55 protein-coding genes and 2 tRNA genes (2 of these 57 running past the window's edge) are annotated in these 57,671 nt (G+C 44.0%); 11 read left to right on the plus strand and 46 right to left on the minus strand.

Annotated features, from left to right (window positions below):
* The 4 genes from NMM13_RS02950 to NMM13_RS02965 form a co-directional block, all read left to right on the plus strand.
* Positions 1–1,813: the 3' portion of a Xaa-Pro dipeptidyl-peptidase gene (locus NMM13_RS02950; protein ID WP_254727528.1), read on the plus strand. Its footprint begins 476 nt before the window's first position; the window shows 1,813 of its 2,289 coding nt (coding positions 477–2,289); its start codon lies off the left edge, out of view; its stop codon occupies positions 1,811–1,813.
* Between the two features lie 89 nt (positions 1,814–1,902).
* Positions 1,903–2,412: a DUF536 domain-containing protein gene (locus NMM13_RS02955; protein WP_255309074.1), complete on the plus strand. Its 510-nt coding sequence runs from the start codon at positions 1,903–1,905 to the stop codon at positions 2,410–2,412.
* 53 nt (positions 2,413–2,465) lie between these two features.
* Positions 2,466–3,059: a 3'-5' exonuclease gene (locus tag NMM13_RS02960; protein ID WP_254727531.1), complete on the plus strand. Its 594-nt coding sequence runs from the start codon at positions 2,466–2,468 to the stop codon at positions 3,057–3,059.
* Between the two features lie 323 nt (positions 3,060–3,382).
* Positions 3,383–4,957: an ABC transporter ATP-binding protein gene (locus NMM13_RS02965; RefSeq protein WP_254727534.1), complete on the plus strand. Its 1,575-nt coding sequence runs from the start codon at positions 3,383–3,385 to the stop codon at positions 4,955–4,957.
* Between the two features lie 268 nt (positions 4,958–5,225).
* Here NMM13_RS02965 and NMM13_RS02970 read toward each other — a convergent pair whose 3' ends face one another.
* From NMM13_RS02970 to NMM13_RS02980, 3 genes are all read right to left on the minus strand, one after another.
* On the minus strand, positions 5,226–5,525 hold the full coding sequence (locus NMM13_RS02970) for a YbaB/EbfC family nucleoid-associated protein (RefSeq protein WP_003005613.1): 300 nt from the start codon (positions 5,523–5,525) through the stop codon (positions 5,226–5,228).
* Between the two features lie 181 nt (positions 5,526–5,706).
* Positions 5,707–6,402 carry an LrgB family protein gene (locus NMM13_RS02975; protein ID WP_003008843.1) on the minus strand — a complete coding sequence of 232 codons (696 nt, stop codon included), beginning with the start codon at positions 6,400–6,402 and terminating at the stop codon, positions 5,707–5,709.
* Positions 6,395–6,775 carry a CidA/LrgA family protein gene (locus NMM13_RS02980; RefSeq protein WP_254727537.1) on the minus strand — a complete coding sequence of 127 codons (381 nt, stop codon included), beginning with the start codon at positions 6,773–6,775 and terminating at the stop codon, positions 6,395–6,397. The genes NMM13_RS02975 and NMM13_RS02980 overlap by 8 nt, the downstream gene beginning before the upstream one ends.
* A 237-nt stretch (positions 6,776–7,012) precedes the next feature.
* Between NMM13_RS02980 and NMM13_RS02985 the strand changes: the two genes are divergently transcribed.
* Both NMM13_RS02985 and gla read left to right on the plus strand, forming a co-directional pair.
* Positions 7,013–8,185, plus strand: a complete 1,173-nt coding sequence (locus tag NMM13_RS02985) for an NAD(P)/FAD-dependent oxidoreductase (protein ID WP_254727541.1) — start codon at positions 7,013–7,015, stop codon at positions 8,183–8,185.
* Between the two features lie 123 nt (positions 8,186–8,308).
* Positions 8,309–9,181, plus strand: coding sequence for an aquaglyceroporin Gla (gene gla / locus NMM13_RS02990; RefSeq protein ID WP_254727544.1), 873 nt, complete (start codon positions 8,309–8,311; stop codon positions 9,179–9,181).
* A 46-nt stretch (positions 9,182–9,227) separates the two neighbouring features.
* On the opposite strand, the gene NMM13_RS02995 is transcribed toward gla, so the two are convergent.
* From NMM13_RS02995 to tsaB, 6 genes are all read right to left on the minus strand, one after another.
* Positions 9,228–9,878 (minus strand): hypothetical protein, encoded by a 651-nt coding sequence (locus tag NMM13_RS02995; RefSeq protein ID WP_254727546.1) that lies wholly within the window; start codon positions 9,876–9,878, stop codon positions 9,228–9,230.
* 99 nt (positions 9,879–9,977) lie between these two features.
* On the minus strand, positions 9,978–10,304 hold the full coding sequence (locus NMM13_RS03000) for an AzlD domain-containing protein (RefSeq protein WP_254727549.1): 327 nt from the start codon (positions 10,302–10,304) through the stop codon (positions 9,978–9,980).
* Positions 10,291–10,986, minus strand: a complete 696-nt coding sequence (locus NMM13_RS03005) for an AzlC family ABC transporter permease (protein WP_254727552.1) — start codon at positions 10,984–10,986, stop codon at positions 10,291–10,293. The genes NMM13_RS03000 and NMM13_RS03005 overlap by 14 nt, the downstream gene beginning before the upstream one ends.
* Before the next feature lie 168 nt (positions 10,987–11,154).
* On the minus strand, positions 11,155–12,165 hold the full coding sequence (gene tsaD / locus NMM13_RS03010; protein ID WP_061591222.1) for a tRNA (adenosine(37)-N6)-threonylcarbamoyltransferase complex transferase subunit TsaD: 1,011 nt from the start codon (positions 12,163–12,165) through the stop codon (positions 11,155–11,157).
* A complete protein-coding gene (gene rimI, locus NMM13_RS03015) occupies positions 12,155–12,592 on the minus strand; it encodes a ribosomal protein S18-alanine N-acetyltransferase (protein ID WP_254727554.1) in 438 nt (145 codons plus the stop codon). The genes tsaD and rimI overlap by 11 nt, the downstream gene beginning before the upstream one ends.
* Complete coding sequence (gene tsaB, locus NMM13_RS03020; protein ID WP_254727559.1) at positions 12,589–13,272, minus strand: tRNA (adenosine(37)-N6)-threonylcarbamoyltransferase complex dimerization subunit type 1 TsaB; 684 nt, start codon at positions 13,270–13,272, stop codon at positions 12,589–12,591. Before tsaB ends, rimI begins: the two co-directional genes overlap by 4 nt.
* Positions 13,273–13,564: 292 nt before the next feature.
* Here tsaB and NMM13_RS03025 point away from each other — a divergent pair, with 292 nt between their 5' ends.
* Positions 13,565–13,795, plus strand: a complete 231-nt coding sequence (locus tag NMM13_RS03025; RefSeq protein ID WP_003008866.1) for a DNA-directed RNA polymerase subunit epsilon — start codon at positions 13,565–13,567, stop codon at positions 13,793–13,795.
* Positions 13,796–13,798: 3 nt separating this feature from the next.
* Entirely contained in the window at positions 13,799–15,481 is a 1,683-nt protein-coding gene (locus tag NMM13_RS03030) for a ribonuclease J (protein ID WP_003003107.1), read from the plus strand.
* Between the two features lie 252 nt (positions 15,482–15,733).
* On the opposite strand, the gene glnA is transcribed toward NMM13_RS03030, so the two are convergent.
* The 16 genes from glnA to rsgA all read right to left on the minus strand — a co-directional run bounded on the left by glnA (position 15,734) and on the right by rsgA (position 35,437).
* Positions 15,734–17,080 (minus strand): type I glutamate--ammonia ligase, encoded by a 1,347-nt coding sequence (gene glnA / locus NMM13_RS03035; protein ID WP_003016943.1) that lies wholly within the window; start codon positions 17,078–17,080, stop codon positions 15,734–15,736.
* A gap of 39 nt (positions 17,081–17,119) precedes the next feature.
* The gene (locus NMM13_RS03040) at positions 17,120–17,479 is read right to left on the minus strand and encodes a MerR family transcriptional regulator (RefSeq protein ID WP_003012408.1); all 360 of its coding nucleotides are present in this window, start codon (positions 17,477–17,479) and stop codon (positions 17,120–17,122) included.
* Between the two features lie 67 nt (positions 17,480–17,546).
* Entirely contained in the window at positions 17,547–18,080 is a 534-nt protein-coding gene (locus NMM13_RS03045) for an aromatic acid exporter family protein (RefSeq protein ID WP_003008874.1), read from the minus strand.
* Between the two features lie 268 nt (positions 18,081–18,348).
* Complete coding sequence (gene pgk / locus NMM13_RS03050; RefSeq protein ID WP_223325393.1) at positions 18,349–19,548, minus strand: phosphoglycerate kinase; 1,200 nt, start codon at positions 19,546–19,548, stop codon at positions 18,349–18,351.
* Positions 19,549–19,751: 203 nt separating this feature from the next.
* On the minus strand, positions 19,752–24,542 hold the full coding sequence (locus tag NMM13_RS03055; RefSeq protein ID WP_254727562.1) for a bacterial Ig-like domain-containing protein: 4,791 nt from the start codon (positions 24,540–24,542) through the stop codon (positions 19,752–19,754).
* Positions 24,543–24,776: 234 nt separating this feature from the next.
* Positions 24,777–25,787 (minus strand): type I glyceraldehyde-3-phosphate dehydrogenase, encoded by a 1,011-nt coding sequence (gene gap, locus NMM13_RS03060; RefSeq protein WP_003003093.1) that lies wholly within the window; start codon positions 25,785–25,787, stop codon positions 24,777–24,779.
* 279 nt (positions 25,788–26,066) lie between these two features.
* Positions 26,067–28,148: an elongation factor G gene (gene fusA, locus NMM13_RS03065; RefSeq protein WP_003003071.1), complete on the minus strand. Its 2,082-nt coding sequence runs from the start codon at positions 28,146–28,148 to the stop codon at positions 26,067–26,069.
* A gap of 272 nt (positions 28,149–28,420) precedes the next feature.
* On the minus strand, positions 28,421–28,891 hold the full coding sequence (gene rpsG / locus NMM13_RS03070) for a 30S ribosomal protein S7 (protein WP_003003105.1): 471 nt from the start codon (positions 28,889–28,891) through the stop codon (positions 28,421–28,423).
* A 19-nt stretch (positions 28,892–28,910) separates the two neighbouring features.
* Positions 28,911–29,324 (minus strand): 30S ribosomal protein S12, encoded by a 414-nt coding sequence (gene rpsL, locus NMM13_RS03075; protein WP_003003125.1) that lies wholly within the window; start codon positions 29,322–29,324, stop codon positions 28,911–28,913.
* Between the two features lie 205 nt (positions 29,325–29,529).
* Positions 29,530–30,102 (minus strand): hypothetical protein, encoded by a 573-nt coding sequence (locus NMM13_RS03080; protein ID WP_254727565.1) that lies wholly within the window; start codon positions 30,100–30,102, stop codon positions 29,530–29,532.
* A 23-nt stretch (positions 30,103–30,125) separates the two neighbouring features.
* The gene (gene purR / locus NMM13_RS03085) at positions 30,126–30,941 is read right to left on the minus strand and encodes a pur operon repressor (protein WP_003012466.1); all 816 of its coding nucleotides are present in this window, start codon (positions 30,939–30,941) and stop codon (positions 30,126–30,128) included.
* A gap of 135 nt (positions 30,942–31,076) precedes the next feature.
* Complete coding sequence (locus tag NMM13_RS03090; protein WP_037608119.1) at positions 31,077–32,021, minus strand: 3'-5' exoribonuclease YhaM family protein; 945 nt, start codon at positions 32,019–32,021, stop codon at positions 31,077–31,079.
* Positions 32,008–33,258 carry a DNA recombination protein RmuC gene (locus tag NMM13_RS03095; RefSeq protein ID WP_003012406.1) on the minus strand — a complete coding sequence of 417 codons (1,251 nt, stop codon included), beginning with the start codon at positions 33,256–33,258 and terminating at the stop codon, positions 32,008–32,010. The genes NMM13_RS03090 and NMM13_RS03095 overlap by 14 nt, the downstream gene beginning before the upstream one ends.
* A 1-nt stretch (position 33,259) precedes the next feature.
* Complete coding sequence (locus NMM13_RS03100; protein ID WP_254727568.1) at positions 33,260–33,892, minus strand: thiamine diphosphokinase; 633 nt, start codon at positions 33,890–33,892, stop codon at positions 33,260–33,262.
* Complete coding sequence (rpe, locus tag NMM13_RS03105) at positions 33,885–34,544, minus strand: ribulose-phosphate 3-epimerase (RefSeq protein WP_021153977.1); 660 nt, start codon at positions 34,542–34,544, stop codon at positions 33,885–33,887. Before rpe ends, NMM13_RS03100 begins: the two co-directional genes overlap by 8 nt.
* A gap of 14 nt (positions 34,545–34,558) precedes the next feature.
* The gene (rsgA, locus tag NMM13_RS03110) at positions 34,559–35,437 is read right to left on the minus strand and encodes a ribosome small subunit-dependent GTPase A (protein ID WP_254727572.1); all 879 of its coding nucleotides are present in this window, start codon (positions 35,435–35,437) and stop codon (positions 34,559–34,561) included.
* A 309-nt stretch (positions 35,438–35,746) separates the two neighbouring features.
* On the opposite strand from rsgA, the gene NMM13_RS03115 reads away from it, so the two are divergent.
* The 3 genes from NMM13_RS03115 to NMM13_RS03125 all read left to right on the plus strand — a co-directional run bounded on the left by NMM13_RS03115 (position 35,747) and on the right by NMM13_RS03125 (position 36,932).
* Positions 35,747–36,664: a CPBP family intramembrane glutamic endopeptidase gene (locus NMM13_RS03115; protein ID WP_254727575.1), complete on the plus strand. Its 918-nt coding sequence runs from the start codon at positions 35,747–35,749 to the stop codon at positions 36,662–36,664.
* A gap of 91 nt (positions 36,665–36,755) precedes the next feature.
* Positions 36,756–36,838, plus strand: a tRNA-Leu gene (locus tag NMM13_RS03120).
* A 4-nt stretch (positions 36,839–36,842) separates the two neighbouring features.
* Positions 36,843–36,932 (plus strand) — tRNA-Ser (locus NMM13_RS03125).
* A gap of 43 nt (positions 36,933–36,975) precedes the next feature.
* Here NMM13_RS03125 and rsmA read toward each other — a convergent pair.
* The 21 genes from rsmA to NMM13_RS03230 all read right to left on the minus strand — a co-directional run.
* Positions 36,976–37,851 (minus strand): 16S rRNA (adenine(1518)-N(6)/adenine(1519)-N(6))-dimethyltransferase RsmA, encoded by an 876-nt coding sequence (gene rsmA, locus NMM13_RS03130; RefSeq protein ID WP_254727578.1) that lies wholly within the window; start codon positions 37,849–37,851, stop codon positions 36,976–36,978.
* A 52-nt stretch (positions 37,852–37,903) separates the two neighbouring features.
* Positions 37,904–38,488 (minus strand): ribonuclease M5, encoded by a 585-nt coding sequence (gene rnmV / locus NMM13_RS03135; protein WP_254727581.1) that lies wholly within the window; start codon positions 38,486–38,488, stop codon positions 37,904–37,906.
* A complete protein-coding gene (locus tag NMM13_RS03140; RefSeq protein ID WP_254727584.1) occupies positions 38,460–39,230 on the minus strand; it encodes a TatD family hydrolase in 771 nt (256 codons plus the stop codon). Before NMM13_RS03140 ends, rnmV begins: the two co-directional genes overlap by 29 nt.
* 125 nt (positions 39,231–39,355) lie before the next feature.
* Positions 39,356–39,490 carry a 50S ribosomal protein L34 gene (rpmH, locus tag NMM13_RS03145; protein WP_003003086.1) on the minus strand — a complete coding sequence of 45 codons (135 nt, stop codon included), beginning with the start codon at positions 39,488–39,490 and terminating at the stop codon, positions 39,356–39,358.
* 147 nt (positions 39,491–39,637) lie between these two features.
* The gene (locus NMM13_RS03150; protein ID WP_254727587.1) at positions 39,638–40,267 is read right to left on the minus strand and encodes a ribonuclease P; all 630 of its coding nucleotides are present in this window, start codon (positions 40,265–40,267) and stop codon (positions 39,638–39,640) included.
* 75 nt (positions 40,268–40,342) lie between these two features.
* On the minus strand, positions 40,343–41,290 hold the full coding sequence (gene jag, locus NMM13_RS03155) for an RNA-binding cell elongation regulator Jag/EloR (RefSeq protein ID WP_021153989.1): 948 nt from the start codon (positions 41,288–41,290) through the stop codon (positions 40,343–40,345).
* A 15-nt stretch (positions 41,291–41,305) separates the two neighbouring features.
* Complete coding sequence (locus tag NMM13_RS03160) at positions 41,306–42,121, minus strand: YidC/Oxa1 family membrane protein insertase (RefSeq protein WP_003015944.1); 816 nt, start codon at positions 42,119–42,121, stop codon at positions 41,306–41,308.
* Position 42,122: 1 nt separating this feature from the next.
* Entirely contained in the window at positions 42,123–42,464 is a 342-nt protein-coding gene (gene rnpA, locus NMM13_RS03165; RefSeq protein WP_003002960.1) for a ribonuclease P protein component, read from the minus strand.
* Between the two features lie 78 nt (positions 42,465–42,542).
* Entirely contained in the window at positions 42,543–43,220 is a 678-nt protein-coding gene (locus NMM13_RS03170) for a CPBP family intramembrane glutamic endopeptidase (protein WP_118227799.1), read from the minus strand.
* Positions 43,221–43,305: 85 nt separating this feature from the next.
* Positions 43,306–44,199: a TDT family transporter gene (locus tag NMM13_RS03175; RefSeq protein WP_195487292.1), complete on the minus strand. Its 894-nt coding sequence runs from the start codon at positions 44,197–44,199 to the stop codon at positions 43,306–43,308.
* Positions 44,200–44,795: 596 nt separating this feature from the next.
* The gene (locus NMM13_RS03180; protein ID WP_003003038.1) at positions 44,796–45,020 is read right to left on the minus strand and encodes a preprotein translocase subunit SecG; all 225 of its coding nucleotides are present in this window, start codon (positions 45,018–45,020) and stop codon (positions 44,796–44,798) included.
* Between the two features lies 1 nt (position 45,021).
* Positions 45,022–45,213, minus strand: a complete 192-nt coding sequence (asp4, locus tag NMM13_RS03185; RefSeq protein WP_003003066.1) for an accessory secretory system protein Asp4 — start codon at positions 45,211–45,213, stop codon at positions 45,022–45,024.
* The gene (gene gtfB, locus NMM13_RS03190) at positions 45,206–46,561 is read right to left on the minus strand and encodes an accessory Sec system glycosylation chaperone GtfB (protein ID WP_118095593.1); all 1,356 of its coding nucleotides are present in this window, start codon (positions 46,559–46,561) and stop codon (positions 45,206–45,208) included. The genes asp4 and gtfB overlap by 8 nt, the downstream gene beginning before the upstream one ends.
* The gene (gtfA, locus tag NMM13_RS03195; protein ID WP_254727590.1) at positions 46,545–48,059 is read right to left on the minus strand and encodes an accessory Sec system glycosyltransferase GtfA; all 1,515 of its coding nucleotides are present in this window, start codon (positions 48,057–48,059) and stop codon (positions 46,545–46,547) included. The genes gtfB and gtfA overlap by 17 nt, the downstream gene beginning before the upstream one ends.
* Before the next feature lie 11 nt (positions 48,060–48,070).
* On the minus strand, positions 48,071–50,455 hold the full coding sequence (gene secA2, locus NMM13_RS03200) for an accessory Sec system translocase SecA2 (protein ID WP_254727631.1): 2,385 nt from the start codon (positions 50,453–50,455) through the stop codon (positions 48,071–48,073).
* Positions 50,456–50,480: 25 nt separating this feature from the next.
* Complete coding sequence (gene asp3 / locus NMM13_RS03205) at positions 50,481–50,951, minus strand: accessory Sec system protein Asp3 (protein ID WP_021153996.1); 471 nt, start codon at positions 50,949–50,951, stop codon at positions 50,481–50,483.
* Positions 50,948–52,492 carry an accessory Sec system protein Asp2 gene (asp2, locus tag NMM13_RS03210; protein ID WP_254727593.1) on the minus strand — a complete coding sequence of 515 codons (1,545 nt, stop codon included), beginning with the start codon at positions 52,490–52,492 and terminating at the stop codon, positions 50,948–50,950. The genes asp3 and asp2 overlap by 4 nt, the downstream gene beginning before the upstream one ends.
* Complete coding sequence (asp1, locus tag NMM13_RS03215) at positions 52,485–54,074, minus strand: accessory Sec system protein Asp1 (RefSeq protein WP_254727596.1); 1,590 nt, start codon at positions 54,072–54,074, stop codon at positions 52,485–52,487. Before asp1 ends, asp2 begins: the two co-directional genes overlap by 8 nt.
* A gap of 8 nt (positions 54,075–54,082) precedes the next feature.
* Positions 54,083–55,300: an accessory Sec system protein translocase subunit SecY2 gene (gene secY2, locus NMM13_RS03220; protein WP_070594466.1), complete on the minus strand. Its 1,218-nt coding sequence runs from the start codon at positions 55,298–55,300 to the stop codon at positions 54,083–54,085.
* Positions 55,301–55,524: 224 nt separating this feature from the next.
* The gene (locus NMM13_RS03225) at positions 55,525–56,529 is read right to left on the minus strand and encodes a sugar transferase (protein WP_070594465.1); all 1,005 of its coding nucleotides are present in this window, start codon (positions 56,527–56,529) and stop codon (positions 55,525–55,527) included.
* Between the two features lie 187 nt (positions 56,530–56,716).
* Positions 56,717–57,671, minus strand: the end of a protein-coding gene (locus NMM13_RS03230; RefSeq protein ID WP_254727598.1) for an accessory Sec-dependent serine-rich glycoprotein adhesin. Its footprint extends 5,021 nt past the window's final position; the window shows 955 of its 5,976 coding nt (coding positions 5,022–5,976); its start codon lies beyond the right edge, outside the window — the gene reads right to left on this strand; it ends in the stop codon at positions 56,717–56,719.

A 57,671-nucleotide genomic window follows, 5' to 3' on the forward strand; every position in this document is an offset into this window, starting at 1 on the left:
GACCTTTACAAGCCAGGATGCTATCCGTGAGGTCGTTTATGTCGAAAGTCGGGTCGATACCGACCAAGATGGCCTGCCAGACTTGGTCAAGGTCAGCATCATCCGTCCTCGCTACGAAGGCAAGATTCCAGCTGTCATGACCGCTAGCCCTTACCACCAAGGGACTAACGACAAGGCCAGCGACAAGGCCCTCTACAATATGAATGTCGACCTCGAGGTCAAAGAACCTCATACCATTCAAGTAGAAACACCTCAATTAGAATTGGTGGACCCTCTTGGTCAAGCTGAACTAGTCGATGAAGCTGAAGAAACCCTCACTCATATCAATTCCAGCTATACCCTCAATGACTACCTGCTTCCACGTGGCTACGCCAATCTTTACGTCTCTGGAGTGGGGACAAAAGATTCACAAGGGCTGATGACCAATGGAAATTACCAACAAATCGAAGCCTACAAGAATGTCATCGACTGGCTCAATGGCCGTTGCCGGGCCTTTACAGACCACACACGCCAGCGCCAGGTCACAGCTGATTGGTCTAATGGAAAGGTCGCAACCACCGGGATCTCTTACCTTGGAACCATGTCTAACGGTCTTGCGACCACAGGTGTGGACGGCCTAGAAGTCATCATTGCAGAGGCTGGGATTTCTTCCTGGTACAATTACTACCGCGAAAATGGTCTCGTGACCAGTCCTGGTGGCTATCCAGGTGAAGATTTTGATTCCCTTGCCGAATTAACCTACTCGCGCAACCTTCTGGGTGGGGATTATTTACACCACAATGCGGCCCACCAAGCCTATCTTGATCGCGTCAAAAAAGAGCTGGACCGAGCTTCTGGAGACTACAATCAGTTCTGGCACGACCGCAATTATCTCCTACATGCTGATCGGGTTAAGGCTGAGGTGGTCTTTACCCATGGTTCCCAAGACTGGAACGTCAAACCGCTTCACGTCTTTAACATGTTCCAAGCCCTTCCAGCCAACATCAAGAAGCACCTCTTCTACCACAATGGTGCCCATGTCTACCTCAACAACTGGCAGTCCATTGACTTCCGTGAGAGCATGAACGCCCTTCTCTCTAAAAAATTGCTGGGCTACGATTCAAGCTATGAATTGCCAACTATCATCTGGCAGGATAATACAGGAGAACAAAGTTGGACTTCCTTGGATGATTTTGGCAATCAAACAAGTCAGCGGACCTTCTCGCTGGGAGACGGTGAAAAAGTCATCCAAAACCGCTATGCAACGGAAGATTACGAGCGCTATGGCAAGGCTTATCCGACCTTCTTAAGCGATCTTTACCAAGACAAGGCCCAACAGGTGACGATCGATCTTCCAATCGAAGAAGACCTGCACCTCAACGGGAAAGCTCGCCTTCACCTACGACTTCGCTCCAGCACCAATAAAGGCCTTCTCTCAGCCCAACTCTTAGAGCTTGGAAGCAAGAAATACCTCCAACCCTATCCTGCAGTCTTATCGGTCCGTACGCTGGATAACGGTCGCTACCACATGCTAGACAACTTGACCGAGTTGCCATTCAAGGAGGCGGGCCAACGAGTGATTTCGAAAGGTTATCTCAACCTCCAAAATCGTCATGACCTCTTAGAGGTTGATGCCGTAACACCAGGCGAGTGGATGGAATTTGACTTTGATCTCCAACCAACCATCTACAAGCTCGAAAAAGGGGCAACTCTTCGCTTGGTCCTTTACACGACGGACTTTGAAATCACTGTGCGTGATCAAACCGATTACCAACTCACCATTGACTTAGCACAATCAAGCCTCCATCTTCCTGAAATGACAGAGGCCCACTAATCGTGGTATCAAGGCTTATCCTTTCTTTGCTTCATTTGACAGCTTAGCCTACTTATGTTACTATCTAATAGAGTATTTCATAGAAAAAGATATTAGAGGAAGTTATGGCGATTGAAAAAACTGTCAGCGAAATTGCTGAAATTTTAGGAGTCAGCCGCCAGGCGGTCAATAACCGTGTCAAGGCGCTGGCTCCAGAAGATACCCAAAAAAATGAAAAAGGGGTTACCGTTGTAACCCGTAGTGGCTTGATCAAGCTCGAAGAAATCTACAAAAAAACTATTTTTGAAGATGAACCAGTCAGCGATGATGTGAAGCAACGCGAATTGATGGAAATTTTGGTAGATGAAAAAAATGCTGAAATCGTCCGTCTCTACGAGCAACTCAAAGCCAAAGACGAGCAACTCGCTAAGAAAGATGAACAGTTGCGCGTGAAAGATGTTCAAATTGCTGAAAAAGACAAGCAATTGGACCAACAACAACAATTGACTTTACAAGCAATGAACGACCGCGATACCTTGAAACTTGAACTCGAACAAGCCAACGAAAAAGTTCAAGAGCAAGAAAGCAAAGGTTTCTGGGCACGCGTTTTCCGTCGATAATCCGGGGCTGGATCCTACCAGTCCCTTTTCTTTTCTACCACAGGAGATTTCCAATGAAAACATTAGAAGATTATATCGCCTTCGATATCGAATTTAACCAATTCGAAGGTGCCTATCAGATCATCCAGGTGTCAGCCGTGCGTTTTACGGACGGTAAAGAAGTCGACCACTACGACTCCTACGTATACACCGATAAGCCTCTAAAAAGCTTTATTAACAGCCTGACTGGCATTACACAGGACAAGATCCAAAATGCCCCACAACTAGAACATGTCCTCATCGAATTCAAGACCTTCGTTGGAGACCGGCCCTTGATCGGATACAATGCCAAAAAGAGCGACCTTCCCATTCTACTTGAAAATGGCTTAGATTTAGAAGAGCAGTACGCTGTCGATGTCTTTGACGAAGCCTTCGAACGTCGTCCATCTGACCTTCATGGCATTAAAAATCTCCAACTCCACACCGTTGCAGAATTTTTGGGAGTCGCAGGAAAATCACACGATAGCTTAGAAGACGCCCGCATGACAGCCCTTGTCTACGAACAATTTCTCGAATTTGATCAAGGCCGCACCCTCCTTGAAGAGCAAGAGAACTTCTCCACCAACCCCTTCGGAGACTTGGACTTATCCGGATTTTTTGATGAATAAAAAAAGCTCAAAACTGAGCAGTACTCCTAGAGTTAGATGTTTTCATATCTTTCTTTGGGGGTTCTTTTTATTTCATTTCTGTAAAGATTGACTAAAGTAAATTTTCATCCAACAGACAAGTAGAGATTTTTCAAAGGCTTAACTTAAAATATTAGTTATTAAAGATTTAATCATTTCTAATTTTTTGAATATTCATTGACCAGACTTATTCTTAGATGTATAATGAGCATGTAAAATATATCACAAAGAATAATATGTAATAAGATTTAATGATTACATCTGATATTTCTCAACCATAGGGTTCTATTTTCTAGGAGAGATTTATGATTAATATCTTTAAATATCTTGATAAAAAAACAAAATACCTAACCATTATTGGAGCACTGGCAAATGGGGGTCTCGCATTAGGGCAACCCTTGGTTGTTGCCAAAGCACTATCGATAGATCAAAATAACCTTACCTATTCCTCTATTTGGAAATTTGCTCTCTTTGGTTTTTCTGTCTATTTCGCTTTGTATAGTCTAATGTTATTTTGTAATCATGCAAATAATGTCTTTAGACGTGAAATTCACATGAATATCCGAACGGCCCTTTTTCAGAAGTTAATGGAAGACAGGGAATATAGTGAAGATGAAAAGATTACCATGCTGACACAGGATATGGAATTTCTAGGAGATAACTTTTTTGAACGCTATATGTCTATTTCATGTTGGGGATTTGGAGCACTGATTACGGCGATCTATATCATTGCCCAAAATGTTTTATTGGGTTCTATCTTTGTTTTCTTCACAATCTTACGTCCCATTCCACAATTCTTGATGAATAATAAGCTAAAGAATTCAGGGGATGAAATGTCTCAGGGAAGAACAGCTGTTCATAACCAAATCTCTGATAGTATTCGAGGAGCTCAGACCTTGCGGATGAATCAAGCCTTGCCTGAAAATTCTCAGCGCGTCTGGAATATCAATCTTCGTTATCAACGAGCTATTCAAAGGTTTGCTTTTACCCATAATATTGTTTTCTTTTGTAATGGTTTTATGGTCTTTCTGAGCCAAGTACTCCCCTTGGTATTAGGGTTCTTCCTTGCTATGCAGGGTCATCATGTTTCAGTGGCTAGCCTGGTTGCTATGTATATTGCTGCTGGTCAACTGGTAGGGCCTATCCAAAATATCATGTATGATGTGGTTGAAGTACAAGGAGCCAAAACAACGGCAGAAAAGATTTTCGGAATTTTAAATCGAGCAGATGATAGTGAATCGGACAATCATTCGATCTCCCAAGTAGAAGAGCTAGAAATTTCCCATTTAAGTAAATCTTATAACGGTAGAGAGATTCTTCGCGATCTTAATCTAGCCATTCGACAAGGCGAAAAAGTCCTCATCAAAGGGCCAAGTGGCTGTGGGAAATCAACCCTCTTTCGAATGATCACAGGAGAAGAAAAGCCGGATGCCGGAACGATTACTTGTCGGACAAGGGATGGAGTTAAAACAAGTCACTTTGTTCGTCAGGTAGGCATTATCAGCCAGCATCCTTTCCTCTTTAATGATACTATTCGCTACAATCTCAGTTTGGGACAGGAGTTTTCAGATCAAGAATTAGAGACTGTTTTAAGACAGGTCAAACTCGACCATGAACTAACTGATGGGCTTGATTTTGTAATCACTAATAACGGAGAAAATATTTCAGGCGGACAACGTGTCCGGATTGAACTAGCCCGCTTCCTACTTCGTAAAAAGGATATTTTATTAGCAGATGAGGTAACTGCAGCTCTTGACGTAGAAAATAGTCAAATGGTTCGAGACTTGATTTTCTCACTACCGATGATGGTGTTAGAAATCGCTCACCATATTGATGATGAAAGTCGATACGATCAAGTCATTGAACTAAGAAAAGAATAAAATTGCTGACATAAACCTAAAAATATATCGTTAGTGTTTCAAAGAAAGAAAATACTAAAACTTTCCGCCGTGAGAAAAGTGCCTGAAACAATAACGTTTCAGGCACTCGGAATTATTGAGACCTTAGGCTCAATAATTAGTCTTGGAACTTCGAAGAAGTTCGCTGACGTCCGTACTCACCCAAGGAAAGTTTTTAATATGACTTTGTCTTCAATCTGAAAAAGGCTCAAAACTGAGCCTCTTTTGAGTTAATGAAAACTTCCTTAGCTTAAAATGGTAATTTCCCTGCGAAAGCACCGAGTTTTTTCTTAGTTGCCGCATCAATTTCTTCAATGGCAGCATTGATGGCTTGCACCGTCATATCAGAAAGCGTTTCTGTATCTTCTGGGTCAACCACTGCAGCGTTGAAATCGATAGAAACGACCTTCTTATCGCCTGTCAGGGTTGCAACAACCAAGTCTTGAGCAGATTTCCCTACAAATTGAGTTGCGGCTAATTCTGCTTGGCTTTGCTCCATTTGCTTTTGCAATTTTTGAGCTTGCTTCATCATATTTTGCATATTCATCATAGTAATGACATTCCTTCCAACTTCTGAAATTTACAGTTCATTATACCATTTTTTAGACGCTTGGAAAAGCTTTGGATAGTAATCATGAAAAGCTTCTTTCACTCCGGATTGATTTTTAAGCTTTCACTACAAAATGAAAGAGAGCCTTTTTGAGCCTCTCTCAGAAAAATAATAAATTGTTTTAGGATAAAATCATCGAAGCCACAATTGGACTAATGAATACATACAAAATTCCTGTGATCCCAATTGCCAATCCTGCCATAGCACCGGCCACATGACCATACTTAAACGCTGTCCCTGTTCCTACTGCATGTCCTGTTCCGCCAAGGGCTAAACCAATAGCCACTGGATCTTTTATTTTTAACAGTTTCAATATCGTTGGGCCCAAGACACTTGTTAATAATCCAGTTGCTACAACTACCACAAGAGTGATGGTCGTAATTCCTTGCATTTTTTCAGTAATCCCAACTGCCATTGCAGTCGTAACTGATTTTGGAAAGAGCGAAATGGCTAGAAAGTACTTCATTCCAAATGCTTTCGCGATCAAGGCTGTAAAAATCGTATTCACAATAACTGCCACTGTCGAGCCGATCAGAATACTCCGTGCATGATGCTTCATCAAATGGAAACTCTTATAGAGAGGAATCCCCAAGGCGACTGTCGATGGTCCAATCAACTGATTTAACAGGGAACCACCGACATAGTAATCTTTATAAGAAATTCCTGTAATCATTAAGAATAAGATAACGATAACTGTAGCCACTAAAAGTGGCGTTGTTATTGGATGAGGATACCTGCGGAAAATTAACATTCCAATCAAATAAGCCCAAATAGATAAGACAATCCCAAATAAAGGATTACTCGCAAAATTAGCCATGCTTGCGTCCCCCTTCTGGATAATCACCTTCAAAACGATTTTTTATAAAACTAACCACGATTGCAATTAAAGCCACATTGATGACCAAGGCTCCAAGTAGAATCAACATGATCGGAAATAGATAAGGCGCAATCACATGAAACTTATCCATAATACCGACAGCAGGGGGAAGAAACAGAATCGTCATGTTTGCTAATAAAAAATTTCCTACCATATTTACATGGCGAATACGTAATAACTTAAACTGCAATAATAAAAATAGGATCAACAGTCCGATCATACTTCCAGGAATTGGTAAGTGCAACCCATCAGAAATGATTTCACCAATTAATGAAATCGTGAAAATAATCGTCAGTTGTACATATAATTTCATCTCCATCTCCCTTTTTATGGATCATTTCCAATAAGGATTCGTATCCTCGCTTCTGCCTACTTATAGGTAAACATCCTCTTATTCCCTATCAGTTTACTCCTTTTCGGAAAATTTGCAAGTTTTTTTCTAAAAAAATAAAACAAATTACCAAAAATTGAAGCTACTATTTTGATTCATGACATCCATTTTATGATACAATGAAACCAAAAACGGTTAAGTTACCAAGAAAGGATCTACATGACTCACTTTCACACCATTGTCATCGGTGGTGGCCCAGCAGGTATGATGGCGACCATTGCCAGCGCCTCCTATGGCCAAGCTACGCTACTGATCGAAAAAAATAAAAGGCTCGGTAAGAAACTTGCTGGTACCGGAGGAGGCCGCTGTAACGTCACGAATAACGGGACCTTAGACGATTTGATAGCCGGTATCCCTGGAAATGGCCGTTTCCTTTACAGTGTGTTTTCTCAATTTGATAATCATGATATCATCCAATTTTTCACCGATAATGGCGTCAAGCTAAAAGTCGAAGATCATGGCCGGGTCTTTCCTGCTAGTGATCAATCTCGCACCATTATTCAAGCCTTAGAAAATAAGATCCTTGAGCTAGGTGCTAGCATTGCCACCAACTGCGAAGTGGTCTCCGTCACCAAGCCAGAAGACGTCTTTATCGTCAAGTCTGCTGAAAAAACATGGACAGCTGACAAGCTGATTGTCACAACTGGGGGCAAATCCTATCCTTCTACCGGCTCTACTGGCTACGGACACGAAATTGCCCGCCACTTCAAACACACCATCACCGATCTCGAAGCAGCAGAAAGTCCTCTTTTGACAGACTTCCCACACAAGGCCCTCCAAGGGATCTCTCTGACAGATGTGACCCTCAGCTACGGCAAACACATCATCACCCATGACCTGCTCTTTACGCATTTCGGTCTTTCTGGCCCTGCAGCCCTTCGGATGTCTAGCTTTGTCAAAGGTGGGGAAATCTTATCTCTGGACCTCCTTCCGACTACCTCTTCTCAAGAGTTAAAAGACTTTCTAGAAGAGCATCGAGAAAAGTCCATTAAAAATAGCCTCAAAACCCTTCTTCCTGAACGGTTAGCTGATTTCTTGGTGCAAGGATTCCCTGAAAAAGCCAAGCAACTCACTCCTACTCAGACAGAAGAGATCATTCAAAAAATCAAAGAGATGCCTATTCCTGTCACTGGGAAGATGTCCCTAGCTAAGTCCTTTGTAACCAAGGGCGGAGTTAGCCTTAAAGAAATCAATCCTAAAACCCTAGAAAGTAAGCTGGTTCCTGGCCTCCACTTTGCAGGAGAAGTCCTCGATATCAATGCTCATACAGGTGGCTTTAATATCACATCTGCCCTCTGTACTGGTTGGGTCGCAGGAAGTCTTCATTACTGATAAATCATTCTCCATACTTTTTTCTCCACCTATTGAAACAAAATTTTGAAAAAATCTTTACAAGTTAGTATTTACTTGATAGAATGGATTGGTATAAAATTTATAAAGGAGATTATTAGAATCATGGATTTTGATTTTAGTGTTAAACTCATGACTGAGTTTTTCGGGACAGCTTTGCTACTTATCCTCGGAAATGGTGCTGTTGCAAACGTTGAATTAAAAGGAACTAAAGGTCATCAAAGTGGATGGCTTGTCATTGCGATCGGGTACGGAATGGGTGTTATGATGCCAGCCTTGATGTTTGGTAATGTTTCAGGAAACCATATTAACCCTGCCTTTACTCTTGGACTTGCGGTTAGCGGACTCTTCCCATGGGCAAATGTTTTACCATACATCGCTGCTCAACTTCTTGGAGCTATGTTTGGACAATTGGTTGTCGTTGCAGCTCACCGTCCATACTACATCCAAACTGAAAATCCAAACAACATCTTGGGAACATTCTCAACGATTTCTAGTTTGGATAAAGGAACTCCTGAATCACGTAAAGCTGCTACCATTAATGGCTTCATCAACGAGTTTGCCGGATCATTCGTACTTTTCTTTTGTGCACTTGGTTTAACTAAGAATTTCTTCGGAGCAGAGGTTGCTGGTCTAGCTCAAAAAGCAGCGGCTGAACAAGGAGGAGTCTTTGATGCTACTTCAACAGCAGCCAAATTGGCTTTGTCACAAGCACATGCTTCAGGACTAGGAATTGCTCACTTGGCTCTTGGCTTCCTTGTTATGGCTCTTGTTACGTCACTCGGTGGTCCTACTGGACCTGGTTTGAACCCTGCACGTGACTTTGGTCCTCGTTTGGTCCACGCCTTCCTTCCAAAGTCTGTCTTAGGAGAGCACAAAGGGGATTCTAAATGGTGGTATGCTTGGGTACCAGTTGTAGCCCCAATCCTTGCTGCTATCTTAGCTGTACTATTGTTCAAAGTTATCTATCTTGCTTAATCTAACTAGTAAAAAACGAACTCGATTTTCCATCGAGTTCGTCTTTTTATTGTTCTTTGGTTAATGAAAAGCGGAAATCATTGTATTTAGTATAGTCAAATTCTGTATTGAGATCCGTTGTGAAAACAATCGGTGTATAGTGTCCGTCTTCTAAGACAAAACCAGGCTCAAATCGGAAGTTTGCTCCACCTAAGCCTGTGATCCCAGGGAGCAAGGCATCAGCCCCATCAAAGCCTTCAACATTCCAATAGTAGATATTTCCAGTTGCTTGGACGGCTCTTGCCGTATAGGTCGCTGTTCGAGTCGGTTCGCTGTCATTTTTGAAGCTTACCACTGTTGTTACATCCCCATTGGCATCGACGGTCATTTTAATCGAATCCGCTTGTGGACTAGATCCTACCCAAGTTCCCACCAGTTCTGCAGGGACAGTAGCAGACGCATTCTCGGTCTTACTAGAGTCTTTTGTACCTGTCGCGCTACTGGTTTGAGTTGAAGAGCTAGCTGTATCTTTTGCCTGAGCAGAAGATGCTACACTCTTTTGGCTATTACTTTTGGCTTTTTTCTCTACCTTACTGGTAGATGCTTTTGCGGAGGAGGAAGCTGTCTTTTTATCCTTAGCACCACAACCACCGAGAGCTAGACCAAGTGAAGCAGCCACCAGAACAGCGGCACTCCAACGGAAGATTGATTTTTTCATACGATCACCTCTTTATCTTTCTGACTCCCATTATACACCAATTGTTACAAAGATCAAGTTTTTTGTAACAATTGTAACTTTTTTTGTAATATATTCCGTTTAAAATGCCAATCGTAATAGAGCGATCAAAACAATTCCAAACAAAACGGTTCCCATAAGGTTTTTGTAACGAAAGGCTACAAAGAGACTGGGAATGGTCACCACTAGGTCCAACCAGTGAAACTGCGGGAGGCTTCCAATTTTCCCATCTACTAAGCTTGATAAAACCAAGGCAAAGATAATGGAAATGGGCAGGTATTTGAGAAAGCGGGTCACAGGAGCCGGCAGTCCCTTGTATTTAACTAAGAGGAAGGGCAAGATCCGAGGAATCCAGGTAACGAGTGCTGAGGCCAGAATGGCCATGAAGATAGAACTATTCACGCGCATCACAAACCACCCCCACAAAACAGCCAATCAAGGTCGCAGCTAGCACAGCAAGCGGTTGCGAAACATAAAAGAGTAAGAGCAAGAAACTCACTGCTACTGCTAAGAGCACCAAGAGCATGGTCTTGGTCTTTTCTGTCAGTTGCATTCCTTGGAACTGGGCTGCAAAAATCCCAATAAACATAGCCACTAAGGCAAAATCAAGCCCAAAAGCCTTTGGATCAGGTAGGAGAGATCCTAGAGCTGTTCCGATAACCGTCGCACTGATCCAGGCCACATAGCCTACTAGATTGTTCCCATGCATCCAAGGAACTGTAATGGTATCCGTCTTTAACTTCTCACTCAAGTAGACCCCATAACTCTCATCAGTCAGGAGGCTTCCAATCCCGATGGTATGAGCGAGACTAGCATCCTTAAAGTCAGACGACGTATGCAGACTCATCAACATATTCCGGAGATTGATCAAACACACGGTCAAGGCCATATTCAAGATCGAAGAGTGGGCCGCAATCAGAGAGATCATCGCAAACTGAGCCGCCCCAGCATAGACCAATACACTCATCAAGGCCATCTCCAAAGGAGAAAGATAAGGAGACGCCACCACACCACAAGCCAGGCCAATACTGATATAGCCCAAAGCCGTCGGTAGCGCGTCCCTCACCCCCTGCCAAAAATCTTTTTCCACTCTCTCACTCCTTTCTGAATCATTGACTTCTATTATAACACAAGAAAAAAGGTTGAAAAAGGACCAATGAAAGAGAAAGCTTTATAATCCCTTCGCAAATCCGCTACTAGTTGGTGAGATCCCAGCAAAAAAGCCATTGGAATCACACATCCAATTGGCTCCTTTTTCTTATTCAATTCCTTCAAAGGCTAGACTTGGTTTGGCATTAAGATCCCAGCCTGCGAAGTTTTCTTTGTTCCACTCACTGACGCTGGCATAGGCGATCATCCCTGCATTGTCCCCGCAGAGGCGCAAAGGCGGAATGATGACCTTGACATCTGTGATCTCAGAAGCCAAGCGTTCACGAAGGCCTTGGTTGGCTGCGACGCCACCAGCGACGACTAGAGTTTTGACCGGATATTTCTCCAAAGCCTTCTTGGTCTTGGCCATGAGAATGTCAAGTACGGCTGCCTGAAAACTTGCAGACAAGTCTGCATTGGAGAGACTTTCTCCTTTTTGCTGCGCATTATGGTGCAGATTGATAAAGGCCGATTTGAGCCCTGAAAAGGAGAATTCCAGATTGTCTTCCTTGATCATGGCCCTAGGGAAATCGTAGATATCAGATCCTTGGTGGGCCAGCTGATCAATTTCACGTCCTGCTGGATAGGTCAAGCCCATCACGCGCCCGACCTTGTCATAAGCTTCTCCGACAGCATCATCACGGGTCTCTCCGACGATCTTATAATCACCCGCTTCACTGACGTAGACTAGCTCGGTATGTCCTCCACTCACCAACAAGGCCAAAAGCGGAAACTCTAAGGGCTCGACGCTTTGAGCAGCCATCAAGTGCCCTGCCATATGATTGACAGGAATCAAAGGGAGGCCGTGCGCCCAGGCAAAGGCCTTGGCCGCTGCTAGGCCGACTAAAAGAGCGCCAACCAGGCCTGGACCGTAGGTGACAGCCACAGCTGTGACATCGGCTTCAGTGATGCCAGCTTCTTCCAGGGCTTCTTCAATACAAGCGGTGATGACTTCCACATGGTGACGAGAGGCTACCTCAGGCACCACCCCTCCAAAACGCTTGTGACTTTCGATTTGACTGGCAATGACATTGGACAAGAGTTGGTCGTCATTTTTCAAGACAGCCACACTGGTCTCATCGCAAGATGTCTCAAAAGCCAAAATATATCTATCTTTCATTCGGGTTCCTCTTCATGATCACAGCATCCTCTATGGGATCGTGATAGTAGTTTTTCCTCCGTGCAATTTCTTCAAAATGCATTTTTTTGTATAGGCCTTGGGCCGGTTGATTGGACACACGCACTTCTAAGAAAATTTCTTTTTGGTCCGGCAACTGCGCGAGTAACTGCTGAGCTAGGCCTTGGCCTTGAAAGGCGCGCTTGACCGCAATCTGTAGGACCTCTGCTTCATAGAGAGTCTCTTGAATGGCGACAAATCCAAGGACTTGCCCCTCATCCACAGCTAGGAAATAGAAGATCGATTCCTGCTCTAAATCAGCTTGGATCTGCTCCAACTTCCAGGGACTAGCTTCATAGACATCTTCCATGACAGCGAGAATAGCGGCCGCATCCCGGCTGCTCCCTTTCCTGATTGTTCCTTTCATCATAGGCGCTTGATGTAAGAGGTCGTTGTTTCCGTGTGGTCTTTGAGCCAATTTTCCTCTGCTTCGACCCGTTTCAGATAATGAGGGACAAAATCATGGAGGCTAGCAGGCGCTTGTTTGAGACCGAGACGTCCGATTTTCACTGCATCTGGCAAGGTTTCATAGTAAGTAGCCCTTGGCAGGCTAGAGGCAATCTGTTCCTTAAAGGCAGTGACTTCTCCGACAAAGGTGACCTGCTCACTTGTCGCTGCACGCTCTAGGACTTCCTCAAATGGAAAATGTCCTTCTGGTGCGACCAGTTGATCATCTTGGTAAAAACCTGCATAAACGTTGTTCCGACGGGCATCCATGACAGGAACTACCAAACCTTCTAGATCATCTGGCACTAAGGCTAAGAGGCTCGAAACCCCGACCAATTCAATCCCTAAGGTATGAGCCAAGGTCTTTGCGGTTGCGACTGCAATGCGCAACCCAGTGTAGCTCCCAGGACCTTCTGCCACCACGATGCGGTCCAAGTCCTTGGGTGTCAAGTCGATTTGTTGCATCAAAAAATCGATGACCGGCATCAAGGTGATACTATGATTTTTTTTAATAGTTAATGTTGTTTCTGCAAGTAGAGCCTCATCTTCTAAAATCGCTACAGAAAGAGCCTTACTCGAGGTATCAAATGCTAATAATTTCATTTCCTACTCCTCTTGAACTGGATTATATTATACTACAAATTCCCTTCAAATCCCAGCGAAACTCTCCTCTAGAGCGCAGGATTTTCCTATCCAAAACCGCTCAAAAGCTTCTCTATTATAGGTCTTTTACCCTCTGACTTTTCCAGTCTATCTTTTACTTACAGGCGAATTTATGATATAATAATAATTAATTGTATCGAATCAGGTCCACTAGTTGCGAGTAGGAAACTCTAGTGATTACACTCCTTCGTAGCTAACAAATGGACCGAAATAATGAAAGGAAAATTACTTCATGATTTACAAAGTTTTTTATCAGGAAACAAAAGACCGCAACCCTCGTCGTGAAACCACGCATGCACTTTATCTCGATATTGATGCACCAAATGAACGCGAAGGACGCATCCAAGCTCGTCAATTGGTTGAAGCAAACACAGATTTCAACATTGAATTTATCACACCACTTTCTGAGCAACACCTTGCTTACGAGAAAGAGTCAGGTGCTTTTGAACTAACGGAGTACTAATCCATGGCTTATACCTTAAAACCTGAAGAAGTTGGTGTATTTGCCATTGGTGGACTTGGAGAGATCGGGAAAAATACCTACGGGATCGAATACCAAGATGAAATCATCATTGTCGATGCCGGGATCAAATTTCCAGAAGATGACCTCCTTGGGATCGACTATGTAATCCCAGATTACTCTTATATCGTTGACAATATCGATCGCGTCAAAGCGGTCCTCATTACTCACGGGCACGAAGACCACATCGGTGGGATTCCTTTCCTTTTGAAGCAAGCCAATGTCCCTATCTATGCTGGACCTTTGGCGCTTGCCTTAATCCGTGGAAAATTAGAAGAGCACGGCCTTCTTCGTGATGCCAAACTCTACGAAATCAACCAAAACACTGAGCTTCAATTTAAAAATCTTAAAGCAACCTTCTTCCGTACGACTCACTCTATTCCAGAACCTTTGGGAATTGTGATTCACACCCCTCAAGGAAAGATTGTTTGTACCGGAGACTTCAAATTTGACTTCACACCTGTTGGGGAACCGGCTGACCTCCATCGTATGGCGGCCCTTGGGGAAGAAGGCGTTCTCTGTCTGCTTTCAGACTCAACCAACGCGGAAATCCCAACCTTTACTAACTCTGAAAAAGTGGTTGGCCAATCCATCATGAAGATCATCGAAGGCATCCATGGGCGCATCATTTTTGCCTCCTTTGCTTCGAATATCTTCCGTCTCCAACAAGCTGCTGAGGCAGCTGTCAAGACAGGTCGTAAGATCGTCGTCTTTGGACGCTCGATGGAAAAAGCCATCGTCAACGGAATTGAGCTTGGCTACATCAAGGTCCCTGCTGGAACCATTATCGAGCCAAATGAGATCAAAGACTATGCGGCCAATGAAATCCTGATCATGTGTACAGGAAGTCAAGGAGAGCCAATGGCAGCCCTCTCTCGGATTGCCAACGGAACGCACCGCCAAGTGCAACTCCAACCAGGAGATACCGTGATCTTCTCTTCTAGTCCAATTCCTGGAAATACAACCAGTGTGAATAAATTGATCAATACGATTTCTGAAGCGGGTGTAGAGGTCATTCACGGGAAGATCAACAACATCCATACCTCTGGACACGGGGGGCAACAAGAACAAAAACTCATGCTCCGCTTGATCAAACCAAAATACTTCATGCCTGTCCATGGTGAATACCGGATGCAGAAGATCCACGCAGGACTTGCGCGTGATTGCGGAGTGGAAAAAGACAATATCTTCATCATGAGTAATGGTGATGTCCTCGCTCTTACAGCCAACTCTGCTCGGATCGCAGGAAGCTTCAATGCTCAAGATATCTATGTCGATGGAAACCGCATCGGTGAAATCGGGGCTGCTGTCCTTCGTGACCGGAGAGACCTTTCCGAAGACGGTGTCGTTCTTGCTGTTGCGACTGTTGACTTCAAATCGAAGATGATCCTGGCTGGTCCAGACATCTTGAGCCGTGGTTTCATCTACATGCGTGAATCAGGAGATCTGATTCGTGAAAGCCAACGCATTCTCTTCAATGCTATTCGTATCGCCTTGAAGAACAAAGATGCCAATATCCAAACCGTCAATGGTGCGATTGTCAATGCCCTTCGCCCATTCTTATACGAGAGCACGGAACGTGAACCTATCATTATCCCAATGATTCTCACACCAGATGACGAAAATTAACAAAACAACCAGTTGAGACCACTGTTTCAACTGGTTTTATGGTGACTTTTTGGGGATCAAAAAGAGAGTGGGACAGAAATCGGTAATTCGTTAGAATTCGATTTCGTCGTCCCACCTCCACACAGTTGAGTAGGGCTGTAAAAGCTGATGAAATCAGCGTAGTAGAGCCCACTCAACCACTGCATCTTGCTCGACAAGCCAAAAATAATTGAGAGGCTAGGACTTGTGTCCTAGCCTCTTTACTCTTGTTTCTTAATAAAGATCTAAATAGTTGTCTACTTCCCATTGGGATACGAAGGTCGCATAGCTTGCCCATTCGATTCGTTTGGCTTCAAGGAAGCTGGTGTAAATATGTTCACCCAAAGCAGCTTTCACCACTTCGTCTTCTGTCAAGGCTTTCAAAGCATTGTGAAGGGTAGAAGGGAGATCTGTGATTCCAGCTGCTCTACGTTCTTCCGGTGTCATCACATAGATATTTTCTTCGATCGGAGCAGGTGCTTCGATTTTATTTTCAATCCCGTGAAGGCCAACTTCAAGCAAGACTGCCAAGGCTACATAAGGATTAGCCATTGGGTCTACGGAACGCAATTCTAAACGAGTTCCCATACCACGTGATGCTGGCACACGTACCAATGGGGAACGGTTGCGACCTGCCCAAGCGATATAAACAGGTGCTTCATATCCAGGAACCAAACGTTTATAAGAGTTGACGGTTGGGTTTGTCACCGCTGTAAAGTTATATGCATGCTTGATCAAGCCACCCAAGAAGTGATAAGCTGTTTCTGACAATTGCATGCCCTTTGGATCTTCTGGATCAAAGAAGGCATTGTTGCCATCTTGGTCAAAGAGAGACATATTACAGTGCATACCTGATCCGGCAATTCCAAATTTTGGTTTGGCCATAAAGGTTGCATACAAGCCGTGTTTACGAGCGATAGTCTTCACAACGAGTTTAAAGATTTGGATCTTGTCACAAGCGCGGAGCACTTCGTCATACTTAAAGTCGATTTCATGCTGACCAACGGCTACTTCGTGGTGACTGGCTTCTACTTCAAAACCCATCTTGGTCAAGACATTTACGATTTCACGACGAGTATTATCTGCAAGATCTGTTGGAGCCAAGTCAAAATAGCCACCTTTGTCGTTTACTTCCAGAGTTGGATCTCCATTTTCGTCCAACTTAAAGAGGAAGAATTCTGGTTCTGGTCCAAGGTTAAAGGATTTGAAGCCAAGTTCTTCCATATGACGAAGGGCCCGTTTCAAGTTGCCACGTGGGTCTCCTGCAAATGGTTCTCCTTCTGTCGTATAGACATCACAGATCAAGCCAGCTACGCTACCATTTTCATCTCCCCAAGGGAAGACTGTCCATGTATCCAAATCTGGGTAAAGATACATATCTGACTCGTTGATACGGACAAATCCTTCGATAGAAGAACCATCAAACATGGCTTTGTTTGAAAGAACCTTGTCCAGTTGCTCATCGGTAGCTGGAATTTCGACGTTCTTCATGGTTCCCAAAATATCAGAGAACATCAAGCGAATAAAAGTAACATTTTTTTCTTTTACTTCACGGCGAATATCTGCAGCAGTAATTGACATTTTTGTCTCCTTAAAATAGATTACAAGCTTATGAAATGATCAACGAAATTGACCATATGGCGATGGGGAAGATGTGAAGCGACTTTGCTGAATAATGTCACGATGAAGAGCCTTACGGATCTCTTCTTGACTGACAACCTTGGTTTGCTCTTGCTCTTTTTCCGCATATTTCTTCTTAATATCCGCAATATTGAAGCCATCTGAGATATAATCTTTGATCTCAAGCAGGCGGTCCATATCGTCCAACGAATACATGCGGCGATTGCCTTCTGTCCGATCAGGAGAAATCAATCCCTGATCTTCATAATAACGAATCTGGCGAGCTGTCAAGTCGGTCAGCTTCATAACACTTCCAATCGGAAAGACTGCCAGCGAGCGTCGTAATTCCTTTTCCTTCATACCATTCCTCTTTCTATTCTATTATATCGAAAAAAAAATCTATGTCAAGATTAAATGTTACATAATCTTACATAGGTTTTTTGTGTTTCTTGAGAAAATCGCGAATGCGATCCACATCCGAATTGACCAAAATCGCAACGAAAACGCCAATAAAGGTCTCAAATATTCGGGCAAAAACATACAAGAAGGTTTCTCCGTTAGGAATCGAGAGGGTAATGATCAGCATTGCCGAAACTCCTCCGATAATTCCTGCTTTATTATTCATAGCGACATTTGTCATAATGGTTAACATGGTCGCAATGGGTACAAAAATAAGAGTCACCCAATACGCCCCATGAAAGAGTGTTTTTAAAAGGAAGAACAATACGGCATAAAAACCTCCGATACTGTTGCCCATGACACGCGAAGCCCCAAAGTGGACACTCTTATCAAAGTCTTCCCTCAAACTAAAAACAGCTGTCAAAGTCCCGATCTGAAGGCCTCTCCAGCCAAATATTCCAAAAATAAGTAGTACAATAAAAACGGCAATCCCTGTTTTAAATGTTCTCATCCCCAAACGGAATTTGGACCAATCAAATTTGTGTCGTTTAAAGTAATCCATGGTCACCTATCTTTCTATTTCTATTATTCTACCATATTTTCAGAAAGGAGAGAACAGTTATCAATAGAAAGAAAAAAGAGAGTGGGACAGAAATCGGTAATTCGCTAGAATTCGATTTCGTCGTCCCACCTCCGCACAGTTGAGTAGGGCTATAAAAGCTGATGAAATCAGCGTAGTAGAGCCCACTCAACCACTGCGTCTTGCTCAACAATCCAAAAATAATTGAGAGGCTAGGACTTTTGTCCCAGCCTCTTTCATTCTATTTAGATTATTTGTCTGTAAGAGCAGCCAATCCTGGAAGTTCTTTACCTTCAAGGAGTTCCATAGAAGCACCACCACCAGTAGAGATCCATGAGAATTTGTCTGCACGTCCAAGGTTGATCGCAGCAGCTGCTGAGTCACCACCACCGATGATTGATTTAACGCCTGGTTGTTTCACGATAGCGTCCATCACACCGATTGTACCAGCTTGGAAGTCAGGGTTTTCAAATACACCCATAGGTCCGTTCCATACAACTGTTTTCGCACCAGTCAATTCTTGGTCGAATTTAGCGATTGATTTAGGACCGATATCAAGACCAAGGAATCCTGGATCTACTGCTTCACCTTCAGTGTCTTTCACTTCAGTGTAGTCAGCAAATGCGTTCGCTTCTTTTGAGTCAACTGGCAAGATCAATTTGCCGTTTGATTTTTCAAGAAGAGCTTTCGCCACATCCAATTTGTCTTCTTCTACAAGTGAGTTACCGATTTCGATACCTTGTGCTTTGTAGAATGTGTAAGTCATCCCACCACCGATAAGGACTTTATCAGCTTTTTCAAGCAAGTTTTCGATAACACCGATCTTGTCAGATACTTTAGATCCACCAAGGATAGCTACGAATGGACGTTCTGGAGCTTCAACTGCTTCTTTGATGTAAGCAATTTCGTTTTCAAGAAGGAATCCAGCAACAGCTTTATCAACGTTTGCAGAGATACCAACGTTAGATGCGTGTGCACGGTGAGCAGTACCAAATGCATCGTTTACGAAGATACCATCTCCAAGTGATGCCCAGTATTTACCAAGTTCAGGATCGTTTTTAGATTCTTTCTTGCCGTCAACATCTTCGAAACGAGTGTTTTCAACCAAGAGAACTTGTCCATCTTCAAGAGCGTTAACAGCTGCTTCCAATTCAGCACCACGTGTAACACCTGGGATAAATTGAACTTCTTGACCCAATTTAGCAGCCAAGTCAGCAGCTACAGGAGCAAGTGATTTACCTTCTTTATCTGCTTCTTCTTTTACACGTCCAAGGTGAGAGAAGAGGATTGCACGTCCACCTTGTTCAAGGATGTACTTGATAGTTGGAAGAGCTGCAGTGATACGGTTATCGTTAGTGATCACGCCATCTTTTACAGGTACGTTGAAGTCGACACGAACGAGAACTTTTTTCCCTTTCAAGTCAACGTCTTTAACAGTCAATTTTGCCATTAGATATGACTCCTTCTTTTTTTAATACATGATAATTATATCACAAAATCTGTAAAAGAGGTAGAAAAATCCAATGCTTTTCCCCTCTAATTCACAGGATCCGAACGACACTTCTAGATACAAGATCAAACCTCTCTGGTTTTCACCAGAGAGGTTTTTTTGAGAGTGACTTTTTAAAAGAACGAAAGAATCCTGTAAAAGGCTTACTCTTCTTTCTTCTTACCAGCCAAGAGGAATCCGCCTAAGGCTGCTAGGAGAACAGCTTCAGCTGCAAAGGAAGCTTCTAGGCTTGCCGTATTTGGTAAGTGTTCCGATTGACTTTCTTTGCTGGCATCTTTTGTTTCTTGCTGAACTGTTGGCTGTGAGTTCGCTCCTTGGTGGGCACTTAACAACTGATGGATCTCTTGATCAACCATATCCTTGTGTTCTTCCTCTTGATGACCCGCTTGAGTAGAAGTCGTTGGGGCCAACTGATCCACTTGAGAAGACTCTGTAGGCTTCAATGGATTAGCTGGATCCGGAGTCACTGGGGCAGCTGGTTGGACTGGTTGATTTGGTTGAGCTGGTTGAACAGGCTGATCAGGTTTAGCCGGTTCCTCTGGTTGGATCGGTTGATCTGGTCCTTCCGTTTGTGCTGGCTTATAGACAATCGCATAGTGAGTAAAGTGAGGAGCTGTAAAGATGACTACATCTCCAACTCTCTCAAAGGCCAAGGATTGAGGAGCTTGACCTTCTGGGAAGAAGAGAACTTGCTCCACTTCTTTATCCTTATCCACAGGGATTTTCACAAGGGATGGATGGTGGGTATCAATATCTTGACCGCTGGCATCCACGCCTTCAATATCAAAGACGATTCCTTCTCGACCCTTCAGCTCTTCTTTTTCTGCCTGATTGGCTTCAACTTTTGCGACTTTCAGTCCTTTGACAACGGTTGGCTCTAAGTTGGAGAATTGAACTTCGACTCCAGTCGCAGGGTCTACAAAGACCGCTGGCTTATCTTCTTTCAGGAGCGCAATCAAGGTTTCTAGACCTGTTTTTGCGGTTGCGAGCGCTTCAGGAGTGAGCTCTGAAGAGTCTAGGAGTTCTTTATTTTTCTCAACCAGTGCCTGCAAAGCGTCACCAGAAGGGTGATTTGGCTTACTTGCTAATAGAGCGGTCGCTTCCTCTGTCAGAGTAGAAAGAGCTTCTCTCTCTTTGACTAGATTAGCTTGTCCATCCAAGGCTTTCAAGAGAGCGGTCAATTGGTTCAACTGCTCATTGACTTGATCTTGTGTGCTGGTATCATGTTCTTTCAAGACTTTTTCAGAAGCAGCCATTCCAGCCAACAAGGCTTCTTTGACTTCAGGACTGGCAAATGTAAAGTCTACTTTGGCTTTTGCAGCTTCAGCTTCAGCCAATTTTTGCTTGAGGTATTCATCGTTGAGAGCTGGTTTTGGATTGACGAGGACATCAAAGCTTGTGCTAGCTCCTTTGTAATGGATAGTGATGGTTTGACGGCCTTCCTTGGTCGCATCAAATCCAGTTACTTCAACCCCTTCATCGGTCAAGGCGTGCGTTTCGGTCGTTTCATCTTCAAAGACGACTGTAAAGCGTCCGCCTTCTTTCTCCAATGCTTCTCCGACAATATATTCCACTTTTGGTTTGTCGGTCAATTCTAGACCAGCAACCGCTTTTTCGCCTGCTTCCTCTGCACTGACCACAAAAACAGTGAGAGTCTTATCTAATTTCTGACCAAGGTAAGAAACTTCTAGGTGTTGTTCTCCCAGCTTGCTACTGTCAAATCCATGAATCTCTACACCTGAGTTGGTGAGGTTGACCAGTTGATCTGCTTGGCCATCTTTATAATGAACTCGGAGAGTCGCCCCTTTCAAGGAAAGGGCATCGCCTTCCCGGTAGACCTTCTTGGTCAATCCATCTTCAAATTGGAGTCCCGCAATTTCTTTATCATTCTTTGGAACCTCGATCGCTAGAACGTTACTGATATCTTTGCCAGGTTCTTGCGCACGATAGTAGAGAAGAGATGGGGTTGATTCAAAAGCCAGTGGTTTAAAGATCAGATTTCCAGCTTGATCGGCTGTCATGGTCGCAATTGGACTAGTGGCTTCTTTATCGGCATAAAGAGTCAGAGTAGTATTAGCTGGGACATCTTTGAAACCGACTTGGACAAAATGATTACCTAGGTTTTGCGCTGCAGCATGTTTCATCGGAATGTTGACCGTCTCAGTATCTAGACTTTCATACATCTTCCAGTTGTAAATCCGGATGGCTTGCCATGGAGTTCCGTTATCTGCCGTAATGACATGGAGACGCCAGTCTTGAGCCTTGATTGGATGGTCGAGTGTAATGTCGGACACATGGGCTTTATTGCCACGAACTTCCTTAGCAAGCTTCCATTCACCCGCTTCATCCTTGTAGTAAAGGTCGAAGTCACGGGTATTCATCTTGCCATCGTCGACAGATTCTCCACCCGCACCGGCATGGTCCATGACCCAACGAACAATGGTCCGTGGTTGTGTCAAGCGAATATCGACGGTTCCACTCAATTGAGCAGAAGACCATTTATCTGAAAGACTGGTAATGGTACCATTTAACATACCTTCGATGCCTTCACTACCATCCGCAGCTGGGAAGCTCGAACCGATCACTTTGGCTCCGATAACCACGTTTGGCGCTAAAGCTTTTGGTAGACTGGTATCTGACACGGTCATACCCCAATCAAAGGCTACAGTTCCCGCATCCGAACGTTGGCCGTTCTTCCCAACTGCCACAACCTTGAGTTCCTGAGTGGTTCCTTCAGCACTTGCCGAACGGCTAACTTTTGGTAGATAGACGGTTGTCGCAGAAGACCCTGTTAAGAGACGCCAGTTATCACCATCTTTTTCATAGACTTCATAATAATCCGCATCTGCTACCCCTTTAAAATTGAGGACTGCTTCTGCTTCTTGCGCATTTTGTAGGCGTTTTGCCCGAACGGATACTTCTGCTGGAGTAGCTAGTTTCTCTTGGTTCGACGTAATCGACAATTGGCCGAGATTAAATTTGTAGTCTTTAACATCCGTATCATGGTCAAAGAACATTTTCACAGCATAAATGGTCTTGCCAGCCAAACTTCCCAAATCAAAGGTTTGAGTAGACCAATCCGCACTCGGTGTCAATTCTTTCCATTCGTATTCAGAGTAGTCTTCTTTGGTGGCAACAGCTACCCAGGCAGCAGCTCCGATCCCACCTTTATGACTGACGCTCAATTTTGTCGTTTCTGTCACAGGAATCTTGGTCGAATAGAGCATGACATTTTGACTGCTATTGGCTTTTAAATCTCCTTCAAAGGCTAGAGAATTTCCTCCATTGTAGGCTTGATCAAAATCATAGCGACCTTTTAATGGTGTACTATCTTCACTATGCTCTACCCACCAACGCCAGGTCGGAAGGTAGCCAGAAACAGAACGGTAGTTCCATTCCCCTTCTTTAGAAATCTTGCCATCGACAAACCAGTGTTTTCCGTGACCAGTATTGAAGGAAGTATTGAAATCTTCACTAGTGATTGGGGTTTTGTCCACTACTAGATTGGACATACCGTACCAAGATTGGTCTGCTGGTTTTCCTTTAGTCGGATCTCCTTGGAAACCTGTCCAGAATAGATCTTCATGGGTATGGTATCCTTCTCCAGTCTTTCCTAGCCCTGTAATCGTATCTGGCGCATAAAGACCAAGAGATAGACGCAGCTTGCCATGTTCATCTAAAATGGCATTCCAGTCTACATTAGTCTTATAAGAGCCTCCTTTTTGGAGCTCGAGTCCAGCTAGAACATCATAAGGATTCCGATGAATCCATTTAGCTGTACTGATGGAATAATCCACTTCTGATTTGCCCCAGTTAAAGTTAGCAAAGAAGGTATCCACTGGATTTTCCCCATTTTCTGGCTGCATGAAATTGTAGTTGTATTCTCCCAGCGCATTCTCATGGTAACGGCCATATTCATAGGTCATAGCATCATACCAGGAATACTTAATCGGATAGTTCAGACTCTTCGCATATTCCTTGGTATAAAGAAGGAAATCTCTCAATTTTGGCCCCAATGGTTCTACAAGATTTCCGGTCGTTTCTTGGTTGATAAAGTAACCATCAAAGCCATAGTACTTGGCAAGTTCGACTAATTTACGGGCGATCGGGAAAGTTTTAGAGCCTTCACTATCTTCTTTCAAGGTTTCTGCAAAATGTTCTTGATCCTTGATGCTGCTAGACCAGTTATAAAAGAGTGTTCCATAAATAGGAACCCCATTTCGGTGGGCTGCATCGATAACATCTGCTGATGGAACCAGTCCTTCCCAAAAGACCATGGAATCCAAATATTGCCAGTAATCAAAAGCATAGGCCTTAAACTCTTCCCCGCCGACAGACGCATGATCCTTGGCTTTGGAGTTCATGTTTGACAGCGCTTGGATCTTCGCTTCAGGGTTGGCTTGTTCATTAATTTGTTTCCCTTGAAAGCGGCTCGCAAGTGGGACACTTGCTCTGTTCATATCGTCATCCACTCGTTTTCCTGGTTCCCACTTCAAGAGATCGTCCCAAGTATCGAACTTAACTTCTTTGGGTCTCAATTGTTTTTCTTCATTGGTTGGTAAATCGGCCACTTTCTCAGCAGCAGCTTTCGGTTTTTCAGTCTCTGAAACAGCTGGATGATCTGTAGTCGCCGAGCTAGCTTCTGTACTTGTAGGACTAGCCTCCGGAGTGACCGCTTCTGCGGCTGGTTTTTCCGTTTCTGCAGCAGGTAAGGCCGCATCTGCAGTATAGACGCCAGCTTCTCTCACTAGATGATTAACATCTTCAGTCGCTACTGAAGAGGTTTCCAAGGGTTGTTCACTAGTAGAAACCGTCTCATCTGCAGAGACAGCGCCTGTTCCCAAAAATGCTAACCCAATCAATGCGGAGCAAACTCCCACACTGAATTTTCGTATACTAAATCGTTCTTTCTTTTCAAATAGATGACCTTTCATCTTGACCTCCTTGTATGGTTTTTTTCTTTTTCTTGAGCGATTTCCATTGGCTCCTTCCTCCACGATCTGTAATCGCTTTCATTTTCTTGTATTAGAAATCTCCAATCAAGGATAGGATACCCTAATCTATTTAGCACTGTCAATCAATTTTAGCAATTCCTATAATATGATGAGAAAGCCCTAAAAAAAGTACAAAAAAAGAGGAGGTTTCCCTCCTCTCATCATACGCATGAATTATTTAGCAATTTTTGCGAAGTATTCAAGAGTACGAACAAGTTGTGCAGTGTAAGACATTTCGTTGTCATACCATGAAACAACTTTAACCAATTGTTTACCGTCAACGTCAATAACTTTAGTTTGAGTTGCGTCAAACAATGATCCGTAAGACATACCTACAACGTCTGAAGAAACGATTGGATCTTCAGTGTAACCGTATGATTCGTTTGAAGCTGCTTTCATAGCTGCGTTCACTTCATCAACAGTAACGTTCTTGTCAAGAACAACTACCAATTCAGTAACTGATCCAGTTGGAACAGGAACACGTTGTGCAGCTCCGTCCAATTTACCGTTCAATTCAGGGATAACCAAACCGATTGCTTTAGCAGCACCAGTTGAGTTAGGAACGATGTTAGCAGCACCAGCGCGTGCACGACGAAGGTCACCTTTACGGTGTGGACCGTCAAGGATCATTTGGTCACCAGTGTAAGCGTGGATAGTAGTCATCAATCCTTCAACAACACCGAAGTTATCTTGAAGAGCTTTAGCCATTGGAGCCAAGCAGTTTGTAGTACATGAAGCACCTGAGATAACTGTTTCAGTACCATCAAGAATATCGTGGTTAGTGTTAAATACGACTGTTTTAACATCTGATCCACCAGGAGCAGTGATAACAACTTTCTTAGCACCACCAGCATGCAAGTGTTTTTCAGCAGCTGCTTTAGTAGCAAAGAAACCAGTTGCTTCAAGAACGATTTCTACACCGTCGTTAGCCCAGTCGATTTGTTCTGGATCGCGTTCAGCAGAAACTTTAACGAATTTACCGTTAACTTCGAATCCACCTTCTTTAACTTCCACAGTACCGTCGAAACGACCTTGAGTTGTATCGTATTTCAACAAGTGTGCAAGCATAACTGGATCTGTAAGGTCGTTGATGCGTGTAACTTCAACACCTTCTACGTTTTGGATACGACGGAAAGCAAGACGTCCGATACGACCGAAACCGTTAATACCAACTTTAACTACCATTCGTGATTTCCTCCTTATGAAAATCAAAAAAATTTTTTGTGAAAAGAGTAACTTGACACAGCGCCAAACATCTTTTAACAGTCTCTATTATATACTTTATTGCATTAAAAAGCAACTATTTCCCAACGAAAAGCAAGATTTATCATAGATCACTGCCTCTTTTATTAAAGTTTTTCACAAAGTCTTGATCGATCGGAAAAGCGCTATTTTACTTGTACTCACTTTTGGAACGAAGAAAAACTCTTCCCAAAGTGGGAAGAGTTTTTAAGCATTGGTAAATTAAGCTTCACCTTTAGCTTTTTTAATGATTTCTTCTTGTACTGATTTTGGTACATCTTCGTAGTGGTCAAATACCATCATGAAGGTACCACGTCCTTGAGTTGCAGAACGAAGGACAGTAGCGTAACCGAACATTTCAGCAAGTGGCACATAAGCACGAACGATTTGGCTTGCACCGTGTGCTTCCATACCATCTACACGTCCACGACGAGCAGTTACGTGACCCATAACATCCCCAAGGTTTTCTTCAGGAACTGTGATGGTTACAAGCATCATTGGTTCAAGGATAGCTGGTTGTGCAGTCTTAGCAGCTTCTTTAAGTGCAAGAGATGCAGCGATCTTGAAGGCAGTTTCAGATGAGTCGACATCGTGGTATGAACCATCGTAAAGCTTAGCTTTCACGTCAACCATTGGGTAACCAGCAAGAACACCGTTCGCCATAGATTCTTGAAGTCCTTTTTCTACTGCAGGGATGAATTCACGTGGAACCACACCACCGACGATCGCATTTTCGAACTCGAATCCTTTACCTTCTTCGTTTGGAGTGAATTCGATCCAAACATCACCAAACTGACCTTTACCACCAGATTGACGTTTGAAGAATCCACGTGCTTGTGTAGAAGCGCGGAATGTTTCACGGTAAGATACTTGAGGGGCACCAACGTTAGCTTCAACCTTGAATTCACGTTTCATACGGTCAACAAGGACATCCAAGTGCAACTCACCCATACCAGAGATAACTGTTTCACCAGTTTCAGGGTTTGTTTCAACGCGGAATGTTGGATCTTCTTCAGCCAATTTTTGAAGGGCGATACCCATCTTGTCTTGGTCTGCTTTAGATTTAGGCTCAACCATCAATTGGATAACTGGTTCTGGAACTTCGATTGATTCAAGGATGATTTTTGCTTTTTCATCTGTCAATGAGTCACCAGTTGTTGTATCTTTCAAACCAACGGCAGCAGCGATATCTCCAGAGTAAACTGTTTCGATTTCTTTACGAGTGTTGGCGTGCATTTGAAGGATACGTCCGATACGTTCACGTTTACCTTTAGAAGTGTTCAATACGTATGAACCTGAGTTCAAGACACCTGAGTAAACACGGAAGAATGTCAAACGACCTACGAATGGGTCAGTCATGATCTTGAAGGCAAGAGCTGCAAATGGCTCTTCATCAGATGCTGGACGTTCTTCTTCTTCGTCTGTATCTGGGTTTACACCCTTGATTGCAGGGATATCAAGTGGGCTTGGAAGGTAGTCAAGGACTGCATCCAACATCAATTGAACCCCTTTGTTCTTGAAGGCAGAACCACAAAGTACTGGGTAGAATTCAACGTTGATTGTAGCTTTACGGATACCAGCTTTCAATTCTTCGTTAGTGATTTCTTCCCCTTCAAGGTATTTCATCATCAAGTCTTCATCAGTTTCAGCAACTGCTTCAACCAATTTTTCACGGTATTCTTGAGCTTGTTCAAGGTATTCAGCTGGAATATCTTCTTCAAGGATATCTGTACCAAGGTCGTTAGTATAGATTTCAGCTTTCATCTTGATCAAGTCAATGATTCCGCGGAAGTCATCTTCAGCACCGATTGGCAATTGAATTGGATGAGCGTTTGCTTGAAGACGGTCATGAAGTGTGCTTACTGAGTAAAGGAAGTCAGCACCGATTTTATCCATCTTGTTAGCGAATACGATACGAGGAACTCCGTATTCAGTTGCTTGACGCCAAACTGTTTCAGTTTGAGGTTCAACACCTGATTGTGAGTCAAGAACGGTTACAGCACCGTCCAAAACGCGGAGTGAACGTTGAACTTCGATCGTGAAGTCCACGTGTCCTGGTGTGTCGATGATGTTTACACGAGTGTCTTTCCATTGAGCTGTTGTAGCGGCAGATGTGATAGTGATACCACGTTCTTGTTCTTGCTCCATCCAGTCCATTTGTGACGCACCTTCGTGAGTTTCACCGATTTTGTGAATCTTACCAGTGTAGTAAAGGATACGCTCAGTTGTAGTTGTTTTACCAGCATCGACGTGAGCCATGATACCGATATTACGAGTTTTTTCAAGTGAAAATTCGCGTGCCATGAGGTTTGTTTCTCCTATATTTTTTATTTCTATATTCTATTATAACATGATTTAATAAAAACGGATAGGCAGGACCTACCCGTTTCCAGTGTTTTCATGCTAAGTTTTGGTTCCAACTTGTAAGAAGAGTTGAATTGGGTTCAAGAGCTGACGAAGCTTAATTGAACTCGGGCTAAAAGCTCGGAAAATAGATAAGCTTTCCTAGAATCTTTGATTCTTCGTCAAGCTTCCTAATTTTCAGTCGCTTTTTTAACGCCCTTAGTATCTTAATCTTACCAGCGGAAGTGTGCGAATGCACGGTTAGCTTCAGCCATACGGTGAGTATCTTCACGTTTCTTAACAGCTGCACCAGTGTTGTTCGCTGCATCCAAGATTTCTTTTGCAAGACGATCAACCATTGTGTGTTCACCACGTTGACGAGCGATGGTTACCAACCAACGAAGTCCAAGTGTTGTACGACGTTCTGGACGAACTTCAACTGGGACTTGGTAGTTAGAACCACCGACACGGCGAGCACGTACTTCAAGTACAGGCATGATGTTTTCCATAGCTGTTTCGAATACTTCAAGAGCATCGTTTCCAGTAGCTTCTTTAATTTGTTCGAAAGCTCCGTAAACGATTGAAGCAGCTGTACCACGTTTACCATCAAGCATAACGCGGTTGATAAGACGAGTAACTAATTGTGAATTGTAAAGCGGATCTGGCAATACATCGCGTTTAGGCGCACGGTTTTTACGACTCATTTTTCTTTATCCCCTTTCCTTATGCTTTTGGTTTTTTAGTACCGTATTTAGAACGGCCTTGTTTACGATCGTTTACACCTGCAGTATCAAGTGCTCCACGGACGATATGGTAACGTACCCCTGGAAGGTCTTTTACACGTCCACCACGAAGAAGAACCACGCTGTGTTCTTGCAAGTTGTGTCCGATACCTGGGATATAAGCAGTCACTTCGATCAAGTTGCTCAAACGTACACGGGCAAATTTACGAAGGGCAGAGTTAGGTTTTTTAGGTGTCATTGTTCCAACACGAGTTGCAACACCACGTTTTTGTGGTGAAGAAACGTTTGTTTGAACTTTTTTATGACTGTTGTAACCAACGTTCAAAGCTGGTGATTTAGATTTTTCTACTTTTGATTTACGCGGTTTGCGAACCAATTGGTTAATTGTAGGCATCTACATTCTCCTGTGAAATTTTTTATTTTTGGTGATGGTACACTTGGTGACAGCTACCATCTGTGTGTACTTTTGCAACATTTGTCAGCACGTCCCTGTACACTCTTGAGAGACCAAAAGTAAAAAGTACCGTCTATTATTATAACATGACGGCACTTTGATTGCAAGATGTTTTTTTATTTTTTAAAGAAGTCGAAAAAGTTCATTATTGACCAGCTTCAGCAGGTTCTTCTGCCCCTGCATCTGTGGCCGGAGCATACTGCTGTTGCTGTTGTGGTTGAACTGTCGCATTGGCTCCAGCTACTCCAGCATTGGCATTGGCATTAGTATTTGCGTTCGCGTTCGTGTTGGCATTAGCGTCTGTTTGAGTCTGCTGTGTTGCCGCTGTGTCGCTCTCATAGGTCAGTCCATAATAGTTAGCGATGTATTGGATACGGGCCTCAAGCGATTGCTTTTGAGTCGCATCTTTGACTTTCTTCACAGCAGCTTGGGCAGCGTTCACAGAATCTTGACTTGGAGTTGTTTCCATTTGAACGACTGCTTTTTCAGCAGCTTCTGTATTTTTCTTTTCTTCCTTCTTTTCTTTTTCTTCCTTTGTTTCCTTTTTCACTGGAAGGGAACCTGTCTTTTTAGCAGGTTGAATTTCTGTCGTTACCTGGGCAGCCGTATTCTTTTTAACGGTATACAAACCAGCTACCAAAATAAAGGATAGAGACAGAACTGTCACCAAGCGAATCCACAAAGGACTATTATCAAATCGATCTAAAATTCTTTTCACTTTTTGATCCTCCTTTGTTGCTCTTAATCAAAGATATTCCCAACTTCGACACTCAATTTATTTTCTTTTACATCGATGTTGGTCACGCGCAATAAGGATTTGTGTTCAAAGAATTCACGGTCGGTTGCAGCATTATCCGCAAAGACAGCTACTCCTGCTAATTCAGAATCGAATTCAGCCAAGAGACTGACCATCCCATTAATCGTTCCGCCACCTTTAAGGAAGTCATCGACAATCAAGACCCGGCTTCCTGCTTTTAGGCTCCGTTTTGAAAGGAACATTTTCTCAATACGATCCCCACTTGAGCCTGAAACATAGTTGACACTAACGGTTGACCCTTCTGTGATTTTCAAATCACGACGGACAATGACAAATGGAACATTCAAGACATTGGCCACTGCATTGGCTAAAGGAACTCCCTTGGTCGCTACGGTCATGACAGCATCAATTTTCTTATCTCGAAAGGCTTTGGCAATGATGCGGCCGATCCGATTCAAAATCTTTGGATTGCTCAAAAGATCAGACAGGTAAATGTAGCCACCAGGAAGGATACGATCACTTTCAGACAGTTGCTTGCAAAGATCTTCGACGATTTCTTTGGATTCTTGATCTGAGATAGACGGTGTAAAGATAACACCTCCACCAGCTCCTGTAATGGTCTCAATATTTCCGATTTCCATCTCTTCAAACGCACGCTTAATGATCACGATATCTTCTGAGATGGAAGACTTGGCAGACTCATACTTTTCCGCAAACGTATTGAGGCTAGTCAATTCATAGGGATGGTTGATCAAGTAATTAGAAATTACGACCATCCGTTCACTTCTTCTTAATTTCATTTTCTCACCATGTAGTTTTTTCTATCATTATACCATAAGAAGCGAAAAAAACGAACATTCTGATTTACAGAAGGCCGTTTTTTCCTGATTATTTTATTTTTGGCAGAACCATTCCCGTATTTATCCCTGTTTTTACTAGTCGAGATTCGGTTTATAGAAGGAACGATTTTCCATAGCAAAGATTTTATTGGTCATTTCGCCAGGACCAATTAAGCCAAGTGCTGTTGTCATCATCATCATTTCCGCATCCAAATTATCGATCATATGAATAATCTCTGCTTCCATGATCTTTGGACGAACAGGACTACCGTATTCGAGCAAGCCATGGTGACTCAAGATCACATGGCGAAGGACGATGACTTCTTCTTTTTGGTCATCAATCTTCAAGTCTTGCAAGACCTTGGTGATTTCTTCATCGATCAGTGCAATGTGGCCGATGAGGTTGCCTCGAACAGTGTATTCTGTATTTTCAGGTCCCGTCAACTCGATCACTTTGGCCAAATCGTGTAACATAATCCCCGCAAAGAGCAAGCTCTTATTCAACTGAGGATAGATATCACCGATACTATCTGCCAAGCGGACCATGGTCGCCGTATGATAAGCGAGACCGGCTTCAAAGGCATGGTGGTTGGTCTTAGCAGCTGGATAGCTATAAAACTCTTTCTCATATTTCCCATAGAGGGCCCGAACAATCCGTTGCCAGACCGGATTTTCAATTTTGAAAATCATGTTTGACAAGTATTCATGCAATTCTTTAGGATCTACTGGTGGTTTTTCCTTGAAGTCTGCTGGATTGTTGGGCTCTCCCGCTTGTGGCAAGCGCATGTTTAATTGGTTGACTTGAGGAGTATTATTGTAAACTTCTCGACGTCCAGACATATGGACCACGCGCCCAGCCATAAAACTCTCTACATTGTGAGGTTGGGCATCCCATAGTTTACCTTCGATTGTACCGGTCTCATCCTGGAAGACAAAGGCGAGGTAGTTTTTCCCGGCCCGCGTTTGACGCACTTCTGCTGACTTGATCAAATAGAATCCTTCGAACAATTCATCTTTTTTCATTTGGTTAATTTTGACCATCATCTTCTCCATCTTCTATATATACATCTAGTCCCAGCAAGTCCTCATCGCTTTCGATTTGGCGGAGTGTCCGCTCGATGGCACTGGTCCGTCTGGTTAGCAAATCATCAATATTATTGGAAGCATTCTTTAAATGGCGCTGAGTCTTGGCCAGAATCCCTCCAAACTTATGGAATTCTGATTTGACCGATCCCAACACCTTGCTAATGTCATCTGCACTCTTTTGGATGTTGAGCGTTTTAAAGCCAACAGACAAGGAGTTCAAGAGGGCTGATAGCGTACTTGGACCAGCCACTAAAATTTGTTCGTCCCGACGCAAGCGATCGAAGAATTCTGGATTGCGAACCACTTCGGAATAGAGGCCTTCAGTTGGCAAAAAGAGAATTCCGAAATTCGTCGTCGCTGGTGGAAAGAGGTATTTTTGTTGGATATCCTTAGCAAAACGCTTGATACTAGCAAGAAGGGCCTTGCGGTAACGCTCGATCTCCTCTTTCTCTCCGGATTCATAAGCTTCTTCCAGACGATAGTAGTCTTCCAGTGGGAATTTAGAGTCAATCGGCAGATAGACTGGCTCCTCTCCTTGTCCTGGAAGCTTAATAGCATACTCCACACGCTCACTGGATTGGGGAACGGTGACAAACTCCCGCTCATACTGGGCTGGGGTCAAGATATCTTCAATAATTTGACCCAGCTGTAATTCGCCCATAATCCCACGCGTCTTGGTATTGGAGAGAACTTTATTAAGGGTTCCGACATCCCGCGCCACTGTCTGCATTTCTCCCAACCCTTTGTTGACCGACTCCAATTGTTTTGAAACCGTCTCAAAGGAGGTCTGCAAGCGGTGCTGCAAGGTTTTCTCCAATTTTTCTTCTACCGTTTGGCGCATCTGTTCTAGCCGCACTTCATTGGACTCTTGGATCTGGCGCATGCGCTCATCTGTTTTGTCCCGATTTTTAGTAAAGTGCTCATTCATCTCAGCGCGCAGAGCCGTCGTCTGCTGGTGGATCTCCACTCGCATCTCGGTTAAGCGATCTGTCAGGGCGATCTCTAACTGCTGATTGGCAATCTGGCTTGCTTGTCTTTCTTTTTCAAAACGATAGTCCAACTGGTCTGTCAAATGATCCTCATGGTCTTCCAGCATCTCTCGTAAAGCCGGTCTTGTATCATCTGACCGTTGCAAGAGATAGATGAGGAGGCCCAGATTGAGCAGGCCAATCAGAAGCAGAATGATATTCATATTAACCTCTGTCTTTACTATAAACAATGACAAGATAGCCACGGTCAAGACTCACTTGAATCGGTTGATCCAAAAATTCATTGGAGCCATACATGGCCTTCAAAAAATAATTCTCCTGATGGAGCGGATACTTGGCCCCTGTGATCTCTACGCGACCTTGTCCGACAGGCATAAAACCAACATAAGACATGGCTGGATCTGGCTGAATCTCATGGCAACCTGCTGGTCTGTAGATCAAGCGATTTTGACCATCGACTAATTGGATCTGCTCCATGTAGGGAGCTAGGTCTGGATCGGTCGGCAAAAAGATATTGGACAAAAAGTGATCCAAGCGACCACCAAAGGCACCGTAAACAGTGACCGCAGCCTCTGGATAGGCTTCAAAGACTGCTTTCAAGGCCAATTCCAAATCCGTATCGTTCTTTTCAGGGACGGATTGAACAACTTGCTTGGCTTGGGTTTGGATCTTGCGCAAATCGGTCTCAGAGACGGAATCGAAATCCCCCACAGCTATATCTAAAGGCAGACCTTGTTCCAGTAGCTTCAAACAGCCACCATCAACGCCTACATAAGCGTCATGATCTTTTGGCAAGAGCGTGCTGTCACCTCCCGCCAGTATTGCGATGTTACCCATTTACTGCATCTCGGAGCGTTTGAACGCGCTCATTAACATCTCCATTAAAGACATAAGAACCTGCTACAAAGACATTGGCCCCAGCTTCTTTTGCTTGCGAAATAGTTTGGTCATCAATTCCACCATCCACTTCGATATCAAAGTCGAATCCTTTTTCTTCACGAAGAGTGGCTAATTCGCGCACCTTGTCCATGGTTTCAGGCAAGAAGGCTTGGCCACCAAATCCTGGATTAACGGTCATGACCAAGACTTGATCCACCAAGTTCAAGACATGTTTGATACTGTCTACAGGAGTTCCTGGATTGATCACAACACTCGCCTTCACACCTGCTTGACGAATTTTTTGAAGAGCTCCGTGAATATGGGGAGTAGCTTCCACATGGATGCTGATGATATCAGCACCTGCACGGGCAAATTCCTCGATATGGTGTTCAGGATTGGTGACCATCAAGTGGCAATCAAAAACCAACTTGCTATGTGGACGCATGCTCTCTACGACACCAGCTCCAAAGCTGATATTGGGCACAAAATGGCCATCCATGACATCGATATGGGCATAGTCAGCTCCTGCTGCTTCTAAGCGTTTCAATTCACTTTCAAAATTGGCATAATCGGCACTCAAAATTGAGGGGGCTAATTTCATTGTTTTCATCGTTGTAGTGTCTCCTATTTTGGCATTTTTTTCGAAACTTTTTTATAGGTTTCGCGACGGTTTTCAATCTCACTTAGAAATTGCAAGTAATCCTCATAACGGAAAGGTGCAATTTCCTCTCTTTCAACGGCTGGTTTCACCGCACAAGCTGGCTCATGCGTGTGGGTACAGGTACGAAATTTACAAGAGTGGCTCACATCGGCGATCTCCGAAAAAGCTTGATTTAAGTCTTCACTGGTTGTCACTTCATAATCAAGGGAGGAGAAGCCAGGCGTATCTGCGATCTTTCCTCCATTTAAATGGTAAAAGCTGACAGCTCGGGTCGTGTGTCGACCGCGCCCCAGACTATCTGAAATCTCACCCGTTTCAAGCTCCAGATCCGGAGCGATTTTATTGAGCAAGGTCGATTTTCCTACACCGGTCTGTCCCATAAAGACCGTGGTTTGATTGGTCAAAAGGGGCAAGAGTTCCTCAATCGACAAGACAAAATCATAGCCAATAGCCTGGTAGATTCCTTGGTAGTAGTGGATGTCTTCCATATCTTTTAATAAGTCCAGTTTTGAAATATACACAATGGGATGAATCCCCTTATGCTCCAAAAGAACCAGAAAACGATCTAAAAGATTGGCATTGAAATCAGGTTCCTTAGCTGACATGATCACTACCGCCTGATCAATATTGACAATAGGAGGGCGCACGAGGCTATTTTTTCGAGGCGCAATGCTCAAGATGTAGCCTTCTGAATTCTCTTCAGCAGAGAACTCCACCTGATCCCCCACATAAGGAGTCTGTCCTTTTTTTCTAAAATTTCCACGAGCCCGTGTCTGGTAAATGTGCCCGTCTGACTCCACGTAGTAGAAGCCAGCCAAGGCCTTGACGATTGTTCCTTGCAAATCGCACTCCTTTGAGATTAATACTCCTATTATACCAAAAAATGAGAAATAAGGCTGGATTGCTCAATAAGAAAAATCTGGAACTAGTTTCAGTAAAATTTTTAGGGATAATAAAGATAGGGGTATTGTAACCGCTTCCTAATTTAGGTATAATAAATGTGAAAAAACATTCATAAATAAGTTGCTTGTGGGAAGCTCGAAACAAGAACGCAGAAAGGAAGTGACATCAAGAAGCGCCTTGTTTCAACGATTACTTGCTGTACAAAGAAAGCTGTTTCTTTGTTCTACGTTTTTAGATGGAGGTTCTTTATGAGTCTTTCTTTTCTTTCTAAAGAGAATCCCTTGATTGCCAATATCAAAAAGGGAAAATTTCTGACACCCTGGTTTTTGGCTCCGTTTATTCTGTATTACATCACAGAGTACATATCCCCTGTTAGCACAGCATCGACCAGCTTCTTTCTCAATAAGCAACACTGGATCCCAGACTGGTGGAACATCCTTGACCTTTGGTCCTTCCTCTATACCATCATCGCCTTCTTCCTTTGGGTTCGCTTGATTGAAAAGCGGCCTATTCGAACCATGGGATTTTCCAAAGGAAATGGGCTTTCTGAATTCGCCAAAGGTTGCCTCGTGGGAGGCATCATGATCACAACAGTCTTGATCGTCTTTTTAGTCACAGGAAATGCCACATTCCATCGGATTCAATTTAGTATGCCATTTATTGTATCCTGGATTTTGGTTTTGATCGGCTATATTTTCCAAACTGCGGCAGAAGAAATTTATATCCGTGGTTGGTTGATTCCAACTATCTCCTACCATACCAATGCCCTTCTAGCTATCCTGATCTCAGCTACTATGTTCTCCTACTTCCATGTGAATAACAACGGAGCTTCTTGGTTCTCTACTGTTCATCTCTTCTTCTTTGGGGTCTTTACAGCAGTCTACGCCCTGAAACGCGGGAATATTTGGGGACCTTGTGGCTTCCACTTTGCCTGGAATTTCCTGATGGGAAATGTCTATGGTTTTCATGTCAGTGGCTTTGATAGTGAATCATCCTTAATGTACTTCACAACTTCAAATCATACCTTGATCACTGGTGGTGAATTTGGTCCTGAAGGGGGCATCCCGGGATTAGTGGTCTGCATCTTAGCTCTTTTATGGGCCATCTTTATCCTCAAAGACACCTCCAAGGAGCAAGAGAGCCTATATCCTGCAGCATTGAAATGATCTATTGATAAAAGGAACAGGAGACATCTGTAGGCTCCCCTGTTCCTTTTTTTCCTTGGCATTTTTCCTAAAAAGTGTATAATAGAAATATGCGGAGGTGGTGGAACGGCAGACACGCATGCTTCAGGCGCATGTGCCCCTTCGGGCGTGAGGGTTCAAATCCCTTTCTCCGCATCTTGGAAAGGTGGCCCAGCTCGGTACGGCACCGGACTCGAAATCCGGCAAGTGGATTTCTATTCACGCGCGGGTTCAAATCCCGTCCTTTCCTTACGATACAAATAAGCCATAGGTTATAACCTATGGCTTTTCTGTTATTTTATTCCTGCTTCTAGAAGGCCATCTGCTAGGCGAGCGAAGTCTTCTAAGCTAAGAGCTTCTCCTCGTACAGAAGGTTGCAGGCCTGCAGCTTGGATTCCTGCTTCCAGTTTGGCTTTGATTTCTTCGGTCTTGCCAAAGCGACTGGTCAAGTTGTTCCAAAGTGTCTTCCGGCGGTGGACAAAGCTAGCCTTGCTGACAGAGAAGAAGAAATCTTCATCCTTGACGGTTACTGCTGGCTCTTCGCGACGGACCATCTTGAGGATGGCAGAGTCGACATTTGGTGCTGGCACAAAGACGGTGCGAGGTACAATAAAGGCTACCTTAGCCGTCATATAGTATTGGACTGCAATGGATAAAGAACCATAAGCCTTGGTGTTGGGCTCAGCTGAGATGCGGTCTGCCACCTCTTTTTGCATCATGACCACAAATTTTTGGAAAGGAATCTTAGATTCGATCAAGTGCATGAGGATTGGAGTTGTGATGTAATACGGAAGGTTGGCCACTACCTTAATCGGAAGATCTGGATTTTTAAACTCTGCGATGTACTGGTTGAGGTCTACCTTGAGGATGTCTTGGTTGACAACCGTGACATTGTCAAAATCCCGTAAGGTATCCGCCAAAATAGGAACCAAGCGGTCATCGATCTCAAAGGCCATGACTTCTGCGGCATTTTCCGCCAAGAACTCAGTCAGTGCTCCAATTCCGGGACCGATTTCGATGACATTGACCTGCTTATCAATCTCTGCCGTATCCACAATTTTTTGAAGGATGTTGGTATCGGTCAAGAAGTTCTGGCCGAAGGATTTTTTAAAGGTAAAACCGTGACGCTCCAGCACTGCCTTGGTCACGCTATAATCTGCAATTCTCATATTTTCTCTTTTCTAATCAGTTTAGGGGTAAGGGTTCCCCTCTACTTCCGTCTTAATAACTGGCCATGGCCTCTTCGACTTGGGCCAAACAAATTCCAAACAATTCCAAGCGTTTGATCAATTGCTTGCCATTGCAGTAGCCGATGCGCAAGGTTTCGCCTAGATATTCCCGCCGTTTGCGACTATCGCTGCCCATCAACAGCCCAAGCCGCATCAAGTCGGTCTTTGTGATATCAAAGAAATTTTCATCTTCGTAAGACCCGACCAGTCCAGCTAGGGCTTTTTCTAAGTCTTCAAAACTGGCATGCTCCACTCCCAAGGAACGCCCCTTGGTCTTGGATTTGGGCACTGCCTCGCCACGATTTAAAAAGGCATGTTTGGCCTGGGGCACCTCTTGCATAATGATCTTGCGAATGCGCTCGCCATTGTAGTCTGGATCGGTAAAGACAATGACCCCACGCAACTCCTGCAAGGTAGCAATTCGTTCCAAGTCATCTTGATCGATCGCAGAACCTCGCGTTTCATAGGTATCCACCTCATAATAGCGTTTCAGATTGGCCGTATCGTCCTTGCCTTCAACGACAATAACTTGAGGGATTTTTCTTTTCTCAGTCAAGGCCAAATACCTTTCTTGCATTGTCATAGGTTGCCTGAGCCACTTCTTCTGTTGTTAAGCCACGTAGTCCTGCAATGAAGTCTACTACATAACGAGTGTAGGCTGTTTTATTTTCCCGACCACGTTTGGGAACTGGCGCCAGATAAGGGGCATCTGTTTCAACCAAGATCTTGTCTAACGGAAGGCCAGCTGCTGCTTCTTGGACATCTGTGGCTTTCTTAAAGGTCACCACTCCAGAAAAGGAGATCATCATTCCCAAATCCATGAAGCGTTTAGCTTCTTCTAAACTTCCTGAGAAAGAATGCATGATCCCACCGCGAGGCCCGACTCCTTCACTCTTGATGATGGCATAAGTATCTTCTAAAGCATCGCGTGTATGCACCACAAAGGGGAGGTCCAAGGCCTTAGACAATTGAATCTGACGACGAAAAACCTTTTCTTGGACATCTTTTGGTGCCGTCATCCAGTGGTAATCCAGACCGATTTCTCCGAGTGCGACGACTTTGGGATGTTTTAGCTGTTCAAGTAAATAGACCTCCACTTCAGGACTATAATCACCTGCCTCAGTGGGGTGCCAACCAAGCGTGAGATAGAGTTCTGGGTGCTGGTCTGCCAAGGCTATTCCTCGCTCAATCGTCGGTTTGTCAAAACCAACGATATTGTGGGCTACAACACCCATTTCCTTGGCCAAGTCGAGCTCTTCTTGTTCTTTTCCTGCGAATTCTTCCACATTAAGATGGGTGTGGGTATCAAAAATCTGCATGATCTTCCTTTTCTTCCGAGTTTTTCTTCCTTCTATTATAGCAGAAAGCGCCTCTAAATTCACTTTCGGACAAAACAAAAACCAGTAGTCTCGAGTTTCTACTGGTTTTTAGGTTTTTATCTGAATTAGGCAGCCAAAACTTTGCGTCCTTTACGACGACGAGCTGCCAATACGCGACGACCATTTTTAGTTGCCATACGGTGACGGAAACCATGTTTGCGCGCACGACGAAGTTTACTTGGTTGATAAGTACGTTTCACGATGAATACCTCCTCATAGATTTTGTATTCGTTTAGCCGGCTAGTTGTGATCAGTTACTAAACATACTTTACTATTCTATCGGATTCGACTCTATTTGTCAATAGCTATGGCAAAATTGTTGCAAATACAGGTCGGAGAACACCTTTCTACACCTGACGGGTTGCCAAGTAGTAGGGTTCCAGAGCCATCAGCGCCTCTTGCAACTGATCCAGGATATTCTCAGGAGAATCTTCCTCGACCAGAGAAACATCGTATTTGACGAGGACCTTACGAACCGCCCCTTCTGCTACTGCTTGCAACAGATCATGGCGATTCTTTTCTGTTCCTTCTACCCTTTGACTCTCTCCATTTTTCTGGGCGAAATAATAAACTGGCTGAGAGATAGGAAGGGTGAGAACCTTGTGTTGTTTTTGAAGGCTCTGCTCATCTTTTTTTCGCTCGATAAAGCTCACCTCTAAGGAAACACCAAAATCAACTGCATCTCCATAGAGCCTCAAGGCAAACATAGGCTCTGCCATCGTCCCTTCTCCTTTTAGATAGGCCCAAAAATGAGGGCGCAAGACCTGGGCCTGGTTCATCCATTGGCTGGTCCGATCCTGCTCCAAGTAGGGGTGACGCTTCTGAAAGGCTGAGACTAAATCGGTGAATTCCTTACGAGCCGCTTGAGCTAGGGCACGATACTGCTCCATCTCTGAGGCTAGCACTCCAGCCTTTGCTGGGGCCTGGTAGTGAATTCCTTGAAGCTTTAAAAACTCTCGAATCGCTGCAAATGCCATTTGCTTCCTTTCTAAACCTAAAAAAGGAGAGATCGGCTCAATCCCGTCTCTCCCTTATGGGAAATAATAGCTAGATTATCCTTCGATGTCTACCACCACGTAACGGTTTGGTTCTTCCCCTTCAGAGTAGCTAGTGACTCCTTCCATCTTAGAGACGATACGGTGAATGATTTTGCGTTCACTGTTTGACATCGGATCTGTCTGTTGGGCTTGCCCATCTTCGAGGGCACGTGTTGCCAACTTCTGAGCATAGCTTTGAAGAACTTCTGCCCGGTGTTCTACATAGTCATTAACATTAATGGTAATGTAAAAATTCTTTGAGTAGCGGTTATAGAGGTAATTTTGTGCCAAAAGTTGAAGAGCCTTCAAGACTTTTCCGTGGTAACCAATCACGCGCCCAGGCTCATTGGTATCAATTTGCATATTGACCGTACGGCGGTTGTGACTACTTGAGATGGTCGCATCCACATCCATTTCATCGACCACTGTTTGAACATAGGCTGTCACATCATCTACGACTTCTTCGATGTTGTAGTTTTCCTCTACCTCGATACCAAGGTTTGAGAAATCAGATTCGCTTGATTCTTTTGTCGCTGGTTCTTTGACTTTTTCAAGGATATGTTCATGCCCTTTTTCTTCAAGAACGGTATCTGCTTCTTTGTCATGTTTCAGGATTTCTGTCTTGATTTCTTCAGAGACAACTTCTCCTTCTTCTTCGACCTTTTTGATCGCTGCAACGACGCGTCCGAGATCGACCGTTGCTTCGCTCACCGTCTTCACCGGTTCGTTTTGTGCATTGATCTCATCTGGGACACCTTTGACAGCTTTTTGATTAGCTTTCACAACCGTTGTTTCTGCAATCGGCTCAATCTCTACTTGGGCTGGTTTTTTCCCAAACAAGCCAAGAAAACCTTTCTTTTCACGCGCTACAACCGTAATATGTGCCTTCATACGAGGAATATCTAAATCGTTCAGACCTTTTTGAATCGCTTCTTCAACAGTTGCTCCAGTATATAGGACCATATGTCCACCTCTTTCTTATTTTTTCTTTTTCTGTGCTTTGTTTAGGGCACGGCGTTTTTGTTTTTCCATGTCGCGCGAAGCTTGCTCTTTTGCTTCACGCTCTGCAATAATCTTGAAGGGGTTGTTCAAGAGATAGGTTTGCCCGACTTGGTAAGCATTGGAAGTCACCCAGTATAGTGCGACCCCGCTGGCTGAGAACAAGGCAAAGAAGAAGATCATCACAGGCATCACATACATCATGGTTGTCGCACTACCATTACGCTCTGGCATGGCTTTATTGGTCAACCAACTGCTGAAAAATGTGAAGAGTGCTGCAAGAACCGGCAAGATATAAGTCGGGTCGATCGCACCAAGGTCCAACCAGAGGAAGTGACCGACTTTAAGGAATTCGACACGGCTCAGCGCTTGGAACAAGGCCATCAAGACCGGCATCTGGATCAAGAGAGGAAGGAAGGCTGAAGACGTTTTGACACCTTTTTCCTTGTATAGGGCCCGCATCTCTTCAGAAAGCTTGGTCCGACTATCAAGATCCTTCCCAGGATACTTAGCTTGCAATTCCTTGAGGAGGGGTTGAATTTCCTGCATTTTGCGGGTTGAATTCATTTGATATTGGAAGAGAGGCAAGAGGACCGTCCGGATGACAATGGTAAAGACGATAATCCCTACACCGATACTTCCGCCAAAGGACAAGAAGCGGATAGCTTCTGCAAAGAAGTAGACGAAGCGTTCCCAACCACCTGTCGACTGAGCTGTCACTTGAGAGGTTCCACAAGCTGTCAAGACCAATAAGGCCGCTCCTAATAATCCAGTTAACTTCAGTTTCTTTTTCACATTATTCCCTTTCTTGGTAGACATGCGCTAATTTTAAGACATGTACAAGATTTTTCTCTACTTGATGAAAGTCGAGCTCCTCCACTCCTTTACGAGCAATGACAACAAAATCATCGGTCGTAAGGAAGGCTTGGTGTTTGATCAAAACATGGCGAATCAAACGTTTGATGCGATTTCTGGTCACAGCATTTCCCAGTTTCTTACTAACAGACAGGCCGACTCGAAAATGCGGTTGGTCTTTGCGCAAGCGGTAAACAACGAATTTTCGATTGGCAACATTTTGACCACTTTTAAAAATAGCATTAAAATCTTTGTCACGTTTGACGCGGTAGCTTTTTTTCAAACCTCAACTCCCTCTATTAAATTTATTCTATTATACCATATTTTCAAAAAAAACCAATCTCACTCAGGAAATCGGTTGCTACTTAAATACAGATAAAAGTAAAGGCAAGGTGTAGTAGAGATTGAGCAAGATATGAGCCAAAATAGGAGCAAGGAGCGTCTTACTCCGATAATACAGGATCCCAAAAATCACACTCGGCAGGAGATAGATGATAGAAGCTCCCAGCGAAAAGGGATTGTGGAGAAAATGTAGGCCACTGTAGATGAGGGCTGGAAGCCAAATCTCAGCATAGAGTTTCCAGCCTTTGAAGTAGGCATTCACCAAGGCTCCACGAAAGATCAGCTCTTCTGTCACTGGCCGGATGACAACCATTGCGATCACCAGGATAAGCACTCCTGTGGGGCTAATTTCCCGTGGAAACAGACTCAAAACAGCTGCCCGTCCTTGAACAAAACCACTGATGAAGTAGTCCAACCAGTAAACTAAACAGGCCGCAAAAACGGCTTCTATCAGAGCTTGAAGAGGATTCTTCCCCAGCTTAAACTGCGCTTTTTTAGAAAAACGATAGACCAAAAATCCTGTAAAGACTGCATAGAGGCCTTCTAGGCCAAATAAGGTCCAATAATAGCTATTGGCGCTTGCTACACTATTGGAGACATACTGGGCCAAGGGGCGAAATTGAGGCCGAACATAAAAATAAAACAAGAGCAGAAAGAGGGGATACAGCAGTGAGAGCTTTCCTTTGATGAATTTCATAGATACCTTTCCTATAAAGTCTGACAAATCGTATAGTGCATCTTACCATAATCGTGACAAGGTTTCAATGAAAAAGGATGCCTTCCTACTCTCTGAGATAGGCCACATAACCACCTAAGACAGCGACTAAAATCAAGAGACAAAGAAGAGTTTCCAGCCATACGAGAGCTGTCAAGAAAGGTAGTTGCAACAAGCCTTGGGCCATTTTCAAAGAGGTCGCTGTGATAACTGTTGGAAAGGTCAGAGCTGAAAAAGCAGGTTGAAAACCTTCTGTGATCATTCTCGGTAGGCGCGTCAAAACAAAGAAATAAAAACCTTGCGAGGCCAACACCATGATCAGTAAGAACCAGACAGGAAGGCTTGCTCCACCCACACGAACCAGGGCTGCTAAAAGAAGGGAAAAGGGAGCACAATAGATGCCTTCTTGGCCCAATAGATGACTGGGTAAAGGGGACTGCTTCAAATCATGATAGATAAGGGGATAAAGAAGAAAGGTCAAACCAAAACCAATCACTAAAGCGAGATAAGCAATCTCTCTGATTCCTACAACTGGATAAGTCAAGGCTGCTACTGCAATGCCCACATAGAGAACGGTCCAACTGGGAGTGGCATTGGCTCTTGGTCGCGCTAGGACATGGGTCTTGGTAAAATAGAGAATTAAACCCAGATCCAAGAGAAAGGCAGACCACCAGACCAACTGTGATAGACCTCCAAAGGCGGGAAAGAGGCGCAAAAGATAGGTGGATAGAATCATCCCTGCCATGGGAAAGGTCGCCATCCCAGATAAAAGAGCTGGTTGTTGGAGTTCTATCTTGGTTTCTTGCCAGCGAATTGCATGATAAACCACAAAGAAAAACCAGAAGAACAAACCTGTCAGACTAAAGGCGTGAGCAAGGAAGGGTAGCGAGTCCGCAAGAAGGTTTCCAGCGCCAACCAGTCCTAACAGACAGCCTGAAAATACTAAGGGGATCTTTTTCATCGGGAGCTCCAATCATGTTGTCGCTTTCAGTATACCATAAAAGAGAAGGAAGCAGGATAAAAAAGAGTGTGGGACAGAAATCGGTAATTCGTTAGAATTCGATTTCGTCGTCCCACCTCCGCACAGTTGAGTAGGGCATCTTTGGAACTTGAAAAGCGAACAACTACTTAGGAAACTTGCTTAGCAAGTCCTATCTACCACCTCAAAGCAGTGCTTTGAGCACTCAACCACTGCATCTTGCTCGACAATCCAAAAATAATTGAGAGGCTAGGACTTTTGTCCTAGCCTCTTCAAATTGTAGATAGAGTCATCTTAGAAACTTTCCGCCGTGAGATAAGTGCTAGAAACATTCTTGTTTCTAGCACTCGGGAGTTTTGGAACCTTAGGTCCAAAACTAAGTCATGGAACTTCCTCGAAGTTCGCTGACGTCCGTACTCACCTAAGGAAAGTTTCAATAGATGTCTAAGTAAGCCTAATAGTTGATATCTCTTTAATTTTTTAAGTATCATTTAGGTTGCATTAGGTAAGAAACAGATAGATTACATTCTAAAAGAAGTTGGAGAATACCAACTTCTTTTTATCCATTCTATTAGAAATTAGGCCTGTACGACCATCATATAAAGAAATAAGGATACGAGAAAGACAATACTAACAACAAGGGTCGCTAGCTTGAGTCCACGGTGGGACCGCCAGTAACTTGGTTTTCCTAGGTTACTGGTCGCATCTGTTGAAAGCGATTGTTGTTGGCGAGGCTGCAGGGTGATCAGAACCACAAGAGCGAGGGATAAGATCGAGATCCCGATTGCAAATACCATTTCCATCTTAGGATCCTCCTAACACTCTGAAGAGGGTAAAAATAACTCCCAGCAGAATCACCAAACCAATGATCACATTAAAAGTAACATTGATCTTTTCAGAACGTGTCGTCTTTTCTTTTTCGGCAGGACGGCGTTTGAGAGACTCCATCCGTCCTTCTACTTCTTTGTAAAATAAATCTTTCTTACGATCACTCACTGTGTCCACCTATCCCTTCTTGCAAGCGAGCTTTGAAAACAGCTGGCTCAACGCTACTTGATTGGGCAATTTGTTGTGCGACGGCTTCTCTGTAGTTATCCACAGATTGGTAGATTTCCTGGATACGAGCCACCATATCTGCTTCTTTTCCTTGATCAAAGATATTGGCTTGTGCGAGGAAGTGGCGGTCATGCAGGGTATGGCTAAAAGCAAGGATGACTTGCTGGTGTTCGAAGGCCTTGCGAACAATGCCTTGCACCTCTGCATAGTGGTTGATATCTAGATAAATACTAGAGACCTTAAGCAACTCTTTGATCCGCTCTTGACTGATATTTTGGTACAAGACCACATTTGGGTAGCGGACCATAGACAAGAGGCTGGCAGACATCTCCGTCAAAGCTGCTACACGGAAGGTCACATTTGGCAAGTTCTCTACTAGATAGGTCAAGGCTTCGATCTGATCCGAATTGGTCAAAACAAAAGCGTCTTTACGGATATCGTCTTTCACCTTGAAATCATACAGGTAGCCAAGGGGACCAAAATAGCTATGCTGGTCTTGCGAGGTCAACTGCAAAGCACGATGATAGGTCGCGTTTTGCGGAATCAAGATCTTCTTGGTCCGGATTTCTGGGCTCTTTAGAATCAACTGCATATTGCCCGGAAGGCTGTCGTGAAGAGGCTCTTGCCACACCAAGACGTCGCGTCCTTTGATGCCTTTATTGCCTAACTGGAGACTAATGCTAAAGGAGGTAGCCAGCGTATTGTAGACCAAACCATCTAAATCAAAACCACGATACTCTAGATAAAAGACAAAGTAATCTAAGCGATTCTTGAAAATCCGCATAGGTTGATGGTCCAAGGTCAAGATCAAATCCCCTGTTTGGTGATTTTCTGTCAAGCGCTCGGTATCCCCTTCAAAGTAAGTAGTCACCAAATACTGTCCCTGATCGCCACAAGTCGTTACAGCAATCTTACGACCGTATTGGTCATAGTGCTCAACCATGACCACTTGTCCCTTATCATCTAACCACTCTAAGCGCTCGACGATGCGTTTATAGGAAGCAGCATGGTACACAATCCGAGCTTTTTCCTGACCATAGTAGGTCACTTTTCCCGAACTGTTATCCCCAGAAACTTCCCAGAAATCAGGCACTGGAACTTCATTAAAGTAGCGACCGCGCTTCTCCCCTTTTGCTTGTCCTAAGAAATAGATAAAGGGAGATTCGACACCGTCTGGTAAGAAACCGTTTGGCTCCAAAACAACGGTCGGATGGTCAAAGCCAGACTCTTTCATGGAGTGGAGCAGGTCTTGGCTTTCACGAGAATAACTATCAAATACGTTCAGCATGTGTCACCTCTTCTATCAATTGTTCCCAAGCTTCTTCTACTCGGCTGGTCAAAAAGTCTTCTGCACGCGCATAAGATGCTTGACGCATGCTGGCTAGATCATCTTTTTTGTATAGCTGGATCATTTTTTCCGCAAAGGCAGAAGCAATCTGGTCGACCACTTGATCTGCTGAAGGCGGAATGAGATAGCCATTTTTACCTTCTGTGACAAAGGTCTGGTTGCCATAAGGAACGTCAAAACCGATAATCGGAAGACCAGAACCGATCGCCTCCATCAAGGTCAACCCAAAGCCTTCACTGGTCGACGCGGACAGGTAAACCTCATAATTCTTGTAAATTTCCTCTAGATTGGCATGCCCTTTGAGATGGATATAGTCTGCTGCCCCCAATTCATCAATTAGAGAACGCAACTTGCCTTCTTCTCCACCTTTTCCATAGATGTCAAAGGACAGCTCTGGCAATTCTTTTTTGGCGCGAACCACTGCTCGCACCAACCAGTCAATATGCTTTTCTGTCGCCAAACGAGAGGCAGTAATCATAGAAAATGGGGTGCGATTTTCGTTTTGTGGTAAGCTTGCAAGACTCCCAACTGGAATGGTATAGATAGCCGGCTGATGGTTGGTGTATTTGGCAAACTGCTCGGCCAAGATTTCTTTTTGGCGGTCAGTCGCGACAATAAAGAAGTCTACCTTATCTGCATTGGTAAATTGATACTCGTAGTAGTTATTCCACAGGATATACTGATCATCGACATTATTGGCACTGAAGTGCTCGGCATGGACGACCACACCCAGGCGAGCTTTTTGCGCTTCTTCAAAGATAGGCTGACCAATATTGGTTTCCCGATCCAAAATCACCAAATCTTGTTTGGTCAATTGAAGGTTCTGCATGAAGTAGCGGATCAATTCTTGGCGACCAACTAGGTAGCGATCTGGGAAACGATAGATTTCGCGGCCATCCGCCATCTGCATGCTGTAGGCAACCGTCCCGTCTTCATTGTAAAAACGGCGCTCAATCAAGTTGGCTTGGTTGTTCTTAGGAATGAAATACTCGGTACAATAGCGGGTATAGGAGAAATAATCCTTTCTCACCAAAATTCCTCTAGACACGTACTCGCAGCGTTCGACATAGGGACTGTTTTCTGCGCGCAGGTAGCAGGTCAAAAAGTTGTCCTGATCCTCATAAAAGAAGCGCTTGATCTTACCATCGACTTCTTCACGAGTCGGTTTTCCGGCAAATCCTGCTAAGACCTGATCAATGGTATAGGTCGTTGGCGCAATTTTTATATCTGTAAAATGGCTATAGAGCCAGATGATTTCATCATTTTTAAAACCGATATTTTCTGTTAAATGCTGGATATTATCGGCTAGGATCATATCCATAAAGACAAACTTGGCTGGTTGATGGATATTGCGTAACAACTGGGCACGGTAGGCCTGGGCATACTCAACACCACTGCTGGCCCAACCGATTCCAAGGTTGATATTGTATACTGTCATAATGTCCTCTTTTATGGGAAATGCAAGACAATTTCCCCTTTTTTATTGATTTCTACTCGACTTAGTAGGAGATTGCGGACCATTTGTTCTTTGGCCGCCTCTTTCATTCGTTCAAAGGATTGGTAGGCTTCTTGGAAAAATTCTACCAAAGGGTTTTTCTGACTGGTGTACTGACCAGAGAGCGCCATGCGCAATTGTTGCAGATAGTCTACCTGCTCGACCCAGTTTTCATCGATAGCTTTTAGGATGGCCATGCGCTGGAATTGGGCGATCACCTCATCGGTGCCTAAGATCTCATACTTAGCTTCTAACTCGCTTTTAGCAATTTCCCATAAGAAATTCTCTTTGGTTTTCTTGCTACGGAAGGTTTGGTGGGCCTTTTCCGGATCCACTTGGTAACTAACATTGTCTAACATATAGCGATAAAAAGCTACCGGTTCCTTGTATTCTTTTTTATGGGCTACACTTGAAAAGACGGAACGAAGCACTTTTTCAACGATATCATCCAAGCGTCCTTCTTGTTTGATCAAGCGGTCGCGCTCTTCGTAGACGATGGCACGCTGAATGTTCATGCTTTCCGCAAATTCTAGCGTCATCCGACGACTGGCCTGACCAGAACTTTCACTAGCATTTTGAGCCCGTTCCACCAAGTTTCTATACTTGCGCTTGGTCAGAGCTTTAGCTGAACCAATCCGCTCATCTACATCATAGTCTTGATAGGTATCCTGGATCCAGTCTGGCCCCCAATTTTTCATCAAATCGTCTTCCAAAGAGACGAAGAACTTGGTCAAACCGGGATCTCCTTGGCGACCTGAACGCCCCCGAATTTGAAGGTCAATCCGCTGGTTCATCATCCGCTCAGTCCCGACAACCACCAAGCCACCTAACTCAGCGACTCCTGGTCCTAACTTGATGTCGGTTCCCCGACCGGCCATTGAGGTCGCAACTGTCACAGCTCCTTTTCGACCTGATTCCTTAATGATCTGGGCCTCTCGAGGAGCATTGTTGGCATTGAGAAGATTGTGAGGAATCCCTTCGCGCAAAAGAAGATTCGAGTAAAGAATCGACATCTCAACGGATCCGGCAAAGACCAGAATTGGATTGCCCTTTTCGTGGACCTTCTTCACATAGTCCAAGGAAGCCACGATTTTCTCTGGCAAGGTCTGATAGATTTCATCCGGCAAATCTTTGCGGATCTTCTTGCGATTGGTTGGGATCTTGATCACTGACATGGCATAGGTATCAAGAAACTCTGCCTCAGCGACCTTCCCAGTCCCGGTCATGCCTCCCAACTTCCGAAACATCTTAAAGAGGTTTTGGTAAGTAATAGAAGCCATAGCCCGTGTTTCTTGGGTGAGCTTGAGGCCCTCTTTGGCTTCAATCGCCTGGTGGAGTCCTCCTTGCAAGCGCGTCATTTCCATCAAGCGCCCCGTCGCCTGGTCTAGTAAGACAATCTCCGGTTGCCCTTCGACATTGGGATGGATGACATAGTCCTTATCCTTAATAAAGTTTTTATTGGCCTGCAGGGCTAAGCTGATATGGCGAACCAAATCACGGTATTGGGGATCATAGAGGTTGGGAATAGCAAGAAAAGCTTCTGCTGCATGAGCTCCTTTTCGAGTCAACCAAACTCGTTTCTTTTCTTCATCAAACTTGAAGTCTTCCCCTTCTTTGAAGGTTTGGATCAGGGTATCAATAATCCCATATAGGTTAGATTGAACCCGAGGAGAACCAGAAATAATCAAGGGAGTCTGAGCACTATCAAGGAGCACCGAATCAATCTCATCAACAATGGCGTAATTGAAGTCTGCCAAAAACTGGCCATCTGCCGAAGCCGTCAAGTTCTCTGTTAAATAGTCAAAGCCCAGACTGGTATTGGTCGTATAAATGACATCTGACTGGTAAATCTCCCGTTTGACTTCTGGATCTAATTCTTCGTCTTCAGATTGTTTCAAGGGAACTCCAACAGTCAAGCCCAAAAAGCGGTAGACCTGTCCCATCTCTTCTGCATCCCGAGTTGCCAGATAGGTATTGGTCGTAATAACCATGACCCCTTTTCCCTCTAAGGCATTGAGATAAACCGGCATAGTTGCCGTCAAGGTCTTTCCTTCACCAGTATTCATTTCAGCGACATTGCCTTGGTGGAGGACAATCCCTCCCATGACTTGCACGTCATAAGGAAACATGCCCAAGACCCGTTTATCAGCTTCCCGCGCAACCGCAAATGCTTCTGGTAAGAGATCATCCAAGGTCTCACCCTTAGCTAGACGTTCCCGAAATTCCACAGTCTTCTCCTGTAGTTGTCGATCCGTCAAGCGGGCCATGTCATCCTTCCAGCTATTGACTTCTTTTAAGATTTTTTTGATGTTTCTTAATTTAACGTAATCCAATGTAATCCTCTTTTTTTGCAGTGATGTTCGTCTATTCGAGAACTTCTGCTCCCTCAGACGATATTGGTTGAATCGTGAAATAGTGGAAGGTAAACTCTTGCAAACCTGCACTGAGCAAGCGTACTTCATAGGCGTATGCTTGATCTGGATAGGTAAACGGCAAGCGACCTTCTGCGGTTACGCGACGGCCAACGACCTCTCCAAAGCGATCTTTGAAGACGATTTCTACCATAACGGTATGAGCCGGAGTCGCTTCCATCGTGATAACCAGTTCATAATCTTGCTCTCTTTTGAGCAGAGGCAGACTAGGAATTTGACGAGTTGCGCCAAAATTTGTCTGCGAATGCCAAGTTTTCAGCACTTGACCAGATGGCATGAGGGGGTTCTGAAACTGAACGCTTCCTTGGTCAGTCGCTTGAATGGTCGACCCCCAAAGATAATCTGCTAGAACGGTATCGCCCCAGTAGATTCGTCTGCTTTCATTTTCTTTTATTTTTATCATTGGTTTCTTCCAAAGTCTCTTTCCATGATTTCTTTGTATTGGGTCACAAACCACTCAATGATCGGACCACTCGCATCGTTGTGTCGACCGGCACGGCTAGTGCTGATAATACGAACCGGAAATTCATACAAGGCCTCTAAAATATCTGGATAAGCCTGCTGGTCATAGTCATCATCCCTCATATAGGCAAGGGCTAAAATCGTATCCTTGAAATCTGCCTGGTCAAACCGGTCCCAGAAGCGTTGATTGAGCTGACCGATCCCTTCTTGCGACACTTGACCAATGATCAACTGCATCATGTCTAGGGATGTTCCAAACTCATCTGGACGTTTAAATTTCAGGTTGGCAGCGACATCCCCCAGGTTGACAATGGGTTTTCCGACCAAGATCGCATGAGGAGAATAAAGAGCCCCATAGTAAAGGGCACCAAAGGTCCCCATGGACAAGCCTGAGAAATTCATATCTTTTGGCTCAAAGCCGAGCAAGTCCAAGTGCTGATCAATAAAGGCAGTGATTTGACTTTCCAATTCTTCTGAGCCCATATAGAAGGATCCACCTTCCAGCCTTGGGTCAGAAAAGAGAATAAAGGGACTCCCCATCGCACGCATCATCCCAAACCCTTCAAAACCTTCGGCCGGACGATACCCAGAAAAGTAAATGTTTAAAGGTGGTTTCATATCGCCAGGATGGAAATAAGCAAAAATTTCTTGGCGTTTGTGGTCCCGTAGCGTCTTAGCTCCTACGGTCATCTCTCCTAAAGGACCATGTGACAAGCGCTTATGTAGGGCTCCGATCGTAAGCGTCCCTTCTCCTTTTGCTTCCAGCGAAAAGGCTAGGTAATAAGGTTCTGCGCCATCCAATTCTAGTGGTTGTGCCATCTCTTCTTCTGAAAAGACTGCATCTTTGACCCACTCTCCCAGAGCACCAAAGCGGTAAAATTGAATCCGCAATTGCAGCTGACAGCTTGGATCTTTTTCATATTCCAACCAAAAATTGATGGGACGGCTAGCATCATACACGTAGTTGTAAACCCACTGAGCAATCGGTGTAAACTCTTCACCGTATGATCCATCTAGCTGAAGAAAATGTTGCCCCAGCACCGTTTGCTGGCCCGCAAAATCAGGTCTCACTCGCAGGTCACGAACCGTAAAGGCATCTCCATATTGATTGTCGTATAAAAAGCGCTCTAAAACATAGAGAAATTGATGCTTGTTTGAGAAATCCCAGGGTCTTGCTTGTTTAAGCCTTAAGAGGTGGGCCAATTCGTCAGAAGGCGCCTCTAGTTCATGGCTTTGATCATAAAAAACAGTATAAGGCTGAAAATAAGCCAGGTCTTCTCCTAAAGCTAATAAATCTTCTGGCTTTTCTAGAATCAAGGCTTTGAATTTGGAGATTTCCTCTTCTTCCATATATTCTTTGAGCGATGGAAGAGCGGTAGCTTGAAAAAAGTGCCAGCCTAGTCCAGCAGGAAGCTCCACCTGATCCTGCCAACTACTTGAGCCGATTTGGAGAATATGGGGTATTTGTAGTTTTTTATCCATGACGTTCTTTCATCCATCCTTCCCATTTCTCGATCAAGCGTTGACCGGTGTATTCTTGAATTTTTTCGATCGAGTAGACCAAGGCTTCGTTCCAAGGCTTCAATTCCAATAAGAAGTGCGTGATTGCCTTCTCTAATTCCTTGTCTCCCTTTGATAACACATAGCCATTTTTCAAATGATCGACATATTCTGTCTGGACGCGGTTGACTTGAGGAATCCCAGCAGAGATCCCTGCAATCTGCGTGTAGAGGTTGGGTTCCTCGCTTAAATCTACAATCAAGCGGGTTTTTTCCAATTCTTGAATAATGTCATTTTCATTTGAAAAATTCTTAACTACAAAGCGATAATCCGGTGCGTCTTGTACGGACTCTTCATCGATAATCTGGTTTTCCCCAAGCCCTTCCATTTGGGCTGGTGATTGAACCAGATGCAAGTCCTGCTCGCTAGCGATCAATTCCTCGAGTTGCCCTTCTAATTCCTTAACACGCTCCGGTGATCCATTGTAAAATGCAAAAACAACTTCAAATAAAGGATGTTGCGCCAAGACCTCCAGAACCTTCTTGAGCTGGCTCTTACTTGGAAGCTCAGCTTCATTGACGTAAAAGTAAATCTTCGATTCCTTGCGCTCCTGACTAGATCCCAAACGGAGGCGGGAGTCAAAAGAGGTAATCCGGTGTGTCTTTTGAGCCAAGCTAGGAGAAAAGACCCCAATCGCTTCTTTGGTTTTTTCACTATCTGTGATCAAGAGCTGGGCATCAATCATATCAAAATAGAGGGCAAAGTTTTCGGCAGACAAGGGCTGGCGATCCCCGTAGAAAGACAAGACTTTCTTGACACTACTTGCTGTATCTTGTAAAAAAGCCAAATTTGCTGGATGAGCTGCCAGTACCAACTGATCTCGTCCTGGTACCAAGGCTGCCAACTGTTCCTTCATTTTTTCAGCGACAACTTCTCCCATATCGGAATAGCTTTCTTTTTTGAAGGCAGGAAAGAAAGCTTCATTGACCATAACAGATTGGTTCTCTTCGATCAACATTTCTCTCAAAACCCATTGTCCATCAAAACTCAGATACTCTTGAAAATAAGGTTTCCTCTCATTGTAGTAAATCCTACTAGAGATAAAGCCGCGATCATCTAAGTACTCAATGTAGCTGATCTCTTCATTCTTATAACGAGTCAAAGAGAGAATGTTTCCATCTACTCCCATATCAATTTTTGCTATGAGGTGACCCTTTCGAAATGCCATTACCAAAAAGGGAGTGTAGGAAAAAGTGGTCTCACTCGGCCATTCGATGTCCCGAAGCTGAACTGGGTGCATAGCCAAACTAGACGGAACCTTTTGGATCCGATCAAAAATCGAAAGCACATCTGTCTCTAACAAATCTTGGCGGTGTAAAAAATAGCGCAGTTGCGGACTATATTGAGGCAACAATAAGATCCGATCCATTTCTGCTTCTTGAAAAATACGAACTTGATTAATGGTATCATCAAATTCAATGGATTCTCGCATCCAGTACCAAGGGGTAGCTGTTTGCTGCCAGATGCGGTCCGTTCCATACCAGGCTGGTACAAAATAATACATGGTTACTCCTAGAATATTCTTGTATAACGTTGATTGACACGAAGGGCACGAATTTCTTCTCGGATATTGTAAATCATCCCGACAAACATGAGGAAGGTTCCTGGAATCATGGTCAAGCGCAAAAGATCTTTATCCCATAACAAGAGGGAAAAAGGAAGCGCCGTAAAGAGGATCAGATACAAGGTCCCAAAAACCGTCAAGCGTAGCACAATTTTATTGATATATCGACGTGTATCTGCTCCAGGATAGACATGATCGATATACTCGGACGCCTTCATCATCTTATCTGCAATTTCTTCTCCGTTCACATTGACAAAGGCGAAAGCAAAAGAGAGAAGGGCGATCATCAGAATGTAAAGAAGGATCCAAATCGGATCTCCCATCACCAAGTGTTTGGCTAAACGAGCAGCCCACTTGGCATTGGAATCCATAGACAAGATCAAGAGCATGGCATACTGAGGAATGGACACCAAGGTCATGGCGTACATAAAGGGCATCCCTCCTGCTGGGTTGAGCTTGATATCCAAAAAAGTATAACTTTTCAAGTTGTTGTGGATCCCTAATTTATTGACAGGAATCTGGTACTTGGAATATTCCACCAAGACTGCCACATAGACAAAAATCAAGATAAAAATCACGCCCAGAACATAAGCGATCTCTGGGATATTATTGACACTTGAAAGGGTCTGCATCACATCTTCTGGCAGGTACATAACCATCCCAGCCATCATGATCACAACAGAACTTCCAAGGCCCAAAGCGGCATTTAGATCGGAGAGCCAAACTAAAAAGAAGGCTCCGGCTACCATAATCATGGTATTGACCGCAATGACAAGTCCGGGGTTCAACCCTGTCTTCAAAGGGAGATACATGGCCACTGCCAAAGACTGGACGATGGCGAGCGCCAAGGTCACGTACATCTTTCGCCGCTCCACTATCTCCGTGCTGGTTTTTTCGAGGTTAAAGCGTTTTGAAACGGTAAACATCCGCCACAAAATCATGGAAGACATCCATGGGGATAGACCGATCGAAAAGATCGACATCCCGCGGAGATTTCCCCCCATCACAGCGCTTGAGAGCTGCAAGCCCGTTGTCGTTCCCTCATTGAGTCTCAAGGCCTTTGATAAGTCAACAAAAGGCAGGGAAATTTTACTTCCCAAAACATAAATAAAGACGAAAAATATCGTCCAACAAAATCTCTTTCCTACTTCAGATCGTTTTAACATTTCTTTTAAACTTTCTCTTACTCATTTTGACTCTTCCACCAGGGAAACAGCCTTTAAATATGTGCCTTTAGAGCATTTTATCTCAACTTATTTTACCATAATTTGCGACTTTTCCAAACTCATTTGTCACTAATATTTGGTAATATTTCAAATTCCCCATTTGGTACCGTATTCAACAAAAAATCCTTCAGATGTTTATCTGAAGAATCTGGTTTACTTGGACATTATTCTCCTAAAGCCATGATGGTATCGACGAATAATTTCTTTGTAAAATAGCCATTGCGGATCAAATAAGAAGTATAGTGAGCCTTTTGGACCATTTGGGCATACGCTTCTTCTGTGCAGTCTTGAACCAGACGATTAGCTTCTTCAAGACTGGATGCTACAAAGCCAAGCCCTTTTTCTCGAATATAGTCTGCATTTGACAAATAGTCTGGCACGACTACCGGAAGACCTGCGGATAAGTAAGTCGATAATTTGTAGGAAATATTTTCTTTGTAGTAATCTCGCTCATCCTCGGGGTTCTCTGAATTTCCCCAGACCAGCCCAAACCCCCCCTTAGAAAGCTCCAAAAGCAACTCTTGCTTAGTTCGCCACCCTTCAATATGGACCTTGGAATAATCAACTCCTTCAACTGGTTCGGTATAAACATGAAGGGGTGTATCATATTTCCAGTCGATGATATGTGGGAAACGTGAAGGATTTCCTGAGAAGATCAGTTTTTTCTCAAATTGCGGAGTATAGAGGTCCAAACTATGGGTCAAATCCCACAACTTTTGGACCACATATTTTTTCACTGTGAGTCCTTCTGATACTAGACGATGGTACATTTGCTCTGACGGAACAACGACCAGATCACTCTGATTGTACATGTCGATATAGTTGGGCATTAGGTAATAATTGCTCTCAAACATGAGTGGTGGAACATCATGGATAAACATGACCAGCTTGGTTTGAAGGAGTTTTAACTTATCAACCAAACGGCGGTCCCACTCAATTCCATTCCAAGAAGGAGATTGAACGAAGACAATATCCCCAAAAGCAACGCCTGCTAAAATCCCATCCATCCGCGAATTCAATTCGCTAGCTGGTTCGTTGCTATGATCATAAAAGTAGATCCCTAATTCATTAACCCCAAGTTCACGAACGACATTCATGATATCGTTTTGTGCCATCAGGGCAACACTTTTCGAAGATTGCCCAAATAAATTTGTAAAATGAATTTTCATCTCTTTCCTCTGACTCTTCTTTTTTAATCCCATATTTTCTGAAGATATGAAGGCAAACAGAGCTTTTCACAAAGTAACCTTTTTCATATCCCTCAACGAAAACTTCCTCATTCATTATAACATATTTCCCAACTTCTTAGACATTCGAGATCAATAAAAGACCGGTTCATTCCGGTCTTTTAAGGTTTTATTTGCCATCTTTTTTCCGAATTCCTAAAAGGGCTAATCCAGACAGAAGAATGGAAGCTCCTGTAGCAAGAATATTAGATGAAGGATGGGCACCTGTCTCTGGAAGAGCAGGTCCTGAAGAGTGCGCCGCAGTTAGTGAGCTTGTGTCTGATGGAGATTCTGAGTAAGAGGTGCCAAACGAAGACACGACAGACTCCGAAGAACTTGTCACAGCAGAGAAACTTGACGCATAAGACACACTGATCCATTCAGAAATTTCCTGCGATAAGGATTGACTCTCTGTCGATGATGCGCTTATAGAATCTGAAATACTCGTCAAAGGAAATTCAGATACTGGCATGGACGTTGAAGCCGATTCGCTTGAAGAAAGGAGTGAAGCTGATTGGCTTGCTGAGATCGATTCTTGAGCCAATGAATTCGATTCACTTGCCGAAACGGACTCTTGGACCAGTGATTCTGATTGACTCGCAGAAACGGACGCTTGTACCAAGGATTCTGATTGGCTAGACGATATAGATGCCTGAACCAACGAGTCGGATTGACTCGCGGAAACTGATTCTTGAATCAGCGAGTCTGACTGACTGGCAGATACGGATTCCTGAACCAATGACTCGGACTGACTTGCGGAAACCGACGCTTGAACCAAGGAATCAGATTGACTAGCTGATACGGATTCTTTGAGCAACGAATCGGATTGGCTAGCCGATACAGATGCCTGAACCAGTGATTCTGACTGACTCGCGGAAACTGACTCTTGGACCAACGACTCTGATTGACTCGCTGAAACGGATTCCTGAAGCAACGAGTCTGACTGGCTGGCGAAAACTGACTCTTGTACCAGCGACTCTGATTGACTGGTAGATACAGATTCCTGAACCAATGACTCGGATTGGCTAGCCGAAACGGACTCTTGTACCAGCGATTCAGATTGACTAGCTGAAACGGAGTCCTGA

The sequence above is a fragment of the Streptococcus sp. CF8_St5-11 genome, from assembly GCF_024295625.1.
GTDB lineage: Bacteria > Bacillota > Bacilli > Lactobacillales > Streptococcaceae > Streptococcus.

What these genes read in the sequence shown, in the direction of transcription:
- NMM13_RS02960 (WP_254727531.1), top strand. Translation starts at nt 2,466, where the DNA reads ATGAAAACATTAGAAGATTATATCGCCTTCGATATCGAATTTAACCAA.
- NMM13_RS02965 (WP_254727534.1), top strand. Translation starts at nt 3,383, where the DNA reads ATGATTAATATCTTTAAATATCTTGATAAAAAAACAAAATACCTAACC.
- NMM13_RS02970 (WP_003005613.1), bottom strand. Translation starts at nt 5,525, where the DNA reads ATGATGAATATGCAAAATATGATGAAGCAAGCTCAAAAATTGCAAAAG.
- NMM13_RS02975 (WP_003008843.1), bottom strand. Translation starts at nt 6,402, where the DNA reads ATGGCTAATTTTGCGAGTAATCCTTTATTTGGGATTGTCTTATCTATT.
- NMM13_RS02980 (WP_254727537.1), bottom strand. Translation starts at nt 6,775, where the DNA reads ATGAAATTATATGTACAACTGACGATTATTTTCACGATTTCATTAATT.
- NMM13_RS02985 (WP_254727541.1), top strand. Translation starts at nt 7,013, where the DNA reads ATGACTCACTTTCACACCATTGTCATCGGTGGTGGCCCAGCAGGTATG.
- gla (WP_254727544.1), top strand. Translation starts at nt 8,309, where the DNA reads ATGGATTTTGATTTTAGTGTTAAACTCATGACTGAGTTTTTCGGGACA.
- NMM13_RS02995 (WP_254727546.1), bottom strand. Translation starts at nt 9,878, where the DNA reads ATGAAAAAATCAATCTTCCGTTGGAGTGCCGCTGTTCTGGTGGCTGCT.
- NMM13_RS03000 (WP_254727549.1), bottom strand. Translation starts at nt 10,304, where the DNA reads ATGCGCGTGAATAGTTCTATCTTCATGGCCATTCTGGCCTCAGCACTC.
- tsaD (WP_061591222.1), bottom strand. Translation starts at nt 12,165, where the DNA reads ATGAAAGATAGATATATTTTGGCTTTTGAGACATCTTGCGATGAGACC.
- rimI (WP_254727554.1), bottom strand. Translation starts at nt 12,592, where the DNA reads ATGATGAAAGGAACAATCAGGAAAGGGAGCAGCCGGGATGCGGCCGCT.
- tsaB (WP_254727559.1), bottom strand. Translation starts at nt 13,272, where the DNA reads ATGAAATTATTAGCATTTGATACCTCGAGTAAGGCTCTTTCTGTAGCG.
- NMM13_RS03025 (WP_003008866.1), top strand. Translation starts at nt 13,565, where the DNA reads ATGATTTACAAAGTTTTTTATCAGGAAACAAAAGACCGCAACCCTCGT.
- NMM13_RS03030 (WP_003003107.1), top strand. Translation starts at nt 13,799, where the DNA reads ATGGCTTATACCTTAAAACCTGAAGAAGTTGGTGTATTTGCCATTGGT.
- glnA (WP_003016943.1), bottom strand. Translation starts at nt 17,080, where the DNA reads ATGTCAATTACTGCTGCAGATATTCGCCGTGAAGTAAAAGAAAAAAAT.
- NMM13_RS03040 (WP_003012408.1), bottom strand. Translation starts at nt 17,479, where the DNA reads ATGAAGGAAAAGGAATTACGACGCTCGCTGGCAGTCTTTCCGATTGGA.
- NMM13_RS03045 (WP_003008874.1), bottom strand. Translation starts at nt 18,080, where the DNA reads ATGGATTACTTTAAACGACACAAATTTGATTGGTCCAAATTCCGTTTG.
- pgk (WP_223325393.1), bottom strand. Translation starts at nt 19,548, where the DNA reads ATGGCAAAATTGACTGTTAAAGACGTTGACTTGAAAGGGAAAAAAGTT.
- NMM13_RS03055 (WP_254727562.1), bottom strand. Translation starts at nt 24,542, where the DNA reads ATGAAAGGTCATCTATTTGAAAAGAAAGAACGATTTAGTATACGAAAA.
- gap (WP_003003093.1), bottom strand. Translation starts at nt 25,787, where the DNA reads ATGGTAGTTAAAGTTGGTATTAACGGTTTCGGTCGTATCGGACGTCTT.
- fusA (WP_003003071.1), bottom strand. Translation starts at nt 28,148, where the DNA reads ATGGCACGCGAATTTTCACTTGAAAAAACTCGTAATATCGGTATCATG.
- rpsG (WP_003003105.1), bottom strand. Translation starts at nt 28,891, where the DNA reads ATGAGTCGTAAAAACCGTGCGCCTAAACGCGATGTATTGCCAGATCCG.
- rpsL (WP_003003125.1), bottom strand. Translation starts at nt 29,324, where the DNA reads ATGCCTACAATTAACCAATTGGTTCGCAAACCGCGTAAATCAAAAGTA.
- purR (WP_003012466.1), bottom strand. Translation starts at nt 30,941, where the DNA reads ATGAAATTAAGAAGAAGTGAACGGATGGTCGTAATTTCTAATTACTTG.
- NMM13_RS03090 (WP_037608119.1), bottom strand. Translation starts at nt 32,021, where the DNA reads ATGGTCAAAATTAACCAAATGAAAAAAGATGAATTGTTCGAAGGATTC.
- NMM13_RS03095 (WP_003012406.1), bottom strand. Translation starts at nt 33,258, where the DNA reads ATGAATATCATTCTGCTTCTGATTGGCCTGCTCAATCTGGGCCTCCTC.
- NMM13_RS03100 (WP_254727568.1), bottom strand. Translation starts at nt 33,892, where the DNA reads ATGGGTAACATCGCAATACTGGCGGGAGGTGACAGCACGCTCTTGCCA.
- rpe (WP_021153977.1), bottom strand. Translation starts at nt 34,544, where the DNA reads ATGAAAACAATGAAATTAGCCCCCTCAATTTTGAGTGCCGATTATGCC.
- NMM13_RS03115 (WP_254727575.1), top strand. Translation starts at nt 35,747, where the DNA reads ATGAGTCTTTCTTTTCTTTCTAAAGAGAATCCCTTGATTGCCAATATC.
- rsmA (WP_254727578.1), bottom strand. Translation starts at nt 37,851, where the DNA reads ATGAGAATTGCAGATTATAGCGTGACCAAGGCAGTGCTGGAGCGTCAC.
- rnmV (WP_254727581.1), bottom strand. Translation starts at nt 38,488, where the DNA reads ATGCAAGAAAGGTATTTGGCCTTGACTGAGAAAAGAAAAATCCCTCAA.
- NMM13_RS03140 (WP_254727584.1), bottom strand. Translation starts at nt 39,230, where the DNA reads ATGCAGATTTTTGATACCCACACCCATCTTAATGTGGAAGAATTCGCA.
- NMM13_RS03150 (WP_254727587.1), bottom strand. Translation starts at nt 40,267, where the DNA reads ATGGCATTTGCAGCGATTCGAGAGTTTTTAAAGCTTCAAGGAATTCAC.
- jag (WP_021153989.1), bottom strand. Translation starts at nt 41,290, where the DNA reads ATGGTCCTATATACTGGAGCAACTGTTGAAGAAGCGATTCAAAAAGGT.
- NMM13_RS03170 (WP_118227799.1), bottom strand. Translation starts at nt 43,220, where the DNA reads ATGAAATTCATCAAAGGAAAGCTCTCACTGCTGTATCCCCTCTTTCTG.
- NMM13_RS03175 (WP_195487292.1), bottom strand. Translation starts at nt 44,199, where the DNA reads ATGAAAAAGATCCCCTTAGTATTTTCAGGCTGTCTGTTAGGACTGGTT.
- NMM13_RS03180 (WP_003003038.1), bottom strand. Translation starts at nt 45,020, where the DNA reads ATGGAAATGGTATTTGCAATCGGGATCTCGATCTTATCCCTCGCTCTT.
- gtfB (WP_118095593.1), bottom strand. Translation starts at nt 46,561, where the DNA reads ATGCTGAACGTATTTGATAGTTATTCTCGTGAAAGCCAAGACCTGCTC.
- gtfA (WP_254727590.1), bottom strand. Translation starts at nt 48,059, where the DNA reads ATGACAGTATACAATATCAACCTTGGAATCGGTTGGGCCAGCAGTGGT.
- asp3 (WP_021153996.1), bottom strand. Translation starts at nt 50,951, where the DNA reads ATGATAAAAATAAAAGAAAATGAAAGCAGACGAATCTACTGGGGCGAT.
- asp2 (WP_254727593.1), bottom strand. Translation starts at nt 52,492, where the DNA reads ATGGATAAAAAACTACAAATACCCCATATTCTCCAAATCGGCTCAAGT.
- asp1 (WP_254727596.1), bottom strand. Translation starts at nt 54,074, where the DNA reads ATGTATTATTTTGTACCAGCCTGGTATGGAACGGACCGCATCTGGCAG.
- secY2 (WP_070594466.1), bottom strand. Translation starts at nt 55,300, where the DNA reads ATGTTAAAACGATCTGAAGTAGGAAAGAGATTTTGTTGGACGATATTT.
- NMM13_RS03225 (WP_070594465.1), bottom strand. Translation starts at nt 56,529, where the DNA reads ATGAAAATTCATTTTACAAATTTATTTGGGCAATCTTCGAAAAGTGTT.